At 43.9% G+C, this 57,671-nt stretch carries 52 protein-coding genes, 1 tRNA gene and 3 pseudogenes (1 of these 56 running past the window's edge); 33 read left to right on the top strand and 23 right to left on the bottom strand.

The window, feature by feature from the left end; genetic code table 11:
• The 4 genes in view from ACKLNH_RS11550 to ACKLNH_RS11535 are tightly spaced (at most 1 nt apart) and all read right to left on the bottom strand, a layout consistent with a single transcriptional unit that may run on beyond the window.
• On the bottom strand, window positions 1-777 hold the 5' portion of the coding sequence (locus ACKLNH_RS11550) for a VWA domain-containing protein (protein WP_413112416.1). Its footprint begins 189 nt before the window's first position; 777 of the gene's 966 nt are visible here — the first part of the coding sequence; its start codon is at window positions 775-777; its stop codon lies beyond the left edge, outside the window.
• Window positions 770-1,267, bottom strand: a complete 498-nt coding sequence (locus ACKLNH_RS11545; protein ID WP_413112415.1) for a DUF4381 domain-containing protein — start codon at window positions 1,265-1,267, stop codon at window positions 770-772. Before ACKLNH_RS11545 ends, ACKLNH_RS11550 begins: the two co-directional genes overlap by 8 nt.
• Window position 1,268: 1 nt before the next feature.
• Window positions 1,269-2,177, bottom strand: a complete 909-nt coding sequence (locus ACKLNH_RS11540; protein ID WP_413112414.1) for a DUF58 domain-containing protein — start codon at window positions 2,175-2,177, stop codon at window positions 1,269-1,271.
• A complete protein-coding gene (locus ACKLNH_RS11535) occupies window positions 2,174-3,142 on the bottom strand; it encodes an AAA family ATPase (RefSeq protein WP_413112413.1) in 969 nt (322 codons plus the stop codon). Before ACKLNH_RS11535 ends, ACKLNH_RS11540 begins: the two co-directional genes overlap by 4 nt.
• 307 nt (window positions 3,143-3,449) lie before the next feature.
• Here ACKLNH_RS11535 and ACKLNH_RS11530 point away from each other — a divergent pair.
• Window positions 3,450-3,540: transfer RNA gene (locus ACKLNH_RS11530), tRNA-Ser, on the top strand.
• Window positions 3,541-3,733: 193 nt separating this feature from the next.
• On the opposite strand, the gene ACKLNH_RS11525 is transcribed toward ACKLNH_RS11530, so the two are convergent.
• Complete coding sequence (locus tag ACKLNH_RS11525) at window positions 3,734-4,465, bottom strand: RluA family pseudouridine synthase (protein ID WP_413112412.1); 732 nt, start codon at window positions 4,463-4,465, stop codon at window positions 3,734-3,736.
• A gap of 494 nt (window positions 4,466-4,959) precedes the next feature.
• Here ACKLNH_RS11525 and ACKLNH_RS11520 point away from each other — a divergent pair, with 494 nt between their 5' ends.
• Window positions 4,960-6,333 (top strand): carbohydrate porin, encoded by a 1,374-nt coding sequence (locus tag ACKLNH_RS11520; protein WP_413112411.1) that lies wholly within the window; start codon window positions 4,960-4,962, stop codon window positions 6,331-6,333.
• A 99-nt stretch (window positions 6,334-6,432) separates the two neighbouring features.
• Here the strand turns inward: ACKLNH_RS11520 and ACKLNH_RS11515 are convergent, their stop codons facing one another.
• Entirely contained in the window at window positions 6,433-7,419 is a 987-nt protein-coding gene (locus tag ACKLNH_RS11515; RefSeq protein ID WP_413112410.1) for a LacI family DNA-binding transcriptional regulator, read from the bottom strand.
• A gap of 234 nt (window positions 7,420-7,653) precedes the next feature.
• On the opposite strand from ACKLNH_RS11515, the gene ACKLNH_RS11510 reads away from it, so the two are divergent.
• The 3 genes from ACKLNH_RS11510 to ACKLNH_RS11500 all read left to right on the top strand — a co-directional run bounded on the left by ACKLNH_RS11510 (window position 7,654) and on the right by ACKLNH_RS11500 (window position 11,706).
• Complete coding sequence (locus ACKLNH_RS11510; protein WP_413112409.1) at window positions 7,654-9,093, top strand: sucrose-specific PTS transporter subunit IIBC; 1,440 nt, start codon at window positions 7,654-7,656, stop codon at window positions 9,091-9,093.
• Window positions 9,094-9,256: 163 nt separating this feature from the next.
• Window positions 9,257-10,252 carry an aminoimidazole riboside kinase gene (locus ACKLNH_RS11505; protein WP_413112408.1) on the top strand — a complete coding sequence of 332 codons (996 nt, stop codon included), beginning with the start codon at window positions 9,257-9,259 and terminating at the stop codon, window positions 10,250-10,252.
• Complete coding sequence (locus tag ACKLNH_RS11500; protein ID WP_413112407.1) at window positions 10,249-11,706, top strand: sucrose-6-phosphate hydrolase; 1,458 nt, start codon at window positions 10,249-10,251, stop codon at window positions 11,704-11,706. Before ACKLNH_RS11505 ends, ACKLNH_RS11500 begins: the two co-directional genes overlap by 4 nt.
• A gap of 73 nt (window positions 11,707-11,779) precedes the next feature.
• On the opposite strand, the gene ACKLNH_RS11495 is transcribed toward ACKLNH_RS11500, so the two are convergent.
• Together ACKLNH_RS11495 and ACKLNH_RS11490 are read right to left on the bottom strand one after the other, a co-directional pair.
• The gene (locus ACKLNH_RS11495; RefSeq protein WP_413112406.1) at window positions 11,780-12,688 is read right to left on the bottom strand and encodes an alpha/beta fold hydrolase; all 909 of its coding nucleotides are present in this window, start codon (window positions 12,686-12,688) and stop codon (window positions 11,780-11,782) included.
• 273 nt (window positions 12,689-12,961) lie between these two features.
• Complete coding sequence (locus tag ACKLNH_RS11490) at window positions 12,962-13,858, bottom strand: LysR family transcriptional regulator (RefSeq protein WP_413112405.1); 897 nt, start codon at window positions 13,856-13,858, stop codon at window positions 12,962-12,964.
• Window positions 13,859-14,054: 196 nt separating this feature from the next.
• Between ACKLNH_RS11490 and ACKLNH_RS11485 the strand changes: the two are divergent.
• The 8 genes and pseudogenes from ACKLNH_RS11485 to ACKLNH_RS11450 all read left to right on the top strand — a co-directional run.
• Window positions 14,055-14,936 (top strand): annotated as a pseudogene (locus ACKLNH_RS11485) (MBL fold metallo-hydrolase); the annotation flags it as partial.
• 478 nt (window positions 14,937-15,414) lie between these two features.
• Window positions 15,415-16,986 (top strand): ABC-F family ATP-binding cassette domain-containing protein, encoded by a 1,572-nt coding sequence (locus tag ACKLNH_RS11480; protein WP_413112404.1) that lies wholly within the window; start codon window positions 15,415-15,417, stop codon window positions 16,984-16,986.
• 158 nt (window positions 16,987-17,144) lie between these two features.
• Window positions 17,145-18,035, top strand: a complete 891-nt coding sequence (locus ACKLNH_RS11475; protein WP_413112403.1) for a PA4780 family RIO1-like protein kinase — start codon at window positions 17,145-17,147, stop codon at window positions 18,033-18,035.
• Window positions 18,036-18,625: 590 nt separating this feature from the next.
• The gene (locus ACKLNH_RS11470; RefSeq protein WP_413112402.1) at window positions 18,626-20,605 is read left to right on the top strand and encodes a BCCT family transporter; all 1,980 of its coding nucleotides are present in this window, start codon (window positions 18,626-18,628) and stop codon (window positions 20,603-20,605) included.
• A 165-nt stretch (window positions 20,606-20,770) separates the two neighbouring features.
• Window positions 20,771-21,367, top strand: a pseudogene (locus ACKLNH_RS11465) (glucuronate isomerase); the annotation flags it as partial.
• Between the two features lie 3 nt (window positions 21,368-21,370).
• Window positions 21,371-22,342: a sugar kinase gene (locus ACKLNH_RS11460; protein WP_413112401.1), complete on the top strand. Its 972-nt coding sequence runs from the start codon at window positions 21,371-21,373 to the stop codon at window positions 22,340-22,342.
• Window positions 22,343-22,969 carry a bifunctional 4-hydroxy-2-oxoglutarate aldolase/2-dehydro-3-deoxy-phosphogluconate aldolase gene (locus ACKLNH_RS11455; protein ID WP_413112400.1) on the top strand — a complete coding sequence of 209 codons (627 nt, stop codon included), beginning with the start codon at window positions 22,343-22,345 and terminating at the stop codon, window positions 22,967-22,969.
• Between the two features lie 36 nt (window positions 22,970-23,005).
• Window positions 23,006-23,200, top strand: a pseudogene (locus ACKLNH_RS11450) (YgjV family protein); the annotation flags it as partial.
• 74 nt (window positions 23,201-23,274) lie between these two features.
• Here the strand turns inward: ACKLNH_RS11450 and ACKLNH_RS11445 are convergent.
• On the bottom strand, window positions 23,275-24,471 hold the full coding sequence (locus ACKLNH_RS11445) for a XylR family transcriptional regulator (RefSeq protein WP_413112399.1): 1,197 nt from the start codon (window positions 24,469-24,471) through the stop codon (window positions 23,275-23,277).
• Window positions 24,472-24,663: 192 nt separating this feature from the next.
• Here ACKLNH_RS11445 and xylB point away from each other — a divergent pair, with 192 nt between their 5' ends.
• The gene (xylB, locus tag ACKLNH_RS11440) at window positions 24,664-26,115 is read left to right on the top strand and encodes a xylulokinase (protein WP_413112398.1); all 1,452 of its coding nucleotides are present in this window, start codon (window positions 24,664-24,666) and stop codon (window positions 26,113-26,115) included.
• A 70-nt stretch (window positions 26,116-26,185) separates the two neighbouring features.
• Here xylB and ACKLNH_RS11435 read toward each other — a convergent pair whose 3' ends face one another.
• The 6 genes from ACKLNH_RS11435 to ACKLNH_RS11410 all read right to left on the bottom strand — a co-directional run bounded on the left by ACKLNH_RS11435 (window position 26,186) and on the right by ACKLNH_RS11410 (window position 33,619).
• The gene (locus ACKLNH_RS11435; RefSeq protein ID WP_413112397.1) at window positions 26,186-27,367 is read right to left on the bottom strand and encodes a sugar ABC transporter permease; all 1,182 of its coding nucleotides are present in this window, start codon (window positions 27,365-27,367) and stop codon (window positions 26,186-26,188) included.
• A complete protein-coding gene (locus ACKLNH_RS11430) occupies window positions 27,364-28,887 on the bottom strand; it encodes a xylose ABC transporter ATP-binding protein (protein WP_413112396.1) in 1,524 nt (507 codons plus the stop codon). Before ACKLNH_RS11430 ends, ACKLNH_RS11435 begins: the two co-directional genes overlap by 4 nt.
• Window positions 28,888-28,941: 54 nt before the next feature.
• On the bottom strand, window positions 28,942-29,937 hold the full coding sequence (gene xylF, locus ACKLNH_RS11425; protein ID WP_413112395.1) for a D-xylose ABC transporter substrate-binding protein: 996 nt from the start codon (window positions 29,935-29,937) through the stop codon (window positions 28,942-28,944).
• A 119-nt stretch (window positions 29,938-30,056) separates the two neighbouring features.
• Window positions 30,057-31,376 carry a xylose isomerase gene (gene xylA / locus ACKLNH_RS11420; RefSeq protein WP_413112394.1) on the bottom strand — a complete coding sequence of 440 codons (1,320 nt, stop codon included), beginning with the start codon at window positions 31,374-31,376 and terminating at the stop codon, window positions 30,057-30,059.
• A gap of 340 nt (window positions 31,377-31,716) precedes the next feature.
• Window positions 31,717-32,679 carry a magnesium/cobalt transporter CorA gene (gene corA, locus ACKLNH_RS11415; RefSeq protein WP_413112393.1) on the bottom strand — a complete coding sequence of 321 codons (963 nt, stop codon included), beginning with the start codon at window positions 32,677-32,679 and terminating at the stop codon, window positions 31,717-31,719.
• A gap of 97 nt (window positions 32,680-32,776) precedes the next feature.
• The gene (locus ACKLNH_RS11410; protein WP_413112392.1) at window positions 32,777-33,619 is read right to left on the bottom strand and encodes a LysR family transcriptional regulator; all 843 of its coding nucleotides are present in this window, start codon (window positions 33,617-33,619) and stop codon (window positions 32,777-32,779) included.
• A gap of 101 nt (window positions 33,620-33,720) precedes the next feature.
• Here ACKLNH_RS11410 and rimK point away from each other — a divergent pair, with 101 nt between their 5' ends.
• From rimK to ACKLNH_RS11385, 5 genes are all read left to right on the top strand, one after another.
• Window positions 33,721-34,626, top strand: a complete 906-nt coding sequence (rimK, locus tag ACKLNH_RS11405) for a 30S ribosomal protein S6--L-glutamate ligase (protein WP_413112391.1) — start codon at window positions 33,721-33,723, stop codon at window positions 34,624-34,626.
• A gap of 4 nt (window positions 34,627-34,630) precedes the next feature.
• Window positions 34,631-35,662 carry a succinylglutamate desuccinylase/aspartoacylase family protein gene (locus ACKLNH_RS11400; RefSeq protein WP_413112390.1) on the top strand — a complete coding sequence of 344 codons (1,032 nt, stop codon included), beginning with the start codon at window positions 34,631-34,633 and terminating at the stop codon, window positions 35,660-35,662.
• Window positions 35,662-36,111: an ATP-dependent zinc protease family protein gene (locus ACKLNH_RS11395; RefSeq protein ID WP_413112389.1), complete on the top strand. Its 450-nt coding sequence runs from the start codon at window positions 35,662-35,664 to the stop codon at window positions 36,109-36,111. Before ACKLNH_RS11400 ends, ACKLNH_RS11395 begins: the two co-directional genes overlap by 1 nt.
• Window positions 36,112-36,125: 14 nt before the next feature.
• Window positions 36,126-36,986: a mechanosensitive ion channel family protein gene (locus ACKLNH_RS11390; protein WP_413112388.1), complete on the top strand. Its 861-nt coding sequence runs from the start codon at window positions 36,126-36,128 to the stop codon at window positions 36,984-36,986.
• Window positions 36,987-37,066: 80 nt separating this feature from the next.
• Entirely contained in the window at window positions 37,067-37,303 is a 237-nt protein-coding gene (locus ACKLNH_RS11385; protein WP_413112387.1) for a phage protein GemA/Gp16 family protein, read from the top strand.
• A 126-nt stretch (window positions 37,304-37,429) separates the two neighbouring features.
• On the opposite strand, the gene ACKLNH_RS11380 is transcribed toward ACKLNH_RS11385, so the two are convergent.
• Together ACKLNH_RS11380 and ACKLNH_RS11375 are read right to left on the bottom strand one after the other, a co-directional pair.
• A complete protein-coding gene (locus ACKLNH_RS11380; RefSeq protein WP_413112386.1) occupies window positions 37,430-38,800 on the bottom strand; it encodes a trypsin-like serine protease in 1,371 nt (456 codons plus the stop codon).
• 241 nt (window positions 38,801-39,041) lie between these two features.
• Window positions 39,042-40,454 (bottom strand): trypsin-like serine protease, encoded by a 1,413-nt coding sequence (locus ACKLNH_RS11375; RefSeq protein WP_413112385.1) that lies wholly within the window; start codon window positions 40,452-40,454, stop codon window positions 39,042-39,044.
• Window positions 40,455-40,596: 142 nt separating this feature from the next.
• On the opposite strand from ACKLNH_RS11375, the gene ACKLNH_RS11370 reads away from it, so the two are divergent.
• A complete protein-coding gene (locus tag ACKLNH_RS11370; protein ID WP_413112384.1) occupies window positions 40,597-40,758 on the top strand; it encodes a phage virion morphogenesis family protein in 162 nt (53 codons plus the stop codon).
• Between the two features lie 273 nt (window positions 40,759-41,031).
• On the opposite strand, the gene ACKLNH_RS11365 is transcribed toward ACKLNH_RS11370, so the two are convergent.
• Window positions 41,032-41,787: a hypothetical protein gene (locus tag ACKLNH_RS11365; RefSeq protein ID WP_413112383.1), complete on the bottom strand. Its 756-nt coding sequence runs from the start codon at window positions 41,785-41,787 to the stop codon at window positions 41,032-41,034.
• 333 nt (window positions 41,788-42,120) lie between these two features.
• Here ACKLNH_RS11365 and ACKLNH_RS11360 point away from each other — a divergent pair, with 333 nt between their 5' ends.
• Window positions 42,121-42,510, top strand: a complete 390-nt coding sequence (locus ACKLNH_RS11360) for a phage virion morphogenesis protein (RefSeq protein ID WP_413112580.1) — start codon at window positions 42,121-42,123, stop codon at window positions 42,508-42,510.
• A gap of 502 nt (window positions 42,511-43,012) precedes the next feature.
• Here ACKLNH_RS11360 and ACKLNH_RS11355 read toward each other — a convergent pair.
• The gene (locus ACKLNH_RS11355; protein ID WP_413112382.1) at window positions 43,013-43,348 is read right to left on the bottom strand and encodes a hypothetical protein; all 336 of its coding nucleotides are present in this window, start codon (window positions 43,346-43,348) and stop codon (window positions 43,013-43,015) included.
• Window positions 43,349-43,492: 144 nt separating this feature from the next.
• Between ACKLNH_RS11355 and ACKLNH_RS11350 the strand changes: the two genes are divergently transcribed.
• From ACKLNH_RS11350 to ACKLNH_RS11325, 6 genes are all read left to right on the top strand, one after another.
• A complete protein-coding gene (locus ACKLNH_RS11350) occupies window positions 43,493-43,864 on the top strand; it encodes a hypothetical protein (RefSeq protein WP_413112381.1) in 372 nt (123 codons plus the stop codon).
• 99 nt (window positions 43,865-43,963) lie between these two features.
• On the top strand, window positions 43,964-44,401 hold the full coding sequence (locus tag ACKLNH_RS11345; protein WP_413112380.1) for a hypothetical protein: 438 nt from the start codon (window positions 43,964-43,966) through the stop codon (window positions 44,399-44,401).
• Window positions 44,402-44,653: 252 nt separating this feature from the next.
• Window positions 44,654-44,959 carry a hypothetical protein gene (locus ACKLNH_RS11340; RefSeq protein ID WP_413112379.1) on the top strand — a complete coding sequence of 102 codons (306 nt, stop codon included), beginning with the start codon at window positions 44,654-44,656 and terminating at the stop codon, window positions 44,957-44,959.
• Between the two features lie 477 nt (window positions 44,960-45,436).
• On the top strand, window positions 45,437-45,613 hold the full coding sequence (locus ACKLNH_RS11335) for a hypothetical protein (RefSeq protein ID WP_413112378.1): 177 nt from the start codon (window positions 45,437-45,439) through the stop codon (window positions 45,611-45,613).
• Window positions 45,613-46,008 carry an acyl-CoA thioesterase gene (locus tag ACKLNH_RS11330; RefSeq protein WP_413112377.1) on the top strand — a complete coding sequence of 132 codons (396 nt, stop codon included), beginning with the start codon at window positions 45,613-45,615 and terminating at the stop codon, window positions 46,006-46,008. Before ACKLNH_RS11335 ends, ACKLNH_RS11330 begins: the two co-directional genes overlap by 1 nt.
• Window positions 46,009-46,161: 153 nt before the next feature.
• A complete protein-coding gene (locus ACKLNH_RS11325; protein WP_413112376.1) occupies window positions 46,162-46,368 on the top strand; it encodes a hypothetical protein in 207 nt (68 codons plus the stop codon).
• 55 nt (window positions 46,369-46,423) lie between these two features.
• On the opposite strand, the gene ACKLNH_RS11320 is transcribed toward ACKLNH_RS11325, so the two are convergent.
• Window positions 46,424-47,248: a DUF5718 family protein gene (locus tag ACKLNH_RS11320; protein ID WP_413112375.1), complete on the bottom strand. Its 825-nt coding sequence runs from the start codon at window positions 47,246-47,248 to the stop codon at window positions 46,424-46,426.
• A 104-nt stretch (window positions 47,249-47,352) separates the two neighbouring features.
• On the opposite strand from ACKLNH_RS11320, the gene ACKLNH_RS11315 reads away from it, so the two are divergent.
• Entirely contained in the window at window positions 47,353-47,553 is a 201-nt protein-coding gene (locus tag ACKLNH_RS11315; RefSeq protein ID WP_413112374.1) for a DUF3283 family protein, read from the top strand.
• 161 nt (window positions 47,554-47,714) lie between these two features.
• On the top strand, window positions 47,715-48,710 hold the full coding sequence (gene proX, locus ACKLNH_RS11310; protein ID WP_413112373.1) for a glycine betaine/L-proline ABC transporter substrate-binding protein ProX: 996 nt from the start codon (window positions 47,715-47,717) through the stop codon (window positions 48,708-48,710).
• A 26-nt stretch (window positions 48,711-48,736) separates the two neighbouring features.
• Here the strand turns inward: proX and yegD are convergent, their stop codons facing one another.
• Window positions 48,737-50,089: a molecular chaperone gene (gene yegD, locus ACKLNH_RS11305; protein ID WP_413112372.1), complete on the bottom strand. Its 1,353-nt coding sequence runs from the start codon at window positions 50,087-50,089 to the stop codon at window positions 48,737-48,739.
• Window positions 50,090-50,233: 144 nt separating this feature from the next.
• Window positions 50,234-52,141 (bottom strand): methyl-accepting chemotaxis protein, encoded by a 1,908-nt coding sequence (locus ACKLNH_RS11300; RefSeq protein ID WP_413112371.1) that lies wholly within the window; start codon window positions 52,139-52,141, stop codon window positions 50,234-50,236.
• Between the two features lie 415 nt (window positions 52,142-52,556).
• Here ACKLNH_RS11300 and ACKLNH_RS11295 point away from each other — a divergent pair, with 415 nt between their 5' ends.
• The 3 genes from ACKLNH_RS11295 to trmY all read left to right on the top strand — a co-directional run bounded on the left by ACKLNH_RS11295 (window position 52,557) and on the right by trmY (window position 55,929).
• The gene (locus ACKLNH_RS11295; RefSeq protein WP_413112370.1) at window positions 52,557-54,668 is read left to right on the top strand and encodes an LruC domain-containing protein; all 2,112 of its coding nucleotides are present in this window, start codon (window positions 52,557-52,559) and stop codon (window positions 54,666-54,668) included.
• Window positions 54,669-54,676: 8 nt separating this feature from the next.
• Window positions 54,677-55,171, top strand: coding sequence for a hypothetical protein (locus ACKLNH_RS11290; RefSeq protein WP_413112369.1), 495 nt, complete (start codon window positions 54,677-54,679; stop codon window positions 55,169-55,171).
• Window positions 55,172-55,332: 161 nt separating this feature from the next.
• Window positions 55,333-55,929 carry a tRNA (pseudouridine(54)-N(1))-methyltransferase TrmY gene (gene trmY, locus ACKLNH_RS11285; protein ID WP_413112368.1) on the top strand — a complete coding sequence of 199 codons (597 nt, stop codon included), beginning with the start codon at window positions 55,333-55,335 and terminating at the stop codon, window positions 55,927-55,929.
• A gap of 78 nt (window positions 55,930-56,007) precedes the next feature.
• On the opposite strand, the gene ACKLNH_RS11280 is transcribed toward trmY, so the two are convergent.
• Window positions 56,008-56,298, bottom strand: coding sequence for a hypothetical protein (locus ACKLNH_RS11280; protein ID WP_413112367.1), 291 nt, complete (start codon window positions 56,296-56,298; stop codon window positions 56,008-56,010).
• 519 nt (window positions 56,299-56,817) lie between these two features.
• On the opposite strand from ACKLNH_RS11280, the gene ACKLNH_RS11275 reads away from it, so the two are divergent.
• Entirely contained in the window at window positions 56,818-57,129 is a 312-nt protein-coding gene (locus tag ACKLNH_RS11275; RefSeq protein WP_413112366.1) for a hypothetical protein, read from the top strand.
• Window positions 57,130-57,671 lie beyond the last annotated feature (542 nt).

Below are 57,671 nucleotides of genomic sequence, written 5' to 3'. Positions count from 1 at the left end.
AGTCATTTCGGCTACCTCGGTTAAGGTCGCTTCATCTAAATCCCAAGCAGGATTGACCGTTTCAACACTAAAGAGGCGACGAACCTGCATCTCTTCAGCGCCAACTCCAACACTGTAAATCGTCACATCGCTTTGCGCCGCCAGATCAGCGGCTTCGATAGGTTCAATGACACCGGCGGTATTGCCGCCATCACTGAGTAAGATCATTACTCGTTGTGGCGCATCGCTTTCAATAAAGGTTTTCGTCGCAATGGCGATACCTTCTCCAATTGCGGTCATTTGCCCGACAAGCCCAAGGGTTAATTGATTGATTTGCGTCTGCAGGCTGCTGATATCTAGCGTAAGTGGTGTATGCAGATAGCCGTGATCGGCAAATACGACGAGTCCAAGGCGATCACCATGGCGAGTCGCAACAAAGTCGCTTAATACTTCTTTAACTGCACTTAGACGATCAATTGCACGTCCATGCTGTCCTTGCATATCTTGTATGTCCATTGAACCTGACAGGTCGACCACTAGCATGATGTCTCGGTGCTCAGATGGAATCGCAATAGGCTCACCTTCCCAAATGGGGCGGGCTAATGCGGCAACCACACACCCCCAACAGATAATAAGCAGTGCGGCGGGTAGACGTGGTTGTCGATCCACTTTTGTGAGTTCAGCAGGGAGTTGAGCGAGTCGTACTGACTGCTCGGGCTTTACTGCTGTTAAGGTAAAGCGGATAACGAGAGGGAGAGGCAACAGCAACCAAAACCAGACATAACTAAAGCTAAACATCCGTCCTCCTCCTTGGTGTTTTGGGAATTGAGAATGATGTCGTCCAGTCTATTGCTGTAGCAAGGCAAGTTTGCCATGTATTACTATCTAGCGGTTGGGTGGTATAGAGGCCTTGCAACCATACGGCTTGTAGGTCTGAAAAGGTGGAGGACGCCAGTTGTTTATTTGGCACTTGTTGATCAAGCCACGCTAACCAAGCTTCACCGTGCAGAGGCGCCACTTCTTCACGCGCAAAGTAGCTTAGTGCCGTGCGGCGTAATAGGCTATTGAGTGCGGATAGGTTAGGTTGCTTGCTGAGTGATAATTGGTGCAACTGGGCTAAGGCTTCTCGGCGAGCTTTGTTTGCACGCTGGCGCTTTAAAGCCCATCGAATTACAGCGACGATAGCAATAACACACAGTAACGTGATACACCAGAAAGCGACGGGTAACGGCCATAGGCTAGGCGCCTTTCCGACAATAATTGGATCGAGAGGTAATGCATTGTCCATTTTATCCTCCGAGCTGCTCAAGCAATGGTTGACCTGCCGAAACCGAGTAAAGCGGCGCTTTTAACTGACGGGCGAGTTGGGTCAACTGATCGCAATGAGCATTAAAGTGGTTAGCTAGCGCACTGCGGGTGTTAGCGTTAGCGAAACTGACGTTAAGGGTTTTCGACAGATCACTGAGCCAACTGTTACCACGATAACTTGTCTCTCCTCGCTCTAGTGGGTCATAGATATTCATCAGTGTTAGCCGATTATGTTGGCTCAGTTGTTTGTAGTGTTGGATATGCGCCGTATTTAGCTGACTAAAGTCACTGATCACAATGATATCACTGCCTTTAGGGCAGAGCTGATGTAATTGGCGCAATGCTTTTTGTTGTAAATTACGCTCAACAACAGCGCTATTTTCATCCGGTAAATGCACTGCTCTTAGCATATTTAAGAGTTGTAATGCGCCTTGCTGGCGGGCGGTTGGCTTACACTCTTGTAACTGTGTTGCTCCAATTACCATGCCGCCAATGCGATCTTTTTGTGCGACGGTCAGCCAGCAAAGAAGGCTCGCAAGATGGGCTGCTTGCACCGATTTATACAGTAAGGTTGAACCAAATTGCATCGTACTGGAGAGGTCAACGACCAGCATGACTGGGCATTCGCGTTCTTCAGCAAACAGCTTGGTATGTGGTTTACCGGTTCGCGCTGTGACTCGCCAATCAATTGAGCGAATATCATCCCCTTGTTGATAGGGGCGAACTTCGGCAAAGTCCATACCTCGGCCTTTCTTGCGGCTTTGGTGCTGGCCACTAAGGTGAGACCAAATACTCAGTGCTGGCGGAAGCCAGCGTATTGATTGCCGTTGGTAGTGCATAAGCTCGGCCAGCGACAGATTTATGCCATCACTATGGGCGGGGAGTTTCATGCGCTAGTTACCAGTGTTAGAAGTTTATCGATGATGTGATCGGCGCTGATCCCTTCCGCTTGTGCTTCATAACTGCGCAGTAAGCGGTGACGCAAAACAGGGTAGGCCATTTGCATCACGTCATCGGGGGTGACGAAATCGCGACCATCGAGCCATGCATGTGCACGCGCGCAGCGATCAAGGGCAAGGGTTGCGCGTGGGCTGACCCCAAGTTGTAACCAACTGGCTAATTCATCGCTATATTTTTTGGGTTGACGCGTCGCCATGACAAGGCGAATGATGTATTGCTCGACTTCTTCAGCCATGTGCAATTGCAGTGCTGCTTGGCGGGCGGCAAAGATGGATTGTTGCGATAAATGCACTGGCTCATGTTTCTCTAAGCCCAACGCTTCGCCACGGTTCAAGCGTAAGATATCTAACTCACTGGTGCCATTGGGGTAATCGACTTGCAATTGTAATAAAAAGCGATCTAATTGCGCTTCGGGAAGTGGGTATGTCCCCTCTTGTTCGATCGGGTTTTGTGTCGCCATGACTAAGAACAAGTCAGGGAGTTGGTAGGTTTTTTTACCGACGGTGATCTGCTTTTCAGCCATCGCTTCCAGCATCGCCGCTTGGACTTTGGCTGGGGCACGGTTAATTTCATCAGCGAGAACTAACGAATGGAAGATTGGCCCCGATTGAAATTCAAAACTGCCTGTTTCAGGGCGATAAATATCGGTACCGGTTAAATCAGCAGGCAAGAGGTCGGGGGTAAATTGTAAGCGGTGAAAGCTTCCTTCGATGCAATCGGCGAGAACTTTTACAGCCCGTGTTTTAGCTAGCCCTGGAGGACCTTCCACTAAGATATGCCCATCGGCGAGCAAAGCAATGAGTAGTTGCTTAACCAGTTCTGGCTGGCCAATTACTTGTGTTTCTAGGTAGCGGTTTAACGACTGAAACGTTGTATTTAGTGATGCTGTAGTCATCGGTGTTTGTCCCTTTTTACAATTTGCTCGTCCACTGTGACCGTTTTGAGGTCAGTTGGTTTCGTAAAAAATATGTCTAATCGTAAATAGGTTTAAACGGAAATCAATAGTTGTATCATAGTGATAGGAGATAACGAAAAAAAACGATATTTGCTTATGCTGCCATGTTGAGGTTGTCATATTGATGGTGAAATACACAATGATGACGCTGCAAACGCAGTCTTGGTGGTTTAGTGTCCACTTAGTCTGTTTTAGGTGAATTTTACTTTGACACTGTTGTGCCTCATCGGTATTATGCGCACCACACGGAGAGATGGCTGAGTGGTTGAAAGCACCGGTCTTGAAAACCGGCATACGTTAATAGCGTATCTAGGGTTCAAATCCCTATCTCTCCGCCACTTTCAAAACGAATAAGCCGCTGATTTATCAGCGGCTTTTTTGTATCTTGGCATTTCCTTCCAGCAATGGCTTCACACGAGCCGCTACAAACAAACGTATACGAGCAAAAGATACGTTATCTCATCTGAGCATCAATCTGAAAGCGTGAAGATTTGAGCGTACAAACTCAAAAACGTATAGACGTGATACTGATTACTTAAATGGGTTTGGACTATGACCATGGATAGGCTCGCCTGAGGCAGGGTGAGTGAAGTAAATATCGCTGGCATGGAGCATTAAGCGTGGTGAGATGTCACTCGCTTCAAGGCTGTTATAAAGATCACAACCTAAAATAGGGTGACCAAATTCAAGGCTATGGATCCGTAATTGATGGGTGCGACCTGTTATGGGGGTGTATTGCACTAACGTTCGAGGCGGGTTATCCAGGCGGCGAATGACCTGATAGTCACTAGTGGCACTTTTCCCCGTACAGTGGCAAATCTTTACGCGGGGAAACAGAGCTTTATCTTTAGCGATAGGGGCGGAGATTTGGCCACTGTCAGCGTCAACCCACCCAGCTAGCATAGCCAGATAGCGCTTTTGCACTGTTCGTGCTTGAAACTGATGATTCAGGCTCTTAGATGCAGCGTTGTTAAGCCCCACCACCATAACGCCAGACGTTCCCAAATCTAGCCGATGGGGTAATTTAGCATCCACAAAAGCCAGCGTCGCTTTTTGATCTTGGGTAGCGCATTGACCGTTAACTAAACGGTAATGCACTGAATCCCAATTGAGCCGGTTTTTACCGGATAAACTTAATAAACCACTCGGCTTATTGATCAATAAAATATCATCATCTTGATAAAGGATCTCTACCCGCGCCAGACACTCAGGTGCAACAAAATTATCAACGATTTCATTTGTAGATGAGTCTGGTTTCGACATTTAAGGGACCTGATGTGATAAGTGGGAGAAGGTTTATATAATGGATCAGTTAAGTTGGCTACTACTTTATAGACTTAACCGCCTTCATCAGGGTTTTGTTGAACTCATCCGGTTTTTCTAACATTGGGAAGCGTCCATATCATTAACAAAGCCCATTAAAACCCGCAGTACCTTCTTACCAAGTGTAGGTTAGCTTTTCTTATCGCTGTTCGATACATGCTTCATTGAGACAGATGTGCGCGATACAGTGTTTTTCACCCATGAATCAACTTCACTTGTGACAAACTTATCAGAATCACGCATTTAAGGTAACGTTCCCGAAAGTATCGATATATCATCCGTTCAGATACAAAAAGTGAAGTAATCAATACAACTGATTTCTATTTTTCTTCAAAATAGGGCTTATACATCAACAATTATAAGCTCAGATACGCTTACGAATTGTTTTGGGAACGTTTGCAGCAAGCCAAAACAATCAATGTGAGAATATAAGAATGAAACTACACACTTTAGCGGTTGCTGTAACAATGGGGCTAATGACTACATCGGTATTAGCAAGTGAAGACGTTGCAGCATTAGAGCAACGTATTAATGCATTAGAACAAAGAGTTGTACAAACAGAGCAGGTTTCTACCGAAGCAAATGAAAAGGCTTCTTCGTTTGAATTTCACGGCTATGCACGCTCTGGGTTATTGATTAACGATGACCTAAACGGCGCGACAGGCACAGGACCTTATATGACGGCTGCAGGTGCCATTGGCGCGCCAGTTGGACGACTTGGTGTAGAAGATGATCATTACGTTGAAGCGAACTTGATTCATAAGCGCTTTGCAGATGATGGTTCTAGTGCCTTGTTTCGTATCATGTTAGCCGACAGTACTGAGACAAATAACGAGTGGACAGCCAGCGAAAGCCAGTTGAACGTACGACAAGTGTATTCAGAATTGAACCGTCTGAGCATGTTCTCTGAATCTGAGGCGTTTTCTGAAGCAACATTCTGGGCAGGTAAACGATTCGATCGCGACAATTTTGATATTCACTTTGTCGATTCGGATATTGTCTTCTTATCAGGTACTGGTGCGGGCGTTTACGACGTTCAGATGAGCGACAACTGGAAAGCGAATTTCTCTATCTATGGCCGAGACTTTGGTGAGATTGATAGCTCATCAACAGATGTAGAAAACTATATTGCAACCATGAATAACCGTATTGGCCAATGGCAAGTGATGTTGAGTGGCATGACCTCAGCAGACAATGACAGCCGCCTAAATGGCGCTGCTGAAAGCGGTGTACACGCAATGTTTGCGTACCATGGAGACAACTTCTTTGGTTTGAGGGAAGGCTTCTCTAAAACGGGTATGTTAGTTGGTAGCGGTCTAGGTGCTGAGCTAAAAGGCATCGGTTCCAATGGTGGTCTACTGGATGACGCAAAAGCCGTTCGTCTGTTTAGCTACGGTGTGACTCGCATTGGTAACAACTGGCGTTTAGCGCCTGCGTTAATGGCGGAGCATAGCCAAGACCGTCTTAAAAAGAATGACGAGTTTACTTGGGCTTCTTTGAACGTTCGATTAGCTCAAGAGTTTACAGAGAACTTTGAGATGGTTTACGAGGGTTCATTGCAATACATGGATTTGGATAACGCAACGGAACAAGCCAGTGGTGGTTTCTATAAAGCCACGGTAGCGCCTACGTTAAAGCTATCAACCAGCACAGGCTTTTTTGACAGACCAGAGCTGCGTTTTGCTGTGAGTTATGTTGACTGGAGTGAAAACTTAAATGGGTACTCCATTAGCACAGATCCTGATGCAGCGACCATGGGAGAGGGCGGAGAAGTCCTATTTGCATTGCAGATGGAAACTTGGTTCTAACTCTCGTTTAGAGGGCGAGTTCTGTTCGTGATGTGATATCAACATCAATAAAATGCCAACCCTTGAGGTTGGCATTTTTGTATCTCGAATTTGGCTTAGTTAGCAAGACTCTCTTTCGATGGTGGTAAATGTCAGCACCATCTTACTCATTTCAAAACCTTTTTTCTCAATACGGTCTAGAAGCAGTTTAGCTCCATTTTCTCCTGCTTTATCAAAAGCATAGTTGAATGTGGAAAGCGTTGGAGTACATACTGAGGCGAGCTCATCGTCACCGACACCAAGGACCAACACATCCTTTCCAGGGACAAGCCCGGCTTCTTGAATAGCTTTTATTGCACCAAGCGCGATACGGTCCGTGGCACAAAACAAACCATCTAATTTGGAGTGCTTACTTAGATGCTGCTTAGCCAGTTTATACCCTGAGTCAATGGTGAAATCGCCACGAGCGTGAAATTGCAGCGTGAGATCGTTGAATTGAAGCGATTGGACAAACCCTTCCGATCTCATTTTATCAACTGCAATATCGTCACCTTGTACACCAATAAACCCCATATTCTTACACCCTTTCGATATGAGGCGATTGCCAGCTTCAAATCCGACGCGCGTATCATCGTGCACAATACTCGGGATGTTAAACATCGAGCCGTCTTGACCAACCAACACCACCGGTACTGCAGAGCTTTGAATCGCTTTGACTAATTTGTTGTCGAGGTGGGTCGCGTACAGGATGATGCCTTCAACACGTTTCTGATTAAATATCTGAATATATTCGAGTTCTTTGTGGTGTGCTTGGTGCGTGCTCGCTAATAGAACATGCTTGCCCGCTTGCTCTAATACTGCGGTTAAACCGTCAACCCCTTGAGAGGTGGCGTGGGAAGAAACCCTAGGAACAATCACCCCAACGAGGTTGGTTTTCTGAGACTTTAAGTCTTTAGCGACTTGGTTTGGGAGATAGCCACACTCTTCTACCGCTTTACGAACCTTAACCTTGGTCGCTTCTTTCACGCCATACTCATCGTTGATTACTCTTGAGACCGTCGACTTGGAAACTCCAGCGAGACGAGCGACATCATGAAGACTAGCCATTATAAATATCCATTTGTAATTTTAGTTTTGGGACGGTTTGCAAACAGAGTATCAAATTTCCCTGTTATCAAGAGATTTTAACCCTGTCTTCTCATCTTAGGGAGATAATTTGAAGATCATTCTCACACTATTGAGCAGTTATCTTTGATCATTTGTTGTTTCTAGGCAAAAATTTGTTTTGCAAACGTTCCCGAGAAATTCAAAGGCTCAAATGACAATCCAATGGGGTATGTAATGAATTATCCAAAAATAGCAAAAGAGCTGCTCACTCTATTAGGTGGTAAAAGTAATATCACTGCACTCGCACACTGTGCGACTCGTCTGCGCCTTGCGGTTGCAGATCAAGACAAAATTGATGAACAGGCGATTGATAACCTAGAAGGGGTCAAGGGCCAGTTTAAAGTAGCGGGTCAATATCAGATCATCTTTGGTTCAGGCATCGTTAACCAAGTTTATGCTGAGCTGGCTAAGCTGACGGAAATGACGGAAATGTCGACCAACGACGTGGCGTCAGCGGGTGCTGATAACCAAAATATTGTGCAACGCGCTGTGAAAGGCCTGTCTGATATTTTTGTACCTATTATTCCTGCGATTGTTGCTGGTGGTCTGTTGATGGGTATCTACAACCTATTGACGGCTCAAGGCTTGTTTATTGATGGCAAATCTTTAATTGACGCCAATCCGGGCTTGACCGACTTAGCAAACATGATCAATACATTTGCTAATGCCCCTTTTGTGTACTTACCTATTTTATTAGCATTTTCAGCTAGTAAGAAGTTTGGTGGTAACCCATACCTCGGCGCGGCTTTAGGTATGTTGATGGTTCACCCAGACCTTCTTAATGGTTGGGGCTTCGGTGGCGCATCGGTGTCGGGCAGCATTCCAGTTTGGAACATTTTAGGCTTTGAAATTGAGAAAGTGGGCTATCAAGGTTCAGTACTGCCAGTTCTTGTTTCTGCGTTTATTCTAGCGAAAGTCGAGCTTAGCCTACGTAAAGTGGTGCCTTCGGTTCTGGATAACTTGCTTACGCCGCTATTGGCAATCTTCGTGACTGGTCTTCTGACATTCACCGTTGTTGGTCCATTTACACGTGATATCGGCTTCTTATTGGGGGATGGCCTGAACTGGTTATACAACAGCGCTGGTTTCATTGGTGGTGCGGTGTTTGGTTTGATTTATGCGCCATTTGTAATCACAGGTATGCACCATAGCTTTATCGCAATCGAAACTCAGTTGCTTGCGGATATCGTAACGACAGGCGGCACGTTCATCTTCCCTATCGCAGCGATGTCTAACGTGTCACAAGGTGCGGCGGCACTGGCTGTTGGTTTCATGACTCGCGATACAAAAATGAAGAGTATTGCGATTCCTTCTGGTGTGACAGGTCTGCTTGGTATTACTGAGCCTGCAATGTTCGGTGTGAACTTGAAGCTTCGCTACCCATTCATTGCTGCGGTTTGTGCTGCTGCGGTTTCAAGCGCATTTATCACTATGTTCAATGTGAAAGCACAAGCCCTGGGTGCGGCGGGTATTCCTGGCATCATCTCAATATCGCCAGAAAAAATTGGCTACTACGTGGTAGGTATGATTATCGCGTTCGTGACAGCCTTTGCACTGACCGTTGTTTTAGGTCTGCGTGAGCGCAGCAAACAAAACATTAAAGCAACAGCTTAACGTTTCTCCCTAGAAGTGAAGCCCCCCTTTTCACTTCATTTCCTAAGCTTTGGGGTGCTAGCTAGGTGATTTGGCTTGGCTAGCCTTTTTATATTTTTACATGACAGCGTGAAATATCACATTGTATTCGGTTGTCATGATTTTCATTTCTAAGGTAAGAAAGATGAATCAAGTTTGGGTAACTGGAGACGCAGTCGTCGACCTCATTCCGGAGACTGACGCGACATTATTGAAATGTCCGGGCGGTGCTCCTGCCAATGTCGCGGTAGCGATTTCTCGCCTTTTAGGCAAAAGCGCATTTTTCGGCCGAGTGGGTAACGACCCGTTTGGCACTTTTATGGAAGTGACTCTGCAAAAGGAAGGTGTGAATACCGAGAGTTTGGTGAAGGACCCTGAACAACGCACGTCAACCGTGGTGGTTGATCTTGATGGCCAAGGCGAGCGCAGCTTTACGTTTATGGTTAAGCCAAGTGCTGACCAGTTTATGTCTGTTGAAGACATTCCCGAATTTAAGAAAAACGAGTGGCTACATGTCTGCTCAATCTCTTTGGCCAATGAACCAAGTCGAAGCAGCACGTTTGAAGCCATCCGGCGCATGAAAGCTGCGGGCGGTTACATCAGCTTCGATCCAAACCTTCGCGATGAAGTGTGGCAAAACCCGTCTGAAATCAAGTCTGTTGTTATGAAAGCGGTTGAGTTGGCTGATGTGATTAAATTCTCAGAAGAAGAGTTGGATTTCTTGACCGATTCGACGTCGATGGAACAAGGTTTGGCTCATATAGCAGAGCTTAACAGCACGCTAGTTCTGGTTACGCAGGGCGCGAAAGGCGTTTGGCGAGTCTTTGAAAACCAAGGCGAGTTAATTTCTGGTCGTTCAATGACTCCAGTCGATACCACTGGGGCAGGTGATGCCTTTGTTGGTGGCTTACTTGCAAAGCTTTCCCAACATGAAGAGTGGAACAATCAACAAGTGGTTGATTCTGCAATCCAGTGGGCGAATGGTTGTGGTGCATTAGCAACGACGCAAAAGGGGGCGATGACAGCCCTTCCAACACAAGACGCGCTTGCTCAGTTTATTAACTCTGATCAGTTTGTTATCTCGGCTCAGTCGACTAAGGAAGATTCCTCAAGTATGGCGAACACTGAGGGGAATGTATGAGTTTGAATTCGAACTGGACAGTAGAGCAAAGATATCGTCGTGTAGAGCAGATATCTCAAGACAGTATTGATGCGATGGTAAAGCTTCGCAAACAAGACGCTGGATACCCTGACTACCATATTGCGCCTAAGTTCGGCCTGCTCAATGACCCGAATGGCTTGTGTTTCTTTAATGGTGAGCACCATCTATTTTACCAGTGGACGCCGGTTGGTCCTGTCCATGGTATGAAGTATTGGTATCACCTTTCTACCAAAGATTTCGTTCATTTCGAAGACCACGGTATTGGCCTGCACCCAGACCAAGATTACGATTCTCACGGTGTTTATTCTGGTGGAGCATTGGTTGAAAACGACAATGTACTGTTGTTCTTTACTGGCAACAAACGTGATGAAAATTGGCTGCGAGTGCCAACCCAGTGTTTTGCGAAGATGTCTGTCGACGGCAAAATAGAAAAGCACGGCGTGGTTATCGAAAACGAGCACTACACAGAACATTTCCGCGACCCAAAAGTGTGGAGGCAGGGTGATGACTATCTGATGGTTGTGGGGGCTCAAACTCCCGAAGAGACTGGTTCAATGGCGTTGTATCGCAGCCGTGACCTGATGAACTGGCAGCACAAAGGCCCAATTCAAACTCGTTACAACAACCTTGGCTATATGTGGGAATGCCCAGATTTTTTTGAAATAGATAACCAGTCGGTGATGCTGTTTTCTCCGCAGGGCGTGTCCAGCGATAACCCATACGATTTCAAAAATATCTATTCTGTGGCTTATATAGTCGGCGATCGCCTAAATCTAGATTCAGCGGAATTAGAGAACCACCAAGACATCGCGCAGCCAGATTACGGATTTGATTTTTACGCACCTCAGACTTACTTGGATGACTCAGGTCGTCGGATAATGATTGCTTGGGTAGGTCTGCCTGAGATTGATACACCATCCATCAAGCATCAATGGGCGGGTATGCTCTCGTTACCTCGTGAACTTCAAATCCAAGGTGGCTATCTTGTTCAGTCTGTTTTACCTGAACTTAAAGCGTTGAAAGGCGAAGCTGTCGCGGTTGAGAAGGCTCTTGAGCTGGATACGACGAGCTTCATGGTTCGGCTCGAAACGGATACGGAAGCGGAAATTGACGAGTTTGAGTTGAAGCTTGCAAACGCCGCAGGCGATAACATCGTGTTCAGTGCCACGGCGACGGAATTTACTCTTGATCGGAGCAAGATGTCTCAGCTCTACGCGGAAGAGTTTGGCTGTGTGAGGAAAGCGCCGAGGTTGAACATCAAGCAAACCATCGAAGTTTATGTAGACAAGTCGGTGATCGAAATCTTTATTAATGGCGGTAAACATACGATGACGAGCCGCTTCTTTATCGATAACTTAAGCTCGCTTTCCGTCAAAGGTGACGTAAAAACCGTTTTCCACCCTATGAATGCAATTAAAGGACTTGATGGTTAAGTTACCTTAATAACTAAACCGAGCTCGGTTTAAGCCGTCACCATGAGCCTCATTTTTCCAGTGATTGTGAGATTCAGTGATGGCTTTTTAGTGTGAGGCAATAAACAAAGCCCTTTATGGACTTAACCGCCTTCATCAGGGTTTTGTTGAACTCATCCGGTTTTTCTAACATTGGGAAGTGCCCAGTGTCTTCAATGTAGTAAATACTGTAGTCTTTAATGTGTTTCTTATTCTCTGCCGAGTTTGTTGGCCATAATCGAGCATTCACCAGAACGACTGGCACATTAACGCTCTTATACACGCGACTGGCTTCACCGCTGACATATTGACCTAAGTAGTGACGAAATTGGTTGATAGCAATGGCGGGTGGTGCAGACGCCATATCTGCCGTTACCCAATAAAGCAACTCTTCTTCTACCTCTTGTGGCAACGACTCTTTTACGAACGCTGTCATCCCACGTTGAAAGTCATCTTCAAAGGGTTTGGTCATTAGATCAAGGTCGTCTTGCGATAATTCTATCGCCACGTTTTGTGACGTATCGACACCAATAATGCCAATCACTTTGTTCGGCATTAACTTCGCCGCTTCGGCGATAATCCCACCCCCCATCGAGTGCCCTATCAAGATGACAGAGTTTAGATTTTCTTTCTCAATAACGGCTTTAATGTCATGAGCGAAAGAGAGCATGGTGAATTCTTGTCGGTTGAACGATGAGTGTCCATGTCCTGCCAAGTCCATAGAGATCACTTTGTAATCTTCTGAAAAATAGCTAATTTGATTTCGCCATAGCCTGCTATCTAAACTCCAACCGTGAATGAAGATAAGTGCAGTCTCCCCGTCTGCGGTCACGCTATAAGCGATTTTCTCAGCGTCACTGGAGATGGCGACACCATACTCAACGGCTGTATTGCTAGCTAACACCACCACGCTGCTCAATGACATGAATACGAAGAATGTCATCGTCAAAATTAAACGTTTCATCGTTTCTCTCTGCTTATCTTCCAAGCGCACACACGTAGCGCTCTCTATCAATATAGTCACTATAAACTGTGAAGTTATAAACAGGTCAAGATTGATTTTGCGAGAGGTGAAATAGCGCCAGCGCGACGAAATTAATGGTACTCAAGGTTAAGCTAAATTGGCTCAGCCTAGCTATGAGCTGACAAGCATTGCTAGCTCATCTTTGCCCCATTGTGATTTACGAAGCAGTCTTATACTCCTCAAACTAAGTGATAGTTAGTCTAATTATAGCTATTAGGAGTCCACAAACTCATCGACCAGAAAGTCGATGAGTTTGTGGACTCGTTTTGCAAGATGTTTGCGGGATTGGTAAAGGATGTTTATCGCTATATCATCCATCACGTAGCCCTCAAGTAAGAGGGTTAAATCGTGTTTATCAATGTAAGGCTGAACGATTACAGATGGCAAACACGTCACTCCCTCGCCAGCAATAGCTGCCTCTAACAACACCATGACATCATTGGATTTGAATTGACCAGATACAGGCACCTGTATGGGGAGATCTGTACTTGCATCCGAGTTCTTGCGCAGACACAAGTTACTGCCTAGATTGATGTGCAGTAGACAATTATGAGTGACTAAGTCGCGAGGTTTAGAGGGTCTTTCATGGCTTTTCAAATAACTTGGTGCAGCACAAACTACAGAGTGGCAAGTAGTTAGTTGGCGAGACACCATCCGATGATCTTGCTCTTTGCCTATCTGGATAACGATATCAAAAGGCTCTTTTGCTAAGTCAATATATCGCTCAGTAAGTATGACTTCTACCGAAATTTTGGGGTAAATTGAGATAAATTGGCGTATTAATTTTGCTATATGGGATTGCCCAAAAGACACACTACAAGCGACTCGAATCAAGCCTTGAGGTTCAGCGTCATCTCTGCTTGTGATATGCGTGACACTATCGTTTAGTGATAAAATTTGTCGATAATATGGTAGGACATCTTCCCCCGCACTGGTTATTTGCAATCTTCTTGCATGTCGACTCAGTAACGTCACACCCAAGCATTTCTCAAGTGATGCGAGGTGCCTCGTTGCCATGGATCTTGACATCTCCAGTTTACCTGCCGCTGCGGTTAAGCTGCCTAAATTGACCACTTCTACAAACACGCGCATTCCTGTGATTTTATCCATAGCACACCTCTTAACTGTTCGATTAGTGCAACTCAATGTAGCATAAAAAGCGGTTTATCTGTGCATTTAAAGAAATTATGATAGTTTCAACTCACAATTAGGGTACTTAATCATGTCTAAGTTTTTAACTAATTTAATCGCCACTTGTTGTCTTTTTAGTTCAAGTGCATTCGCGCAACCTTTGACACCAGACGACCTTGTGGGATGTCCATCTGAGACTATCAACGCCGCATTTTCTGAATTTGGCCGCACTGGAAAAATGGATAGAGAGCTTAACCGTTGGCTAAATAATGCAGAAGGACAGTATATTAAACCCTATGAGGCATTTGATAATGTTTATTATGTCGGCGTATGTTGGGTGTCATCTTGGCTTATAAAAACAGATGACGGTGCTGTATTAATTGATACGCTTACGGGGCCGTTTTCTGAACAGCTGATACGTAATATAGAGAGTGTGGGCGTAAAACCAGAGGATATTAAATTGGTTCTTATGACGCATGGACACTTTGATCATACGGGTGGCGCAAGTCATCTAAAAGAGCTATCGAATGCCCAGTTTGTTATGACGAAGGAGGGGTGGCTAGAGGCCTTTGAAGATGCAAATAAGAAACCAAAAGCTTATTGGGACAGTCGTTTTCTAGCTGAAGCGGATATCGTCGCTAAAGATGGAGACTCGTTCACTGTTGGAGGCAAAGAGTTTATATTGTTGAGTACTCCAGGTCACACTTGGGGGACGGCCTCTTATGTTTTTGACGTTCAAGATGGCGAAAATACATATCGAGCTATCTCGATTGGTGGTTTAGGGTTAAATGCTATAGACGGGCCAGAACAGGTTGAAGCTTACATCCAAAGCATCGAGCGAATTGAAGAACTCGTAAATGCTAGCGAGCACCCAATCTCAGTTCATCTAACTGCGCATCCTTTCAGCAATGGTATGACAGAAGCAAGTAAACTTATTGATTCTAGGGGAGACGACTATAAACATCCCTTTGTTGACAAGCAAGGCTTAATTGAGCAACTACGCACGCTTAAAAAAGGTGCTGAAGAACGCTTGGCACTTGAGAAACAGAAACAATAACTTTTACTATTTCTTTAGGAGAAAAATAACTCCTTAGTCGAAGGTTTGCACTTATTTGTGATATGGGAAATATGAAACTATCGGCAATATTTTGGAGGTTGCAAATATCCTTTGATCTATCTAATGGTTTAGTACATTTGTACTAAACCATTTTTGTCCATCTTTGAGCGAGCGGTTGTGGCTAGCTCATGTTGTGGCTAGCTCAGATCTTTCTTGACTTGGGAGCAGTAAATAACCTAGTATTTTCCCATCATTTCTATAGGAGTTTGCGCCAACATGAACAACTAAACCTGTCATCCATTAATCATTTTATTTTTTGGTTTACAGGGTTAGTAGGCGTAGCTCACTGTCCGATATTTCGTTGCAAGCATAATTTCTTTCGTTGAATCGCCGGTATAGGCGTGCATGTTCGCATCGATTTCATCTCTAGATTTATCTCAAGCTGCGGCTGTTGTCCCTGTTATGCAGGAGGCAAATTATGCCAATCTTACAAGTTAACAATATCAGTCATCAATTTGGTAATGGCGAGACGCTGTTTCAACAACTATCGTGTTCAATGACTAAGCGTCGCGTCGGCCTAGTTGGGCGCAATGGTGTTGGTAAATCATTGTTTGCATCGATACTTAGCGGTGAACAACGTCCATCAAGCGGCAGCGTAACATTACCGAAATCATTTGCTGTGTATCGTCAGCAACCTTCACATCTGTTATCGAGCGATCTCTCTATTGCTCAGTTTTTGAGCAAAGATGAAGTGCTTGATGCGCTTAAACAGATTGAATCTGGCGATTGCGGCGAACATTGGTTCGAAATAGTGGGTGAGCAGTGGGACTTACCAGCGCGACTTTCAGAGCAGCTTAAAGCCATGGGTTTGCCTGCAGAGTTGGACTTTCCCTGTGCTCAACTTAGTGGTGGGCAATTAGCGCGATTACAGTTGTGGCAGTTGTTTGAGAGTGAGGCGCAGTTACTGATCCTCGATGAGCCATCTAACCACCTCGATACACAAGCAAAGCAGTGGTTAATTGAGTCGATGTACAGCTTTTCAGGAGCGATTCTACTGATCAGTCATGATCGTGAATTGTTACGTGAAATGGAAGAAATCTGGGAGCTATCTGGGCTAGGCTTGCAAGTGTTTGGTGGTAACTACGATGTTTATGCCGAGCAGAAGCACGCTGAATTACACGCGCTTGAACGCCAGTTAACCAGCGTCGATAAACAGAAGAGGCAACTAGAGGAACAAGCGCAGCGTAATCGAGAGAAAGCCGAACAAAGAGCAGCGTTGGGCAATAAGCTGCGCAAAGAGGGCAGTCAGCCAAAAATCTTGCTCGATGCTAAGAAGGACAAAGCAAGTGCCCGTGCGTCTAACCGGAGCAAGAACCAGCAACTTCGGCAAGCGCATTTGCAAGAGAAAGAGCAAAGTTTGCAAGCGCGAAAAGAGCAAATGAAAGGGCAAAGGCTGTACTTGGCGGATAAGCAACATGGCCGTTCGCGCAAAGTCGTGTCGATGCTTGAAGCGGTTTTGGCATTTGGTCGTGCTGAGCCAATTACCCTACAAGTTTATGCTGATGACAAGCTTCATTTGTTGGGTAAAAACGGAAGCGGCAAATCGACGCTGTTGAAAACGCTACTGGGTGAATTTTCGCATAAAAGTGGTGAGCTAAAAGTCAACACACCGCTGTATTACCTCGACCAGCATTTTGGTGCGATTCACCCACAATTGTCGATGTTCGATAACCTGATGCAGCATTGTGAGGGGATGAAAGAAAGCGATGCTAGAACCTTATTGGCGGGTATTGGCTTTCGTCGTGACAGTGTGTTTCGCCGTGGCAAGGTACTCAGCGGTGGCGAAAAGATGAAACTGGCGATGCTGATTGTGAGTCATCAACCAGCTCAGCCATTGTTGCTGCTTGATGAGCCAGATAACCATCTCGACCTCGACTCCAAAATTATGCTTGCACAGGCACTGAATCAGTATGGCGGTGGTTATATTCTTATCAGCCATGATAATGACTTTGCGAATGAATCAGGGGTTAAGAGACATTTCGAGTTGTAGATGCTTGCAATGGAATATACAAGACGTTGCAGCCTAACAAGTCATACGCAAGCACATTGTCTGTGTGAGGAAGGCATCTTGCGAGAAAACGTCTCAACAATCGCCTTATTCCTTTGGTTAATATTTCATCTGTAAGCTAACTCATGTATAAAGGCGCTATGAAGATACCTAAAAGAATACAGCCTTTAGTTGACGATGGTTTAGTCGACGAGGTGAAAAGCCAATTAATGAGTGGCAAAGAGGCTTCAGTGTATATCGTACGCTGTGGCGAGACGATCCGCTGTGCCAAGGTGTACAAAGAAATAAGCCAGCGCAGCTTTAAGAAAGCGGCTGCTTATCGAGAAGGCCGAAAGGTGCGAAATAGCCGTCGGGCTAGAGCGATGGAAAAAGGCTCTGGTTTTGGACGAGAACAACAGGAAAGAGTTTGGCAAAGTGCAGAGGTGGATGCTTTGTACAAACTGGCCGCCGCTGGCGTTAGGGTACCGGAACCTTTTGGCTGCTTCGATGGCGTTTTGTTGATGGAGCTGATTACTGATGACGAAGGTTATGTTGCTCCAAGGCTGAACGATGTCGTGATGTCACCCGAACAGGCAATTGAAGATCATCAGGTTATGATGACATATGTGGTGAAAATGCTCTGTGTTGGTTTGATACATGGAGATTTGTCTGAGTTTAACGTGCTTGTTGATGAATATGGCCCGGTTATTATTGATTTACCGCAAGCGGTGGACGCCTCTGCCAATAATAATGCAGAGTGGATGCTGACTCGCGATATCAATAACATACGTGACTATTACGCACAGTTTGCGCCAGAACTTCTTACCACTGAATATGCGAAGGAAATTTGGTCTTTGTATGAGAAAGGGGATTTAAAACCAGACAGCGAGTTAACTGGTAAATTTAAGCAAAGCGAAACGCTGGCTGATATTGACGCAATAATGCATGAAATTGATGCGGCCCGAATCGAAGAACTAAAACGCCGTGAGCGCATCAAAGAAGTCAAAGAAGGAATAGACGAGAGCAAATTTAATTGGGCTGAATCCCAATAAATTGTTGCTTCAAATAGCGACTAACACTCTAATTGAACGAACTTAGCTTTACCTTTTTAAGTTGAGTCGTTCAGACGCGCAGCGTTTGGCAACGCAATGAACGATTGTGAGATGTTAAATCAAGCGGTAGCGAAAGATCTCCTGCAATATTTATTGTCATAGGCAGCAATCATTCTTTTTAGATAGAAGCTCTACAGATGGCAGTGTTTTTCGCCGTTCAATGACCAGCATTACGAAAAATCGGTAACGCACTACTATGAGTGTTAACTATGGAAGCCCATTAACGTACCAAGTAGTGGTGATGGCTGTAGTGGTGATGGTTGCGTGGAAGAAGGTTCATGTGGAGGACGTGGGTGAGCGCATGGTGATTATTTGTCATATCTTTAGATAACGATATATTTGCTGTGCTTTTTTAATTCGTGTAAGAAATGGATTTTCGTTAAAAAGTGAATGTTATAACCACCGAAATGCTTCGTGTTCTAATGAATTGTGATATGATCCGTGTTCATTTTCCGCTCTGAGGCGAGTTGATATTGGTGATGGATAGCCACTCTCTTCTCAATTGCTAGGAGCACAACAAGGAGTTGCTTTTGTCCACGGACTTGAACAAGCCAGTCTTTTTTTCTTCAGTTACTTTCATCTCTCTTTTGGTCATCTTCGGTGTTACCATGCCGGCCGAGCTAGAATCCATTTTTTCTGTACTCCAGCACTGGTTAGTACAAAAGGTGAGCTGGTTCTATTTAGCCACTGTCGCAATTATTCTTGTCTTCCTCATTTTTGTGATGTGCAGTCGCTTAGGTGATATTAAGTTAGGCCCCGATCATGCTGAGCCAGAATATAGCTTAGGTCCATGGTTTGCCATGCTATTCTCTGCAGGGATAGGCATTGGTTTGGTTTTCTATGGTGTATCAGAACCGGTGATGCACACAATGTGGCCGCCTACAGGCGAGGCATTTAGTGTTGAGGCGGCTGAACAGGCGCTCAAGATTACGTTTTTCCACTGGGGTATTAGTGCTTGGGCTGTCTACGGATTAGTTGCACTATCCATGGCCTATTTTAGCTATCGTCACAAGTTACCACTATTACCACGTTCAAGCTTATACCCGCTGATTGGCGAGCGTATTTATGGCCCAATTGGTCATGCTGTTGATGCCTTTGCGGTAATCGGCACACTCTTTGGTGTGGCAACATCGTTGGGTTACGGCGTTATGCAGGTTAATGCCGGTCTTAATTATCTATTCGATGTCGAAGTGTCTTCGCAAGTTCAGATGTGGCTAATTGTTATTATTACCTTGTTTGCGACGATCTCGGTCGTACTTGGGTTAGATAATGGGATTAAGCAGCTTTCTAAAGTTAATATTGTATTGGCTTTAATTCTGTTATCAATAGTGATTATTTTGGGACCAACTGCGCTTATCATGCAGATGTTTGTCCAAAATACCGGTGCTTACTTAAGCGACCTAGTCACGATGACCTTTAACCTCTATGCCTATGATCCTAAAGAAGAGTGGATAGGGGGTTGGACTATCTTCTATTGGGGCTGGTGGATTTCTTGGTCGCCATTTGTCGGTATGTTTATTGCGCGGATTTCACGTGGTCGAACAATTCGCGAGTTTCTCATTGGTGTATTGCTGATCCCAAGTTTCTTTTGTTTTATTTGGTTTACGGCGTTTGGGAATACGGCAATCAATGCCATCATTAATGGAGGAATGACGTCTCTGGCTGACACTGTTGCTAAAGATGTGCCCGTCGCACTATTTCAGTTCTTTGATATGATGCCTATGTCGAATGTACTATCATTTTTCGGTATTGTATTAATTATCACTTTCTTTGTTAGCTCGTCTGATTCAGGCTCGCTTGTTATCGATACGCTGACATCTGGTGGTGCGATGGAGCCCCCCGTTTGGCAACGTGTTTTTTGGGCATCAACGGAAGGCGTTGTTGCTGCAGCGTTGTTGGGCGCAGGCGGATTGGCTGCATTGCAGACCATGACCATTGTGAGTGCTTTCCCTATCGCAGTGCTGTTGTTAGTGTTTTGCTATGCATTGTTTAAAGCATTGCGTAATGACTATTTGTTGATGAACAGTGTTCAAACACATAATACGTCTGTGCAGTACGCTAAAGTGAACGTTAGCTGGCAAAGCCGTATTTCTGATTTGGTATCCCGTCCTGATCTTGATAAAGCAACATCTTTTATTACCGCGACGGTTCAGCCTGCTTTAATTGAACTTGCTGATGAGATGCAAGCGAATGGCTTGAATGCGCGGATTGAGAAAATCAGTGATTTACGTGTACGAATGGTCGTCAGTAAAGATGAAGTGGAAGACTTCGCTTATGGTATTCGTCTGCAAGAATTTGCAATGCCAAGTTACGCCAGTGAAGAAGAGTCGGATGCGCAGAATGCGTATTATCGAGCGGAAGTCTATCTGTTACAAGGTGGTCAGCAATACGATGTGCTTGGTTATACCAAAGAGCAAATCATTGCCGATGCACTGAGTCAGTATGAGCGTCACTTGCATTTCTTGCATTTAGCATCTTCAGAAGATGCGCCCGATTTAGCGCTATCATAATTTAAACCGAAGCCTTATTGGCAGAAGTATTAAAGCCATTCTAGCACTACCGGCATATCGGTAGTGCTAGAGTGGTTTTTTTTAGTTTCTATCGTATGGGTGAACCGCCATTTTTAGATCATGTGCTTCCATACAGGCATGATTTAAGAAAGGAAATAGGCCCTATGCTCACAGTTCTCAACAGCGGTTCAAGTTTGGTTGGGCAAGCGTTATGCACAAATGGGTTGGGTAATGCAGTTACACATCGGTGCACAGCGTAACAATAATAAACGAAAGTTTAATCTACTGGGTGACGATGCAGGCTTTGACTCCATCGCTGACCGCCCATTAGCGTTTGAATTGGCACATTTACTGGATGAAATGGATCAAACCAATGAGTTACCACGTACTATACTTTATTGCTTAAACCCGCGTGACAACGAAATGATGGCAACGATGATAGGGAACTATCAGAGTGGTGGAATTGCAGGTAAAGTGCAGTTCAGCTCTGGTTGGTGGTTTAATAAGCAAAAAGATGGTACGCAACGTCAAATGGAGCAACTGTCTCAGTTGGGTTTGCTGAGCCAATTTGTTGGTATGCTGACTGACTCTCGTAGCTTCCTATCATATACGCGACACGAGTATTTCCGGCGCATTTTATGTGACATGGTTAGCCGTTGGGCTGAGAATGGCGAAGTACCTAACGATTTATCTCTACTTGGGTCAATGGTTGAAAATATTTGCTTTGGTAATGCTAAGCGCTACTTTGAAGAGAGAACATAATCAATGAAACATATCGCCATTCTTGGTGAATGTATGATAGAGCTGAACGGTAAACCGTTTGGCTTAATGCATCAGACATTTGGGGGTGACACGCTAAATGCTGCGGTTTATCTGAGTCGTGGCCTTGAAGCGAATAATCACCCCGAAACGGTAAAGGTATCGTATGTTACAGCGCTCGGTGAAGATCCCATCAGTCAAGGGATGTTGAAACGCTGGCAAGATGAAGGTATATCGACCGAGCATGTATTGCTCGATTCTAAACGCACGCCGGGCTTATATTTAATTCAGCTAGATGAACAAGGTGAGCGTACTTTTTTATATTGGCGTAATCAATCTGCTGCGCGTTACTTATTACAACACAAAGATTTTGACCATTTGAAATCTGCGTTGCAGCAAGTAGATATGATCTTTTTGAGTGGTATAAGCCTTGCCATTTTGCCAGAAGAAGACTGTGCTCAACTGTTGTCCATGTTAGCAGAATTAAAGCAACAGGGTGTTGAAATTGCGTTTGATAGCAACTTTAGACCAGCATTATGGCCAGAGGATGGTCATTGCCGAGTTAAGTCCGTTTATCAAGCGATGTATCAGCTAACGGATTTAGCATTGGTGACTTATGATGATGAGCAGTTGCTGTGGCAGGACCCAACGCCACAGGATACGTTATCACGTTTAGCAGATCTTGGTGTAGCTAAAGCCGTTGTAAAGCTGGGAGCCGATGGGTGTCTGATTAACGATAGCGAGGCATCTTCGCTACCTTATGCCGTGCCGACTCAGCCAGTTGATATCGTCGTGGATACAACTTCTGCTGGTGACTCGTTTAATGGCGGCTTTTTGTCCGCTTACCTAGCGGGTGAGAATATGGAGAATGCATGCCGTCGTGGCAACGCCTTGGCTGGTATGGTGATTCAACACCGTGGCGCTATTATCCCTAAAGAATTGACACAATCGGTAATTGATGCCGTGAAAGGAATATAAATGTCATCCATTAAAGAACAACTGAAAGCACTAAAAGTTATCCCTGTCATCGCGATTGATAAGGCAGAAGATATTATCCCATTAGGTAAAGTCCTGGTTGAAAATGGCTTACCTGCAGCCGAAATTACCTTCCGCTCAGAGGCTGCAGTAGACGCTATTCGTCTTCTGCGCGAAAGCCAGCCTGAGATGTTGATTGGTGCCGGAACGATACTAAATAAAGAACAAGTTATAGCAGCAAAAGAAGCTGGAGCGACATTTATTGTCTCGCCAGGTTTTAACCCTAAAACTGTACAAGCGTGCCAAGATGTTGGTATTGACATTGTGCCGGGTGTAAATAACCCAAGTACTGTTGAGGCGGCGCTTGAAATGGGTCTAACCACGTTAAAGTTTTTCCCAGCAGAGGCGTCGGGCGGAATTAACATGGTGAAATCTCTTTTGGCACCGTATACCGATATCGAGTTGATGCCCACGGGGGGGATTAACCCTTCTAACATCAATGACTACTTAGCAATACCTCGAGTTTTAGCCTGTGGTGGTACATGGATGGTGGACAAGAAGCTCATAGAAGCTGGCGATTGGGATGAGTTGGCACGCTTGACCCGTGAAGCTGTTAAATCGGTAAATTAGACCAATATTGGTTAAAGGCAGCCCCTTGTTAAGGGGCTGTTTACTCGCAAGAGTATTACTCTCCGAGGCCTGATTCTATTTAACTCATTCTGCTGGGTTAGCCACAATATTTGGGTTGGTTCGATTGGCGGTTCACTGATTGAGTTAACTTTTATTGCAACGAATATTGTTACTATTTACCGACTGTGTCATACGAAAAGTGAATTAGTAATAGAAGATAATAAACCTTAAGTTCATGATTTAATCAGCCGCTATCTTTATGGTTAAATAGCGGCTGCTGATAGGTGCCATTTACATTTTCTTACTTAATAGGCACGTTCTCTATTGCTCTCTCTATAATCTTTAGGGGTTAGATCGAGATCCTTCTTAAATACAGCATACATATATTGCAAGCTAGGATAACCGCAGATCGTTGCTATCTCTGCGATAGGTAAGTCGGTCGATGAGAGTATTTTACATGCGCGCGATAGCTTTGAGTTATGTATTTCTTGGTGAATTGAGTGACCACGCTCATCTTTAAATCGCGTTTCTAAATTAGAGCGAGATACGCCAACATAACTTAGCACTTGATCCACTTTTATTCCATTGCATGCTTGTTGACGAATAAAGTGCATTGCCTGAATGACATAAGGGTCTTTTAACGCTTGGAAATCGGTGCTTTGTCGTTCAAATACTTGTGTTGGTGGAATAACAATACGTGCATTGGGTTTGTCACGATAGTTTTCATCAATAAGCAATTTGTGAAGTATTTTTGCCGCCTCATAACCCATAGATTTACAGCCTTGGCCCACTGAGCTTAGTGATACGCGGGTTAAATGACGGGCAAGCTCTTCGTTATCAACGCCAATGATAGAAAATTTGTCAGGAACCAGTAAATTGAGGTGATCACACATTTGGAGTAGATGTCGAGCGCGGGAGTCAGTAACGGCGATGATCCCCGTTGGTGCAGGTAAGCGCTGCAACCAATCGGCAAGGCGGTTCATGTCATACTGCCATGTTTTTGGTGAGGTTTCATTGCCTCTATACACCGTGCCGCAATAGCCGTTTTGTTTGGTGATGTTCAAGAAGGCTTGCTCGCGCTCAGATGCCCATCGCTTATGATTGCTAGCAGGAAGGCCATAAAAAGCAAAATTTTCCAACCCCTTATCTTTTAGATGCTGGAAAGCCATGTTAACTACGCCGTAATTATCTGTTGCGACATATGGAACATTCGGGTAATCATTTTCTGCGTGATATGAACCTCCAACACCGACGGTTGGAATGTCAAGGCTAGATATAAGTTGAGTTATTTCAGGGTCATCTAAATCGGCGATTATTCCATCACCAACCCAATTTTTAATTTGATCTAATTGAGTAATGAAATCTTCTTCTAAAAAAATATCCCAGTCACATTGCGTTGCCTGAAGGTATTCACCTACACCTTGAATAACCTGTCGGTCGTAAACTTTATTAGCATTGAAAAGTAAAGTTATTCTGAATTTTTTATTAGTGTTGAGTTTCATATTCTTCTATGAGCGCTTGGTTTGTATCACATTTTATCAGGATAGCTTTCTTTAGCATGTGACTTAACACACATTGATGAAATCGGTAAAAAACTTAACAAAAAACATAATTGAGACTTGTTTAATGAGGTAGCAATATAAGTGTGTATTCGTCATTTAACTTACGACAGTTATCACTGATAAGGAAATGCTGTGTTTATTGGAATTGATTTAGGAACATCTGGTGTAAAAGTGGTTCTCATGGATGAGGCTGGTCAAATTGTTGGTTCTGAAACGGCGTCTTTGTCCGTCTCGCGGCCAGCTCCGCTATGGTCAGAGCAGGAACCACAAGATTGGTGGGACGCAACGGTGCAAGCGATGGATGCGTTAAGCTCAGCGGTAAGCTTGTCGGATGTACAAGCGATTGGTCTCTCTGGGCAAATGCATGGCGCAACAGTGCTTGATATCGACGGTAACGTTCTGCGTCCTGCGATTTTATGGAATGACGGGCGCAGCTTTGCTGAATGTGCAGAGCTTGAAGCTGATGTGCCTAATAGTCGGGAAATCACTGGTAACATTATGATGCCGGGTTTTACTGCACCGAAGTTAAAGTGGTTACAAAAAAATGAACCGGCGTGTTTTACTAAAATTGCCAAGGTACTTTTGCCGAAAGACTATTTGCGTTATTGCTTAACCGGAGACTATGCGTCTGATCTGTCTGATTCGGCTGGTACCATGTGGCTTGATGTGGCTAAGCGTGAGTGGAGTCATGAACTGTTGGCTGCTACGGGATTAACCGAAGACCATATGCCAGCTCTATTTGAGGGGAGTGAGATAACCGGAACGCTGAACGCAGAATTTGCTGAACAATGGGGAATGCCTTGCGTTCCTGTTGTGGCGGGTGGTGGCGATAATGCAGCAGGTGCGATTGGTGTGGGAATCATCAACCCTGGTCAGGCCATGCTATCTTTGGGTACATCCGGTGTCTATTTTGCCGTTAGTGATGGCTTCTTAGCCAACCCCGACTCAGCGTTACACAGTTTTTGTCATGCATTGCCTGGCACATGGCACTCGATGTCAGTGATCCTAAGTGCTGCATCATGTCTAGATTGGGTTGTTGAACTGACAGGGGCAGAAGACGTTCCATCTCTGATTGCAGAAGTGGAAGCGATGCCTAAGTCTCAATCAGACGTGGTGTTCTTACCTTATTTGTCTGGTGAACGAACACCACACAATAACCCGACCGCAAAGGGGGTATTTTTTGGTATGACACACAGTACCAAACGTGCTGACTTAGGACGCGCGGTGCTCGAAGGTGTTGGTTTTGCTTTTGCTGACGGTTTTGATGCCTTGCATGCTGCAGGGATGGAGCCTGAAGAGGTCGTGTTAATTGGTGGTGGTGCACGTAGTGCTTACTGGCGTCAGATGTTGGCCGATATTACTGGCAAAAATATGACTTACAGAGAAGGGGGGGATGTTGGTCCTGCATTAGGTGCGGCACGCTTGGCTTACTTGTCTGTGGCAACAGATAAGGCAATAGCGGATATTTGTCCTGTTCCTCGTCTTGTCGAAACGCACCATGTTAATGCTGAAAAGCACGCCCAGTACGCGATTGAACGCACTAAATTCAAAGCACTATACCAGCAGTTAAAAGGCTTATTCTAATTGTACGCAACAACATGAAATAAAAAAGCCACTTCAATTGAAGTGGCCTTTTTTTATGATAGGGAATGTTTTAACGTCGGTTTTTCGTCGCAGTATCCATCCATACAGCAAGTAACAAAATGGCACCTTTAACAATGTATTGCCAGAATGTTGGGACATCCATCATGCTCATGCCGTTATCTAGAGAAGCCATAATAAAGGCACCAACAACCGCGCCAATAACGGTTCCGACCCCTCCAGCCATACTGGTTCCGCCAATGACACAGGCTGCAATCGCATCAAGCTCGGCAATGTTACCAGCAGACGGTGAACCAGCGCCTAAGCGAGAGCTGAGAACCAGTGCGGCAATCGCGACTAAGAAGCCATTCATGGTGTAAACCGCTAACTTTGTTTTCTCAACATTGATCCCAGATAGACGGCTCGCTTCAATATTGCCACCAATGGCATAAATACGGCGGCCAAAGGTGGTTTTTGTCGCAATAAATGAACCAAGTATCATGAATGTGGTGAGTAGTAGAACAGGGGTTGGTACACCACGATAATCATTTAGAAGGTAAACGATGGCTAGGACTGCAATCGCAATTAGGCAGTTCTTTCCAAGGGTCTGAGTTGCTGTTGGGTTAGGTAGCTTGTATTTTTCACGTGTGCTGAATTGTCTTTTTTGCCACGCAAAGTAACAAACCAATGCACCAGTACCAATCATCAAACCAAGCATATTTGGTAGGTAGCTTTGTCCAATGATCCCCATTGCTTCAGATGTTGGTGCTACCGTGGTGCCGTTAGTTACACCGATTAAGATGCCACGAAAGGCAAGCATGCCTGCGAGTGTAACGATAAAAGAAGGTACTTTTCGGTATGCGACCCACCAACCGTTCCACGTACCAAGCAGAAGCCCAGCAGTGATGGTCAGAATAATTGTGATAGGTAAAGGAAGGCCGAACCAAACGTCTAATATCGCTGCAAGCCCACCTAATAGCCCCATCATTGACCCAACAGACAGATCAATCTCTCCACTGATGATGACAAACACCATTCCGATAGCCAGAATACCAGTGATGGCGGTTTGTCTAAATAAGTTGGAGATGTTACGTGGTGTCAGGTAACTGCCATCAGTCATAAAACTGAAAAACAGCATAATCATGACAATTGCTCCAAGCATAACAAGGACTTGCAAGTTCATGCTTTTTAGTTTGTCGATAATCGAAGAGGAAGTTTTTGTCTCTTTAATCTCGAGTGATTGTTGTTGCGTCATGCTGCTTCTCCTTCTTTTAGCGCACAATCCATGATCATTTCCTGAGTTAGGTTTTCGTTGACCAAGTTGCCTTTAATTTTTCCTTCGTGCATTACTAGCACGCGATCACTGATGCCGAGTACTTCTGGAAGCTCAGATGACACCATGATGATGCTAATGCCCTGTTTTACAAGTTGGAACATCAACTTATAAATTTCGTATTTTGCGCCAACGTCAATGCCTCGAGTTGGTTCATCGAGAATCAATACTTGAGGTGAAACCAATAGGTAGCGAGCAAGAATTGCTTTTTGTTGATTCCCACCAGAGAGATTCTTTATCGCAAGCTCACTGCTTGGGGTTTTAACGGTTAGCGACTCAATGGAATCGATAATTTGTTTTTCTTCTTTATTGATATTTAGCATACCAAGCGAGCTGAATTCGTTGAGTCCAGCAAGAGAAATATTATTTCCCACACTCATTATTGGGATGATGCCATTACGTTTGCGATCTTCAGGCACCATAGCAATACCATTATTCAAGGCTTGTTGGCTATTATTAATGGTGACGGACTGGCCATTTAAGGTGATTGTTTCGTGGTGTTTTCCTTGGTAGCAACCGTAAATGCACTCCATTAGCTCGGTGCGTCCCGAACCGACAAGGCCAGAGATCCCGAGTATTTCACCCCTCTTTAGTGTGAATGAAGCATTATCTACTTTTTTGATGTGGCGATTGGCTTTATCCCATGCTGTGACATTGTTGACCTTGAGTATGACATCACCAATTTCATGTGCTTCTCGAGGGAAGAGTTGTTTCATCTCTCGTCCAACCATCATGGTAATAATGTCATCTGTTGTCATATTTTCAGTTGGCCGAGTACCAATATGGACACCGTCTCGAATAACACAGATGTTATTTGAAATCGCTTTCACTTCGCCCAGCTTATGCGATATATATATACAGCTAACACCTTGACTACGAAGATCTTTTACCAAATCGAGTAGTATCTCAGTTTCCGACTCGGTTAAGGGGGCAGTGGGTTCATCAAGAACGAGTAGCTTTGCATTTTTGGATAGCGCTTTAGCAATCTCAATCAGTTGTTGCTGCCCTACGCCTAAATCCCCAATACGGGTCTCCGGAGAAATGTCGAGCTTCACCGCTGAGAGCATACTCTGCGCTTTGCTTATCATCGCGGCATGATCAAGAATGCCGTGCTGACTTATTTCACAACCTAGGAAGAGGTTTTCCATCACGGACATCTCTTTAACTAAGGCGAGTTCTTGGTGAATAATAGCAATGCCTAAGTCTTCGGTATCTTTAATGCCCTTTGCTTTTATCAGTTGCCCTTGAAAATAGATCTCGCCTTCATATTCACCAGATGGGTAAATCCCACATAGCACTTTCATTAATGTCGATTTACCGGAGCCATTTTCTCCGCATAGTGAAAGTACTTCTCCTTTCTCGAGTGTTAGGCTTACCCCATCAAGTGCTTTGACAGGACCAAAGCATTTTACAATATTTCGCATTTCTAATAATGCAGGCATGGTTCCTCCTCAAAGAGCGGGCACATAACTGTGCCCGCAATGCGTTGTTATAGTTTATTGGTACACATCTGATTCTTTATGGAAGTTGTCAGCAATAACTGTTTTATTGATATTGTCTTTAGTAACAATAACAGGCTCTAGTAAGTAAGAAGGAACATTTTTGACACCATTCTCTAGAGATGCGTTGCTTTCAGGCGTATTGCCTTTCGCTAGTTCAACGGCGATATCCGCAGCTTTGTCAGCCAGTTGCGAGATTGGTTTGTATATCGTCATCGTTTGTGTTCCAGCGACAATACGGCGAACAGCCGCTAAATCAGCATCTTGGCCTGAGATGGCTACTTTACCGGCTAAACCTTGTGCTTCAAGGGCTTGAATCGCACCACCAGCCGTTGAGTCATTAGACGCAACCACAACATCAATCTTGTTGTCATTCGCGGTTAGGGCATTTTCCATAATCGCCAGAGCATTTTCTGCTAACCATGAGTCAACCCACTGGTCACCGACAATTTCGATATTGCCATTGTCGATTTCAGGCTGTAGGACATTCATTTGACCTTGACGGAATAGCTTGGCATTGTTATCGGTTGGTGCGCCGCCCATCAGGAAGTACTTGCCGTTTGGTGTATTATCAATCAGGGCTTTAGCTTGTAGCTCACCGACTTTTTCATTGTCGAATGATAGATAAAAGTCAATATCAGCATTGGTAATCATACGGTCATAAGCAAGCACTGGGATCCCATCGCGTTTTGCTTCTCGTACAACGTTGGTTAATACTTCACCGTTATATGGAATAATAACAAGTACATCCACACCACGAGAGATCATGTTTTCTACTTGAGCAATTTGAGTTTGCTCATTACCATTTGAGGATTGTACGTATACTTTGGCACCAAGCTCTTCGGCTTTACTTACAAAAATATCACGGTCTTTTTGCCAACGCTCTAAACGTAGATCATCAATTGCCATTCCTATGGTAATGTCTTTTGCGACAGCGGAAGCACTTAATATTCCGACAGTGACAGCACAGAGGTATGTTGCTAATTTTTTCATGATCAGTCCTTTTAAACTAAATGTTGCTTTTGTTGTAGGGTTTGGTATAGCTTTTGTGTTTTTATATTTTTTAAAAGGGAGAGCGTTTAGCTTGATAAAAGCTCTCCCAACATGTCAAATTATTTATAAATAAAACGATTAACAATATTTTCTAAGTATTCTTGCTTGCCTGATGTCGGTTGAGGATTAATATTTTTTTCTGTAGCAAACTCAGCAATCGAAGCCAGTGAAAGTTCACCATTTAGTATTTTCTTGCCAAGGTCTCCATTCCAACCCGCATAGCGCTCAGCAACATGTGCAGATAGTAAATCATTTTCGATCATATCAGCAGCTCGCTCTAGAGCTAATGCCATGGTATCCATACCGCCAATATGTCCGATGAATAGGTCGCTGGTATCAATTGATGGGCGGCGGACGCGAGCATCAAAGTTAAAACCACCCGTGGTAAAACCGCCAGCTTTTAAAATTTCGTACATTACCAAGGTATTTTCTTCTACGCTATTCGGGAATTGGTCGGTATCCCAGCCTAGTTGTGCATCGCCGCGGTTGGCATCGATAGAACCAAATAACCCTAGAGACGTTGCTGTGGCGACTTCATGTTGGAAGCTATGTCCAGCCAGTGTTGCGTGGTTTGCTTCTATATTTACTTTGATCTCATTCTCTAAGCCAAACTGCTTCAAGAAACCATACACCGTCGCTGTGTCGTAATCATATTGATGTTTTGTTGGCTCTTGTGGCTTAGGTTCAATCAGGATTGCGCCTTTAAAGCCAATTTTGTGCTTATGCTCAACAACCATTTGCATGAAGCGACCAAGTTGTTCGCGCTCCTGACGTAAATCAGTGTTTAGCAGTGTCTCGTAGCCCTCACGGCCGCCCCATAGTACATAGTTTTCGCCACCGAGACGGTGCGTTGCTGTCATCGCATTAAATACTTGAGTGGCTGCGTATGCAAAAATTTCGGGATTTGGGTTTGTTGCAGCACCGGCTAAATAACGTTTATGCGAAAAGGCATTTGCTGTACCCCATAGCAGTTTCATGCCAGTTTCTTCTTGTTTACGCTCAAAGACATCGACCATAGCAGCGAAGTTATTTACATACTCTTTTAGGCTATTTCCTTCAGGTGCAATATCGGTATCGTGAAAACAATAGAAAGGAACATTTAGCTTTGTATAAAACTCGAACGCAGCATCGGCTTTCATTTTATACTGTTCTAGATCGTTATTTCCTTTTAACCAAGTATGGTCAAAAGTACCATCACCAAAAATATCAGCGCCAGCCCAACGGAAGTTATGCCAATAGCACGCAGCAAAACGTAAATGATCTTTCATGCTCTTGCCCAGAATAATGCGCTCAGGGTCATATGCACGAAAAGCTAAAGGATTTGTTGAGTCTTTCCCTTCAAATTGAATTTTGCTAATGCCATTAAAATATTCAGTCATGATTTTTATTCCATTTACACAGTATGTTGTTGTTATTCATCTTTTGCTTTTTTTTGTATGCCATCAATTATGAAATTTCACAGCGTAGTTTCTTGTTTTTATTATTGTGCTTCAGGTCTCACTATTTATATTTTTCTAGCGCATGATACGTGGCAAGGGGGTGTTAAGAATTCACCATTTTCCAACGGTAATATTTGGTATAACAGAGGGTTAAGTCTTTTGATTGATGTAAATCACAAATTTAAATTCTACTCTATGTTTTTTTATTCCATTTTGTGCGTAAGGACGATAGGTGCCTGCATGTCATACATTAGAAGGCGGTGCTACAAACGTAGGTAGCTTATAACCAGCGCTTACGCCGGAAGAGATAGAGCAGTGATGACGCGATCCCGATCATAACTCCCCAGAGTATAAAGTAACCATTTTTATAGGAGAGTTCAGGAATGACCTCAAAGTTCATCCCGTATATGCCAGCGATAAAAGTGAGAGGGACGAAAATCGCAGAAACGACGGTTAGCAGTTGCATCGTTTTGTTTAGCTGGTGTGAACTGAGTGAGATGTAGCCGTCGATAAGGTCACCGCACAGGTCATAGTACATCGACGTTAAGCTCTCCAAACGTTCAAACTTATCAAAAACATCACGGAAGCTGTGCTTGACTTCGGAGTCACTCATATCTAAATACGCTAGTTCTTCTGTCATTACTTGAGCGAGTAATTTGACGTGATACGACTGCACGCGATGTATTTTACGTAGGTGGGACTTGAGTAAAATAAGGCTGTGCATAAGGTCGTCACTAGAATGCGTTAGCATAACATCTTCTAATTCACTGATCTCATCTTCAGCCTCGAGCACGGCATCTGTAAACCGTTGTGCAGAAGCATTCATGATTTTACTCAACATCAAACTGGGTGAGCGAAGAAATTTAGCCAATGATTTGTGTTGAAGAAGTGAATCGATGCCATATGAGTGTTCAACTCTGCGCGTAATCAATATGTTCTCACCAAGAAAACACGCTAAGGCCATTGTTTTTAGATCGAGGTGTGGCTCAATATGACTAAACCCGCGGTAGAGAACGAAAGTGTAATTATCAAACTCTTCCACTTTTGGTGGCCGACGATCACGCTGCGCATCTTGAATTGCAAGCGGGTGGCAGCCAAGTTTCGTGAGTAGCTTTTCTTCGTCAGCGAGAGGCTCTTTGTAAAAGTCGATCCAGATTTGACCACCGTCTTGACGCCATTGCTCAACGAGTTCCTCTCCGCCTTCGATTAGCTTTTGATCTTTGAGATATACGGTTTTTAGCATGCTTGTAACCCCTCGGTATTAACTTTTCAGTGTAACAACATACGGTCAACGTCTGACTTGATAAAAAAAATCGAACAAGTGTAGAGCAAAACAAACATTATCTAATTCTGTATGGGAACAGCAGCAGAGAGTCTTCAATTAATTCTCGTTTGTGGCTATTCGCTAAGTATATAGCATGTAGGTCACGCTGAAATGTTGGAGTATTGGTGACCAAAAATAATTGCTGGCGGCGAAGCTCAGTAAAACACATTTGGCGGGGAAGGTATGCCGCTCCGCCAGCATCTAATATAAACGCCATCGCGGTGTTGGGTTGGTTCATATGATGTATAGGGGGCAGAGCGTTGCCAAAATTATCCAAAAACATAGCGTTAACGGTATCGCCATAATCAACCATGACAAAGTTAGACAGTTCAGAGATCTGTTTGACGGGAGCAGTACTAACCAAGACTAATGGTATGGAACATAATTTTTTAGTGACAATCTCATCGGTGTAAGGAGGTTCGAACAAAAAAGCGATATCCAATATTCGGCTCAATACATTTTGCCGTAACTCTACTGATGAATAGGTATGGGTATAGAGGTGCACATCGTCGATATTGCGATGAAGCTTGTGTAGCCATTCGTGCAACACCATATCCCAGATTGAGGCCATTGCGCCGATAAAAAGTTGTGAGCCGTCGCTATCGGTAACCCCCACTTCTTGTTTAATTTTATGCCACATTGCCAACATGTCGTTGGCATGTTTTACCAGCTTATCCCCTTCAGCCGTCAGTTTGAGTCGTTTATTCGTTCGATCAAAAAGCATCACGCCGAGCTCTTCTTCAAGCAGCTTGATGCGAGAACTTACCGCCGCTTGGGTCAAGTGGAGGTTCTGAGCAGACATGCGAATGTGCAGTGTATGGCTCACTTCAATAAACGTTTTGAGCAACTCAATTTTCATCAGTTTGATAGATTTTTTCTTACAACCTGAAAGAAATATATAGTTTTATTTGTTGGTTAACAAGGTCTACATTCTCATAGCATTAGTAGAGGAGTAGAAAAGTGAAAATTGCCATCCTATCAAGAAATACCAATCTCTATTCCACCAAACGCTTGGTGGAGGCTGGGTTAGAGCGTGGTCATGATGTTGATGTGATCGATACATTGCATTGTTACATGGATATCACAAGTAGCCGGCCAACGGTGCGTTATAAGGGTGAAGAGTTACCCATTTACGACGCTATCATTCCTCGCATTGGCTCATCGGTGACTTTTTACGGTACGGCTGTTGCTAGGCAATTTGAAATGATGGGCACCTTCAACGTCAATGAATCTGTTGCAATCAGCCGCTCGCGTGACAAGTTGCGTTCTTTGCAGCTGTTGTCACGTAAAGGTATTGGGCTGCCAAGGACCGGATTCGCGAGCAAACCCGATAATATTAAGGATTTGATCAAAAATGTAGGTGGTGCGCCTCTGGTGATTAAATTGCTTGAAGGGACGCAAGGGATTGGCGTTGTATTGGCGGAAACATCGAAGGCTGCTGAGAGTATCATTGAAGCATTCATGGGGTTGAAAGCGAACATCTTGGTTCAAGAGTATATTAAGGAATCTGGTGGCGCCGATATTCGCTGTTTGGTGATTGGAGGTCGCGTTGTTGCAGCGATGAAACGGCAAGCGGCAGAAGGGGAGTTTCGATCTAACCTGCACAGAGGCGGGTCGGCAGAACTCATTCGTCTCACTAAAGAAGAGCGAGAAACTGCGGTTAGCGCCGCTAAAATTATGGGCTTAAATTTCTGTGGAGTTGATTTACTTCGATCTAACAGTGGGCCGATGGTAATGGAAGTTAATTCATCCCCGGGTCTTGAAGGGATTGAAACGGCGACAAACCTAAATGTGGCTGGCAAGCTCTACGAATTTATAGAGAAAAATGCCAAGTTTCATGGCAATAGAACACGCGGAAAGGGCTAGTTTTATGTCACCACTCATCATTGGAACACACAGTATATTAGCTGGAGAGCGTACAAAAATCGCTCTCCCTGTTGCTAAGCTTTATACCGACGCAGAGGTTTCCCTTCCTGTGTATATTGTGCGGGGAAAGCAAGAAGGGCCGACTATTTTTGTTAGTGCGGCCGTGCATGGTGATGAATTGAATGGCATCGAAATTGTTCATCGCATTATTAATATGAAGCGTTTTAAAGTTGTTCGGGGGACCGTTATTTTTGTTCCTATGGTTAATGTTTACGGTGTGATACATCAAAGCCGGTATTTACCCGATCGACGAGATCTTAATCGCAGCTTCCCTGGGTCACCCAAAGGTTCTCTCGCCGCTCGGGTCGCCAATATTTTTAGAACCGAGATTATCGAAAAATGTCAGTATGGTATTGATCTGCACACAGGCGCGATTCACCGAACTAATCTACCTCAGATAAGAGCGAATGTAGAGGATGAGGTGACCGCCGAGCTTGCTAATGCATTCGGTGTTCCCGTGGTGCTGCATTCGGAAGAAATTGATGGGTCATTGCGCGATTGTGCGGCTAGTTCTAATACTAAGGTACTGGTGTACGAGGGGGGTGAGGCGTTACGTTTTGATGAAACCTCGATTCGCATGGGAACACGGGGAGTTATCCGTGTTTTGCATCATTTAAATATGATCAGTAAAGGACTGCGCTTTCGTCGAGACGCGCCTAAACCTGTTGTTGCGCGTGGCAGCCAATGGGTAAGGGGTAGTGCAAGCGGTATTGTTAAGCATAAATACCAGTTGGGTGACTATGTAGAAAAAGGCGACCAACTGGCGACAATTAGTAGTGCCTATGGTGAAGAGTTAGCCGTGATTTTAGCGCCACGCACTGGGGTTATCATTGGTAAGCAAAATATCCCTTTGGTACAAGAGGGCGAGGCGATGTATCACATTGCTTACTTTGATGAAGATGAGCAGGCGATAGTCCAACAGATAGATCAGTTATCTGAAGATTTAACATTGAGAGAAATGAAAGAAGGTCTGTGATGAAAAGTTGTGATAATAAAAAAATCATTATTGGTCGATTAGAGACTATCTCTTTACCGGAACTCGGCATGGAGAATCTTACTGTGCGCGTCGATTCTGGCGCGCAAACATCATCTCTGCATGTGGATAATATTACGCTAGTAACAGTGAAAGGAAAGCCAGGCATTCAGTTCGATATTCATCCTGAAGTACATGATGTGGATAAAGTGGTGAGGTGTAAATCTGAGTTGTATGACTTGCGTAAAATTAAGTCATCGAATGGTGCTTCGGAGTTGCGTTATGTTATCGAAACAAAGGCGAAACTTGGGGGCTTGGAATGGCCTATCCAAATTACATTAACAGACCGGTCAGATATGACCTACTTAATGCTACTTGGTCGTCAAGCCATGGGTAACAAATTTCTAATTGATCCATCACAAGTCTTTTGTGGCTCGAGTTCTCAGGAGTAATCAGTGTGGTTGAAATGGCTATTTCATGGTTAGAAATGACGGTTTTTACCTTTAATAACAAGCCTGTTACCCTGTGGGAGATTCTTGCTGTTCCGGCGTGGGTGGTTATTAGTTTGTGGATGTTAAAACTGCTAATAAAAGCGGTGTCTTCTAAACTTACCGCGTCGGGCAAAGATCCTAATATAGTGCACTTAATCGAGCGTGTTTTGTTTGTTGTTGTACTCGGCATTATATTTCTTACCACGTTATCAATGCTAAATATTCCCATCACTGCGTTTGCCTTTCTTTCAGGCGCTATCGCGATCGGGTTTGGCTTCGGTGCACAAAATATTATCAATAACTTTATTAGTGGCTGGATTCTTATTGGCGAAAAGCCGATTAGAATTGGAGACTTTCTTGAGGTTGAGGGGGCGAAAGGAACGGTAGAGCAAATCAACACACGTTCCACTCGAATCCGACGTGTCGACGGTGTTCATATGCTAATCCCAAACAGTAAACTACTCGAAAATACGGTGATTAATTGGACTTTGCGAGATAAGTTAGTTCGAGGCTCCGTTGTTGTGGGAGTGGCATATGGAAGTGATGTTAGGTTGGTTGAAAAGCTGATGAGAGAGATCACGGCCAATAGCCCTCAAGTATTATCCACACCAGAGTTAGGGGTGTTCTTTCAAGACTTTGGTGATAATGCCTTAATATTTGAAGTTTTTTTCTGGATTAACTCTCAGATAGAGGGTGGTGTTCGTGCTGTTACTAGTGAGATTCGTTTTGAGATAGACGGTGCATTTAAAGAGCACGGCATAACTATCGCTTACCCACAGCGTGACATTCATCTTGACGGTACGATAACAGTAATACGTGAGTCACGTGCAGATTAACAAAGGGTGACTGAGAGAGATCGTGTAGTGTGCCGGTAATAATGAAAAATATGGGAATAGCAGGGATCACGCGGTAGCTTGTGGGTGAGGCTAGGCGCTATGGGGGTTACAGCTGTGGTGGTGTAGATATTGCTGAAATCGACAAAATCCGCGCCCTTTGGATAAGCATGCACAAAAACGGCATCGTGTGTGATAGCAGTGAAACGGCACTCAATAAATTTGTAAAGCGAATGACGGGTGTTGAGAACGTTGGCTGGTTGGATAAGGGGCAAGCAAGCGTGGTGATAGAGGGATTGAAAAGCTGGACATACAGATGAATGACGAGAGATTGAGTCAATGAGTTACCACATTTATGCCCTACAACGTACTGGCAACCAGTAAGAAATCCTCACTCGTTGCCGTACATTCGTTTGCCTAAATAGCAACGCAAAGGCTAACCCTGTTTATCGGCGACGAAGTGCCAAGTTAAGCAGTGCCAACAAAGCCAATCCACCCAGAGAACTCCCGCTCGACTCATCACTTGATGGCGGCTCAGTCGGTTCTGCTGGGGCAACATACTCCATGATGTTGACAGTGGTCGTTGTGTCGCCATGCAAACTGTCGTTATAAACAATTGTGGTACTTACGTGATCTGCAATCCACGTCTTATCACTATTGAAACTCAACGTAGCGTCACACCATTCCCCAGGTAGTAAACTGGTATTACACTCATCAGATAACGTAAATAAACTGCTATCGTCTTGAGGCTGGTTATCTACCAATTGTGGCACCATTGACACGGTAAGTTCGCTCAAGTTCTGAACCCGCACAGGCCACTGATACTGGTGAACACCTGCATCAGCAAAGAGCTCGATAATCGCTGTTGGTGCGTTTAAAGCGTTAACAGTGCGTAGCAACCAATCAAAGTAACCAGTAAATGTGTGGTATTTACTTTCAGTTGATACCCCTGTACTGCTATTAAACAGGGCGAATACACGCCCGTCTTCATCATAAATACCAGTACCGCTATCGCCTTCATTTATCGCTTGATTTGTGACGGCATCGGCAGTTAAGTAAGGTGTGGTATTGAAGTGGATATCCCAGTAGCCAATTCCAACTTCTTCCCAGTCGACCCTTAAAGGATTAATATCCGCGAACATTAGTTCAACCGAACCTTTTTGCATTATCGATGGTTGAGCACCATTTTCATCCAGTCCCCAACCACGAATGGTTAAATGGCTACCGATCGAGTGCAAAAAGTGCTCGTATACTTCAGACGGGTGATTCAATGTAACGCCTTCAAAATCACTAAATGGAATTAGGGCGCCTACATGTTGCTGCTGAATCACTCCATTAAGCGCAATAACAGCGACGTCTAGGTCGTTTGAGGTATCATCAGCTAAGTCAGTAAAATGATAAGCGTTTGCGAGAACCATTTCGCCGCTCTCATCTTGATACCGATCTAGCTCAGGCTTAATGTAGTATTCGTATTGATTGCGTACATTATCCTTTAGCTCTTGTAGCTCGATACGAGTGAAACTGGCTTGACCGCTATAGGCCAAGTTGTCATCTGTATGAAACTCAATACCTTGCCACACGTCAATATGACCGGTGGTATCCGTGGCAAATTTGTCATCCCACAGCGGCGTACAGTGCCGCGCTGTTAGAATGTACTTACCCCCCAGTAATGTGCCACCACAGTAGCCAGCACTGGTGCTAATTTGGACCTGAAAGTCCATGTATTCGTCGGCGGTGACATCCTCACCGTGTCGGATTGCGTTTGCGTTAAAGGCGGCAAACAGTAGACCTGCAGTAAATATTTTTCTAATCATCATTACGTCCATTTATTGATGTCAAAATAAGCCACATTCAATTGATATTAAACGTTTTTATTTAATATAACTACGCAAGGAAACAGCATTAGAAGTGATTAAAACATAAGCAGTGTGGATGTATAAATCAGAAAGCGGGTATTTTTAGCGACTCACCGTTGATAGCTAATCGCGGACGCCGATAAGGCCCATAAAAGATTAAAGCCTTATCAACGAAATTACGCTCAACTCAAGGGCGGCGGTTTTAGCGGCGGCGAATCGCCAGCTGTAATAGTGCCAGTAGAGCAATCCAGCTAAGCGCTCCACCACTAGAACCATCTTCACTTGGTGGTTGTGTAGGTGCATCTGGTTCTTCAGGCTCAGTTGGCTCTTCAGGCGCAACGTATTGCATTATGTTTACAATGGTAGTTGTGTCGCCATGTAAACTGTCGTTGTAAGCAATCGTGGTACCTATGTGCTTGTCAATCCACACGTTATCACTATTGAAACTCAACGTAGCGTCACACCATTCACCAGGAGCTAAACTGGTATTACATTCATCGGATAACGTAAACACGCGGCTATCGTCTTGAGGCTGGTTATCTACCAGTTCGGGCACCAAGGACACGGTAAGTTCGCTCAAGTTTTGAACTCGTACTGGCCATTGATACTGGTGGACACCTGCATCAGCAAATACCTCGATAATGGCTGTTGGTGCATTAAGCTCATTTATTGAGCGCAATAACCAATCGTAGTAGCCAGTAAATGTGTGGTAGTTGCTTACCGTTGAGATTCCAGAGGTGCTGTTAACCATAGCAAGGACTTTTCCCTCTTCATCAACAATACCAGTGCCACTATCTCCCCTGCTGGATTTTTGGCTATTAACAGCATCTACGGTTAAATGGACATAGGTATCGAATCGAATTGACCAATATTGCAACTCTTCAGACCAACTAATCCAAAGCGGGTGTATGTCTGTTTCAATTATCTTGACATTGCCTTTTTTCATACGGCTTGGTTGATGGCCATTTTCATCTAAACCCCAGCCGCGAACAGTTAGTTGTCCGCCGATAGGATGAGAGAGGTGGTCATAAATGTCAGTTGGGCAATTTATCACCATACCTTCAAAATCACTGAATGGAATAACAGCCCCAACATCCTGCTGTTGTATTGATCCATTCAGTTGAATGAGTGCTACGTCTAGGTAGTTTGACGTCTCATTCGTAGGGTCAAGCGAATGGAAACCATGGGTTAGCACGTTTTCACCACTTTCTTCCTTGTATCTTTCGAGCTCAGGCTTAATGTAGTATTCGTATTGATTTCGTACATTATCTTTTAGCTCTTGTAGTTCGATACGACTGAAACTGGCTTGACCGCTATAGGCTAAATTGTCATCAATCTGATATTCAATACCTTGCCACACGTCAATATGACCGGTGGTATCAGTGGCGAATTTGTCATCCCACAGCGGAGTGCAATGGCGCGCAGTTAGAATGTATTTTCCACCAATCAGCGTTCCTCCACAGCTGCCAATATGGGTTCGAATTTGAACCTGAAAATCCATGTACTCTTCTTGAGTGACATCATCACCGTTCATCACAAAGCCTTCGATGGGCATTGCGTTAATGTTGCAGGTTGCTATTAGCACGGTTGCTGTTAGTAATTTCTTAAACATCATTACTTCTTCCTTGATATTAAATTACAATGCATCGCACTGATTTTAAATAATTTTTTCGATAATAACTACGCAAGAAAATGGTATTGAATTTAACCAATGCATTAGCAATGTGGATGTATAAATAGGAGGCAGGTATTTTTACTTGCCCAGCTATGCTGCAGTGGTAAATTACCGCCAACTCGGTGGCACACCCGACATGCACCCGCAAAACGCCGCCATTCCCGCACGACCATGGTTAGGCACCAGCAGTGACGATATTGATGCCATTAGCGAGATGATCGTCGAGTTTCTACAAGGGCATTAGGCGCGGTTTTTAGTGCCAGTGGTGGCATTGTATGGGTGAGACCCGTTTAAACAGTTTGCGGAGGGTTTAAACGGGATTTTGCTGGATAATCGGCTTACAGTGTTGATTGCGTTAGCTGCGACGAGTATTGCGAATGCCTAAGTCAAAACGAGACATTTCCAATTAAGCAAATAAAGGCAGGTTTCCTGCCTTCACATAACTTCTAGTATCTAAAATATAAAATGCCACCGTTTCGACCAATGGCATTTTTAATTACACTTTGTGAGTATATATTTAGATGCGGCCGGTTTTTTTTAGCCACCACTCAGGCGCCCAACTTGTAGCTCTATTGGTCAATTCAGGAGAAGCGGCAGAAAAATTAAGCAGTAGTGATTTAATGGTTGAGTTACTTTCATCATTAGCATGCATAGAGTGCAACCAATAACCGAAGTAGGACTTGAAATCGACATGCTCCCCGATTTGGTATGAGCAACTATCCATTAAAGAACGATAGTAATGCCCTAGTGAAACGAGCAAATAGCCCAATTCATAATCCTGATTCTTATCGGATTGTAGCAAGGCATAACCGATTTCTTTTATCTCGTCTTTATAAACTGCCCAACGTGTAAGCCAATCGATCTTGTGGAAATCAGAATTAGTCTTAACTTGAACAGATAACAAAGAAAAAAGCTCTTCAGTGATTTCTTCTTTACTGAACCGATGAACTCCCGGGAGGTTATTTCTCTCTGTTTGAGTTATATCTAAGCTTTCAGGAAACTCTGGTTCTTGGTAAGACAGATCGTAATAGTATTGACTTTCGTCGACACACCTCAATAATACGGCTTTAATATCCTCAGCAAAGGATTCAAGGGGATGCGTTTGTTTTACCGAAGGTTTACTGCTCTGTAAAACATTGTGGTAATCCTGATAGCCCAACTGTTTAGCAATGATGTTCAAGCAGTCGTTATAACGTTTATCAGGTTCTGATTTACTGAGGTGTTTGGCTTGTTTTTTTACGTGGGATACTAAATTTTGTTTGTGATTTGACATGATGCTTTCCTATAGCCATTGAACAAACAGTGCACCCCTCACCGTACTCAATAGGCACGAAAAACGATTAAACCAAATACAAACAAGTGATTCTCTATAGAGATTTGCCTTGGGGTGGGCAGGCGTTCATGAAAAACCATGTTCATTTTGCGCTATCTCATAGGGTAATGTCAATAATATTTCAACACGTTATTAAGGGGTGCTTCTCTCGATTTATTGCTTCATCACGTAGAAGGCTCGTCTCAACGCATATACAATTTCTCGTCATTTCCTGGGGTACCTGTCATTTCACCCCCGAACCTCTTCCAACCAAATCTCTAATCCCATAGCGCCATACTAGCGCAGCGCGGTAACAACTTAAGCTCTGTTCTTGCCAACATTGGTGAGATGTTGCTGCTTTCCCATGACCAACGCTTTCGTGATCAACTCAGCCCAGATGGCGAACTCTGGGCACCACTTTCAACCAATTATAAAAAGCCTAAGAATTCTAACCTTATCTTGCAGCTCAACATGCACCTGAGTGGTGAGCTGGCCTATGATGCCGATAACCAAAGCCTTGAGTTTGGCACCAACTTTGAATACGGCGCGATTCACCAATACGGTGGAACCCCCGAGATGCGCCCGCAAAATGCAGCCATTCCCGCACGACCATGGTTAGGCACCAACAGTGACGATATTGATGCGATTGGCGAGATGGTGGCAACGTTCCTACAAGAGCATTAGGCGCGGTTTTCAGTGCCAATGGTGGCATTGTATGGGTGAAACCCGTTTAAACAGTTTGCGGAGGGTTTAAACGGGGTTTGAGGGGTAAGCAATGGGGTTAACAGTGTTGAACGTGTTAACTGTGGCGAGTGTTGCGTGAGCTAAGTCGAAGCTGGACATTTTCGTGTTAAGTTTTTTGTTCTAATTTCTCTACAGCCTATGTAAGAGTAACTTGAAACCCGGCAATACCATTTTCTTGATTGGGGCAATTTGGGCAATGCAGTACTGCAAACCCAATATTCTCAGCAGTCACTCCCGTGTGGAAAGGTTGCCCGCTTTGACACTAATGATTGGGAACATCAAGTCTTTCACCATTTCCGACCTATCTGGAATCTACAGGTATTCACTGTACATAAAACACCCAAAACAAGATTGCATGCTGCACAGATGCAGACTTATACGGAAAGTTCTGGATGGGAAAAGTGTTCACAAACTGCTTATAGCAAGCGCTTTGGGGCTTATTTTATTTGTTGAATAGGTCATGAGCATAGTCTTCATGAACAAAAGCCATATCACCACCCTCAACATTGATATTTAAAACCTCGCCACTATCAATGTATGATTTCATCTCAACAAGAAAGCCGTTCTCCACCGCCTTCTCATTATATGAGTAATGCTCATGAATAAGGTTTGTTATATCAGATAACTTTACAATTTCTCCTTTTCTCAATCCGTTAGATAAGCAATCGTGAGCTAACTCTGCACCTATCACTTGCCATTTTTGGGAGCGCTCTATCAGTTTCTGTAGCCCTTCGGCATCATCTTCTTTGCCGAATAACTTACGAAAAAAACCAGCCATGACATTATTCCCTCCGTGAAGTGTGGTGTCATTACCATTATATGCAATATTTGCGCTTTTGCGTATTCCGGTGATTGCGCTCTAAAGGTATCACGCCCGATTAAGTTTGCTAAACTTTATGCATATAACATCGTGGAGGTGCGTATGTTCGAGAATCTACTTGAGTTTGGTAACGTCTTAGTACCTGTACTTCTTAGCTATACGGCAGCGGTTGCTACGTACAAGACAAGAATAGAGGCAGCACCATCTGGAGCCATCTTATTACCTACGGCACTCCAATCAACTCCTTGTTCGTTGATTACTTTGCTTATGGCTCCATGCATTTTTTTGCCCGCACTATACGTCTGGCAATATGATGGATTTAAAGCTGCGCTGATCACCTTCTTTGCGTTGCCATTAATCATGACAATTACGATTAGAATGCTATCTCCAGTGTCGCTGATTTTTTACCACTTTGTGGCAGCAACCGGCACCATGTTTATTGGCTACTATCTCGCTTATACAACCTGGCCATGATCCAATAATAATCGCTATGGAAAATAGCTATGGAAAATAGCTATGGCTGGCTAAATCAGCCTTTGTTTACACTGTATTATGCAGATTTGGAGAGCTACAATGAAACTATTTACCTTCTTCATTACAGCTATTTTTTCCTTTAATTCCTTCTCCCACCAAGATAGCACTGCAGCTATCCTCTCGGCCATTCCTGCTGCGGAGCACAGTCTAGATCAAAAAGAGATTCTCGCTGTTTGGCAAATAACAAGCACAGAAGTAGCGCCATCAGGTCAATGGTGTCAAATGTATATATCTGTAAAATTCAATAAAGATAAAGCAAGGCTCCTTCACAAGAAAATAATAATGGAAAAAATAAATGCTGGTAAAATCCTACTGGTTGATTTATCCCATCGAAATAAGCTTCGGAAAAAAATAGAAATTCAACAAATTAATCTTGAGAAAAGACTTAATAACTTAGATGGGTACTTCTATCAGTTTGAATGTCATGAGAACAAGTCTTTACAAGATCTTGCTCATATGTTTGATCTAGATGAATAATGATCCCCAAAACTTTAGGACGCAACTCATCACTGGTGTTTTCAGTACATCTACATAAAATGGGGTTGAGATGAACCTTTTCGATCACCATTAGAAAAAATATGACAATATGTTGTTAGGATTCAGACTTCAGGTGCGCTTTCTCAAGCAACGCCCCAGCTATAATTGCTAAAGTAACCATTGCTGCCTCACCCCCGAACCTCTTCCAACCCAATCCCTGAGTTCATAGCGCCATACTGGCGCTATGAACAAATGCACAGCACCACATCACCCCTTTGCCAGCATCGCCAACGCGGTTTTATCCACCCAATCGGCACCCCCGAAGATCTAACCTGCTGGTATAAAGAAGGCGGCATGGAGGCAGGGGTTGAGAGTGTTATCCACATAGAAGATCAAGATGGTGATCTGCTGGTTGATGAAAAAATCACAGCCAGCAGTTTTCAATTGGAAGAGGTTCCTATGGGAACAGAGTCTATAACGATCACTTTAGTTACCTGTCGCGAAGGCCACGAGTCGTTTAAGTACCGTTTAACCGCTGCGCTAATTGCGATTGTTTAAACAGTCACCTAGCACCAGCGCAAATCCAGTGAAATCAGGCACCGGGAAAAATGAAAAAAAAGGGGATTGAGAATTTTTCATTTTACCCGGTTTAATTTTTCATTATTGGCGGTGCGCTACACTACAACAGATCGCGACGTGATCTGAATGATGATCTACCTTGGTGTAAGTGATTGTTTTTAGATAATATTGAGAATGTTGTTATTGAATGTCAGAGAATAGCAGCAGCATATTTTCCTGCTAAAAAGTTGTTTGTCAGCAACATGACATATTTTTGTATTAATTGGTTGACGCCAATAAGTAGTTAATTAATTGGAAAAAAAAAGCATTATCCACAGTTTTGGTGCATAACTTTTTAACAGTAAAAAATGCGAGATCAGAAGATCATTCTTCTACTCCGCCTCGCGATCTAACCCGCCATTTCAATAGTCAATACAGTTAGTTAACGAATAGCACTCCTTAGGCTGTGTATCGCATATGTTCGCTATCAATGCAGGCGCGATGGTGCCTGTTTGGTTGAGGTATACGCGTCATTTGGGCGCGGTTGATGGTTCACTTCCCCGTGAGTATTTCATTGGTGAAACTGATCCTGCCACCTACATTTATGAACAGTGTTATGCTGAGACATTGAGTGCTATGGCTAGGAAAAAATAATGGAATATACGTTTGTGCTTGATTTTAAAGTGCGTGACTATGAGTGTGATTTGCAAGGCATTGTTAATAACAGTGTGTACCAGAACTATTTAGAGCATGCGCGTCATGAGTTTTTATTAGAGAAAGGTGTCGATTTTGCAAAATTGACCCATGACAAAATGCATTTGGTGGTAACCCGCGCAGAGCTTGATTATAAGACCCCGTTGACGAGTGGCGACAGGTTTTGGGTGGGAGTGAATATTGAACGCCAGTCCAAGGTTCGATTTGTATTTAAGCAAGACATTTATCGTAGTGATGATGACAAATTAGTGGTTAGTGCCCAGATAACAGGTACATCGCTGAACGAGCGCGGGCGGCCAACGAGCTTAGATTGCGTAAATGAACTCTTTGAGTGATACGTCACTGATACTGGCGTTGCTGTTTAAAATTAATAGGTTACAAAGAATACAGGTTTACGGCTTCTTATAAATGGGGAAAATTTCTGATATTTAGCTGTTTTTTCAGCTAATCTTGTTAATAGATAGGTACCATTTTATGTAGGAATTGGTATGACAGCACAAAAACGACGCATAGATGTAGAGTTGATCAATGCTCTAAACGACGACTTGGCGTTGTTCGCAGAAGAGCACGATATTGACGTAATAGATTTAATTGTCAGTCTTAAACTTACTTTAGATGAGTTGGCGGATCGGGCGGGCGTTGACTTGCTGGGTATCAAGGTATCAGAAACACCTAAAACACCGACGTTGCACTAGTCGGCGTGTAAGCAAGGTGAGTGAGGAGAAAAAGGGGCGAGTAGCCCCTTTTCTATTAAGCGACATTTTGCACAAGTGCAGAGATGGCAGGGTGATCTAAGTCACCGCGCGCTACGCGCGCTCGAATTTCTTCAGTGGAAAATTGCGTTTCATCGTAAACGACGACTACGCTGGTATCGCCACTTTGTAGGAAATGTGACTCACCGTATTCGGTGTATCGGGTTGCACCAATACTTAGTAGGGTTTGTGTAGGGTAGTTGGCGCTGGCAAGCCAAGCGGCAATGTTTTCTGTTGGACCCACATCTTGCTGGTGATTCATTCTATCCATCACCCAGTCTAATAGCGTCTGATGGAAGTAGCTATAACCGATCACTGGACTATCTTCACCATACGCATGCCATTGTCCGGCTCTTTGGTGGAAGCTGGCGATGCGGAAACTGTCTAGTTTTCCACCTGGGTTAAGGTTATCTAGCTCAATAAGGTGAGCACTGATCCCTTTTGTTTGCGTTCCCCAGTTCTTCTTTTCACTAATTTTCTTTGCATTCGGCTTGCGGATCGAGCAATCGTTATAGGCTGCGAATGCACGTGGAGTGATCGCTGTGACCTGATTGTTGTCATAGGTGATATCACATAATAGTGCGACTTCAGGCTCTATTTGCAAATTGTCAGCATCGTTTGGTGGCACGATGGTATGCGAACATAGTGGGTATGTGTTGAGGAAATGCGTTCCGTTAGCTGGGACATAAAACGGGAAAATGGCTTTGGGCTGCGTTGCACTTTTTACGGCAACGGTTTGAAAGTCTTTGTCTTCACCGGCTTGCTCTAAATGGCCTGCGAAATTACCCGCAACGCCAAAGCCGATCAGGTGTTGAAATGGCATAGTGTTTCCTTATATGAGTGCATGAGGATTGTACACCAGTAATGGGCTTGGAGATAAGCTTAGGAACAAGTAAAATCAGTGCAAAAGATTGTGGAGTATGAGTGATGAATCTTTGTGATTTAAGCGCAGAGCAAAAAAATAATATTGAGTTAGATAAGCAAGCCGCGTACATCGTGTGGCAGATGAAGCAAGGTAAGGCGGGCAACGAAGCGGTTAGAGCTCAGTTGGATAAACTATCTAAACCTGACGATCAAGCGCTGTTTAAAGCAGCAATTGAAAAGTATCAACTTAAAATGACGCGTTAAACGTTGCCATCGCCCTCATTGTGCTATTAATTCTCGCATGATCACTCGGCGCATTATCTATTCATGCTCACCTACAGTGACTAAATTGTTCGGTTTTCTATCTCTTTGTCATTGTAGGTATATACTTCAAGGAAGTAATCATTGACACCAAGGAGAGTGCGATGAATTTCCTGCGGAGTTGGCTGTTTCTTAGCTTTCTTTCGATGCATTTCCTGTCAGTACATGCTAATCCTCTTCCTGGTGAAGGGGTGACGATTCAGCCAGTGCAAACATCGATAGAAGAGCGATTTCAGACGCTGATTGTAACGAGAGCACTGGAAGAACTTGGTTACGACGTCAAACCAATTGTTGAAATGAGCTACGATGAAGCTTATTCAGCACTGGCCAGTGGCGGAGCAACCTTTATGGCTGCGAGCTGGGCACCATTACATAAAGATAAATATGAAAAAGCAGGAGGAGATGATGCTATCTACCGTGCTGGTTTGTTTATCCCTGGAGCAGCACAAGGTTACGTGATTGATAAAAAAACGGCGGTTCAGCATGGTATTTACCGCTTAGATCAACTGGAAGACCCATTGATAGCGGAGTTATTTGATCATGATGGTGATGGAATGGCTGATCTTATCGGCTGTGACTTAGGGTGGGGATGTGCGGGGGTGATTGAGCATCAATTGCAAGCGTATTCCTTGCAACGCACGGTTACCCATGTGCAAGGTGACTATTCAGTGTTGATTTCGAAAGTGGTAGACAGTTATCGCAAACAGAAACCAGTACTTTATTACGCTTGGACGCCTCATTGGGTGAGTGGTGAGTTGGTTCCTGGTAAAGATGTTATTTGGTTGGAAGTGCCTTTCTCAGCATTACCAGGCTTAAGGGAGGCGCAAGACACCACATTGCCTAACGGAAAGAATTACGGTTTTGAAATGAATAGTCAGCGTATTGCGGCTAATTTAGCCTTTGCTAGAGAGCATGCTGCAGCGGCGAAACTGTTTGAAGTGATGCAGTTAGACATTCAAGATATCAGTGCTCAAAACATGATTATGCATCGTGGTTATTCTCAGAATGAAGATATTGATCGCCACGTTAAAGGCTGGATACGCGCCAATCAAGCCTTGTTTGAACATTGGTTAGACAGGGCAAGAGAGGCGTCGCATTGAGTTTACTGTTCAGTGTGAGGAGATGATTAGCCGTAACGTTGTTGCGCACATCGTGCCAAACCTGCCGTCACTGAGCCAAAGTAGTCTCCGCCAATGAGCTCAATGCCAGGAAGGCGAGATTCGATCAGTTGTCTAAGTATGGGAGAGCGAGCACTGCCGCCAGTAATGAAAATGCTATCGGGCTTAGTACCAGCCTGATTTACTGCGTCATCAATCAATTGACTTATTTTTTCTGCATTAGCCGCTATTGCTCGTGAGAAAGTTTCTTTGTCACAAGCAATCTCTAGTTGTTCTTCTAGTAGCATGATTTGCGTGCTTGCCTGTTCTTGATTAGATAAGGCTATTTTAAGTAATTCAGCATGCCTAACTAGCTGGTGGCCAAGTCGTGCCTGATAGACGTTGAGCAAGCGTTGTAACTGTTGTGGCACTCGCGCATTTCGGTGTAGCTCTGTCAGTGCTTTATGGTTTTTATAGGCGTAGAAATCAGCTTGTGCGACAACATTATTAATGGCGATTGGATCCCAAAATTGGCAAACAGGCATACTTAGCCCCGTTGTTGTTAGCGAGTTTTTGCCAAACTCTGGCATGATTTGCTGGAACGCGATGCCAATATCTAGATCATTTCCTCCTACTCTACAGCCGCTATGCGCAAGAAGATCTTGTTCTCGGCTACTGGCGTTGCGGTGTTGAGGTCCCATGCGAAGCATTGAACAATCTGTCGTACCGCCGCCAATATCGACGACTAGTACATTTTGGTTGATCTGCAGCGTACTTTCATACTCGATGCCAGCCGCGACCGGTTCATATTGGAAACTGATATTGTTAAAACCAGCCCGTTGTGCAGCCCGTTGTAGAATTTGAATCGCTTGTTGGTTGGCTTTTTCCCCATCCACGCCTTGAAAATTGATTGGGCGACCAATAACGGTATCAGAAATGGTAGTTTGCAGTTGTCGCTCTGCTTGTTGCTTGATGTTTAACATCATGGCACACACTAAATCTTCAAAGAAACAGACCTGACGTTCATGTAGACCGCTAGTACCGAGAAATGATTTTGGACTTTTAACGAAGTAGCTCTCTTCGGGATCACGAAGGTAGTGATCCAACGCGGCTTGACCAAAAAGGATATCGTCTGTGTTGACTTCTATTCCTTCATCTTTGTTGAACTGGATGGATGAGCGAAGCAGTTGCTTGGCGACTTCGTTGTCTGGCGTTAACCCGTGGTGTCGAAAGAGCGCTTCTGAAATGGCTTCTCGGGTAGGGGCACAAATGGTCGATGAAATATAGGGTTGCTGGCCTTCTAGATTCAATAACCTTGGTGTTTGCTTTTCCATGATAGCAACGGCACAGTTTGCTGTGCCATAGTCAAATCCAATATACATACGAGAGCCACTTTATCGAGAAAAAGGCAGGTATTTTACGGTGCTGCTGATAAATTGCAATTTAGAAAATGGGGATCGTGCCATCACTTCGATGGCGGCTAATTGAATGGTCCCTTAACCTTTGCGACTCAGGGACCGGGTTGATCAGTTTATTTTGAAGTCATCCAGTAGTTGATGTTGCTCGCGAGAAAGCGACGCAAGCTCTTCAGCCGATTGCGCAGTACGTTTAACGCCAGCAACATTACTAAGAACAAGATTTAAGGTTTGGTTGACGTTATTAGAGATGTCATTTGTCACCATAGATTGCTCTTCAGCAGCAGCCGCAACTTGGCTGTTAATATGCGAGATCTGATTAACTGACTCAGTAATCGCATTAAATGAGTGACCAACAGCTTGTGTGCTCTCGTTGGTCGCGCTGATCAGTTGAGCATTCTCTTGCATTAAACTATCTGCATGCTCTGACTGTGCTTGCAACCTTTCGATAATTAGCTGGATATCTTGCGTTGAGCGCTGCGTTTTCGCGGCAAGGTTTCTTACTTCGTCGGCAACAACGGCAAATCCACGGCCATGTTCGCCGGCACGAGCGGCTTCAATTGCTGCATTAAGGGCGAGAAGATTCGTTTGTTCAGAGACATTTTTAATGACATCAATAACAGATTCAATCTCAACGGAGAACTCTTTAACTTCACGAACTATTTTTGTACTTTCTGCCATAGAGTGATCAATTTGTTGAGCAACCGCATTCAATTCATTTAAGGTCACTTGTCCATGGTTGATGTTGTTGATGGCAGTGCTAGCGTGACGTTCCGCATCAGCGGCGTTGTTACTGACATCTGATGAAGTGGTAGATAATTGTGTAATCGCAGAGGCAATTTGTTCCATCTCATGCTGCTCTTTTTGCAAGTTTTCTTGCGAGCTATCCATTGCACGATCTAATGTACTTGAAGATCGGGCCAGCGAATCGGATAGATGGTTAATGCCTGAAATGGCTGATTGGACGTATTCAAGGAAAGTATTGATTGCAGCTGAAGTCTGCGCAATATCATCATCGCCGTTAACAGGAATACGTTGGGTTAAATCTTTTTGCTGTTGCGCTAAGCCAGTAACCAGTGCTTTTAGACGTAAAATGGGCTGGTATACATAATTTAGGGTTAAGATAAAAAGCCCAGTAAACAAAGCAATAAGAAAAACAGAGAAGAATAAGGCGCGTTGTTGAAGTCGAGTGGCTTCGGCCATCACCTCTTGTTCACTGATACTGATATTGAGTTGCCAATTCAGGCCATTCTCTAACGGTACAGCAAGGGTTTTAGAAAAGTAGTGCTGGCCATTGATGATGACTTTTGCTACCTCACTTGTCTGCTGAATAAGCTCACCGAGAGGTTCTCTAAAATAGCGTTGGTTGTCAGAAGAGAGTATGACGTTATTGTTTTGGTCGGCAAGTGTGATGATTGAGTTTTGACTTGGTAATTTTGAAATGATGGTGCCAAATTTATCATCGGTAAAATCAGCGAGGTATGCACCAATAAATTGACCATGTTGATAGAAAGGGACACTGATGCCTAACCAGATTCGGTCATCGGCACTAGATTCGAACGGGGCAATAACTTTTGCACTCCCCCATGCTTTCGCTTCAATATACCAAGGACGCATTCTCGGATCGAAATCATCACCTAAAAGCGTGCGCTTCTCAATGGGTTTGCCGTCATCTCGAATAATGTAGGTGTCAGCGCTGTCGTCCAAGCCTATAAAAACAGCCGAAAAATCGCCGGCTTGCTGAACTAACTCTATTGATTCATGGATACTGTCAACACTAAAGTGCTTGTTTTGCATTTGACGAATAGATGCGTCAACAAGTGCTTTCTGTGAATTGAATAAGGTAATGATTTCATCAGATTTACTTTCGCTAATTGCTTCAATTCTCTCGCTAGCGAAGTTGAAATTAAGGAGGTTTATTTGCCTAAAGACATAAGGGACGTAAAGAAGGCAAAAAAAGAAAAACGCGGTTAGAAATGAAGCAATAAGTTTATTTCTGAAGCTAATTGTCTTGAGCATATTAGAGTAACTTAACCTATTAATGAATATCAACATAACTTAACGCCAGCTTACTAAGTTCTTCTGGGGCTAAGTTTTGCAGAGCATAACACTGGGTAATGGCTTGTGATAAGTACTTTTCATCTCGGATATCCCTCGCATGGCTTTATATCACACTATCGATTAAATTATTTTAAATGATCACTTAAAGAGTATGTAACGCGTTATTTAGCTATTAGCTGTGTTGTATTGTTTATGATGTCAATATGGTTTTATTGCATACCATGATTAGCAAAATCGGAAGTTAAGAGACTTAGAGTCATTGTGTTTTCATTTTGCGAATCTGCACTATTGTTCCTATGTTATTGATAAGAATGGTTAACAGCCTTTGGCATCTAACTTGCTTTACCTTTCAGGTCAAATATAGGAGAGCAAGATGAAGCGAGTCAGAATGCCCATTCTTGGGCTGGCAATGGTGAGTGGTGTCAGTATTGCTGCCCCCTTTGATACGTGCCCAAGTAAAGCGTATCTATTTCAAGGGAAACCTGTTGAAGTCTATGGTGTAAATCTAGTGTCTGGTACTAGTGCATTATTGTCTAATAATGTTGGTATGACCGGTAATATAAATGCTGTCGGTTTCAATTTTACGGATCGGTATATTTATGGTTTTAATACTACTGATTTTAAGGTTGTGCGTTTAGGAAAAGACTTTCAAGCTGAAGCACTCAATGTTGTTGGATTGCCGGATGACAAGACGTTCTTTGTTGGCGATGTGTTCAATCATACCTATTATCTATACCGTAAGGGGACGGGGTTGTTTAGCATTGATTTGTCGCCGCTAAGCAACGATCCCTCAGCCGAGTTGACCGCGGAACTGATTACAGCAACTGCAACGATTGCACTAACTGATTTTGCCGTTAATCCCGTTAATAATCGCCTGTACGGTATTGACAATGGATCAGGGGAGTTATTTGAATTTGACTTACTAAGTGGCTCTTCAAGCAGCGTTGGTCTAACTGGTGAGCTAGGCACCTTTGGCGCTGGCTATTTTGATGTTAATGGCAACTACTATGTTTCTAGGAATCAAGATGGACAAATCTACCGTATAGCGTTAGGCGATGAGGGCGATATTGAGACTGGCAATGTGCCGGCCGTCAAGTTTGCCGACGGCCCATTTTCAAACCAAAACGATGGTGCGCGGTGTGCAAATGCGCCCGTCATTGACGAAGACTCCACTATTGATTTCGGGGATGCGCCAGACAGCTATATGACAACGTTGGCGAGTAACGGGCCCAGACATGAACTTGATGGCAATACATGGCTCGGTGTGAATCAGCCTGATGGTGACAATGGGTTAATTGAGGCGCCATTCTCTGACGATACGCTTGGCCTTAATGATGAAGAAGGGGCGGCTGTTGTAACGGCACTCGAAGCTGGTCTTGATGCCATTATTAATTTATATGCGAATTCGTCGGGATATGCATCTATTTGGATTGATTGGAACGCTGACGGGGACTTTGCTGACGTTGGCGAAAAGGTTATTACTGATGAGCGATTAACCGAAGGAATGAACCCTCTTGTTATCGCCGTCCCGATTGATGCCTCTCAGTCTGATAGCTGGATGCGTGTTCGGTTTAGTCAGCAAACAGGGTTAGATTATTTTGGCGGCGCACAGTCAGGTGAAGTCGAAGATCATTCGGTGTCTATTGTTGCGGCAGAGACGAGTATTCGCCATTTTCCGTCTGCGGGAAGTTATGTCACGTTAGCTTATGAAGATACCTGGCCCCTAACTGATGATTATGATCTCAATGATCTAGTTGTTCGTTATCGAGTCAGTGAAACTCTGAAGTCAGACAAAGTGGCAAAAAGTTCGATTAGCGGTAAATTTGTTGCTGTTGGTGCAGACTACCGCAATGGGTTCGCAGTAAGGATTCCGGGGGTATCACCTGACAATATTAATTTGCAGACATCGAGGTTGTTCATTAATGGGCGATTACAAGAAAACGTAAATTTAGAGCAAGGCACCGATGATGCAAGTTTTGTTATTTCACATGATACTTTTTTAACGGTAGCGACAGACTGTGCATTTTTCCATACTCAAATAGCATGTCAGCAAGGTAGTGAAGCGACCTTCTCCTTGCATATCAACTACATTGACCCGCTATTGCAAACGACGATAGGTGCTTTTCCTTACGACCCATTTATTTTTGCCACAGAGAATCGATATCACGGTGCTTTGTTCGACGAACTTCCGGGTCGCAGTTTGGAAATACATTTAGCTGATAGGGCACCCACCAAAAAATTTAATCAGGCCTACTTTGATTTGCAAGCCGATGATGATAGCGATCCACAGCAAGGTAAGTACTTCAAAACCGAAAATAATCTTCCTTGGGCTATTTTGATAGCAGATGAATGGCAATGGCCGCAAGAAGGTATTGATTTGTTGCAGGCGTATCCGGCATTTAAGCCTTACTGTGAAAGTGGGGGCGAGCAGCGAGTTGATTGGTTTGAGGCGGTGAATGCCGTGGCAAATAAAATATACAAATAGGTGAGACGATGAAGAAAATAATGTTAATGATTATTGTGACATTCAATCTTACTGCTTGCGGAGGTGGAGGTGGTGGCGAAAGTGACAGCACTCAGGCTACACCGGGAGGGGGCTCGGGGGGAACGTCTGATGACTTAGAGACAAGTAGCACAGACAACCGTGATAGTACGATACTAGAAAAAACCACTGATCTGGTGGCACCAGAGGGGTTCGATTTCAATCCGCTACAAACACGGGTATTAGACGTTGATGTTTCAGCTGTGTCGTTAAAGAAAGCCCATTTGACAGTTTACAGTCACTTCAGCGAATTAAATGGGGGGGAGTTTGTACCTGTTTACAATAGCAAGGTGCTGTCGGCCCCGCTGGTTGAGGGGGCTGTTTCAGCGGTCGTAACGGTTAGTGAAGCTAACCAGCAATACTTAGCTGACATATGGTTCTATGATGGCTCTCCATCACTTCAACAGATCTATAACGTAACTGATGAAGAGTGGCAATGGCAATAAAACGTTGGCGAAAATAGCGTGAGGGCAATACAGCTGCGAATAATTCGTCATCTGTATTGCCTTTTGCAGTTCTATATTTTAGCCACTTAGGGTAATTAACGTTGCTTTACTGATAATAGCGGCGATAATATGCGCCAGTTTATTGGTGGGGACAAAAAGATATGCGTGCATTTGTACTGAGAGCAAGGGCGGCGTCAACGGAAAGTCAGCAAATGTTGGCAGGAGTCGGAACAGAGTCACATAGCGAGATTATGGCGCATATGCTGATGAATGCGATGTTTACTGCCCAGTCTCATCGTGAAGATGTGGTCGTGCATATTGTGCTAGAAAGCACCAAAGATTTTTCGCGTACGGTCACTTTTGATGTGAATAAAATTAGTGATGTTGGTGGATTCCACGAACAAGCATTGCTCGCCAAGGTTGCTCGTGCGCTAGATGCATCAGTTGGTATGGGAAAAGAACAGCTACGGCAGGTTGAAGCAGGCCTAACGGTAAGAACCATTAGTTTTGAAAAGCTGGTGGTTGAATTGGCTGAAAGTTATCAGCTGTATATGATGGATAAAAAAGGCACGTTTATTCGTGATATTGAAATTGCGCACAACCCATGCTTTTTGTTAACAGATCATATACCGATGCCAAAGAAAAGCTTTAATAGTTTGAAGCGACTAGGAACAGAAAAAATCAGTCTTGGCCCTAAGATGTTATTCGCATCTCAATGTGTCACGCTTATCCACAGTGAATTAGATCTGCGCGATTAGTAGCGAAAAGAGAGTGGAACTGCAGAGTGCTAGCACTTCTTACTTGGCAGTTCCGATATCGTAGATCTGAATGTTTAACTATCGGATGGTTGACCTAAAGTCAAAGTCGACGGTTAAACAATTAATGAACTTGTACCATTTATCAGTAAGTACCAGCTTCTCGTCTAAATCCCCGACAAGGTGTCGTGCGGCAGAGCTTGTCTCAAAGCGTGCATACTTATGATGTAGTAGCCACTTTAGGTGTGCTTGAGGTAAGAACTCACAGTTTTCTCGACCCAACCGACTACTATGTATTCTACTGGTGGTTGTCATTATTCCAAAAGGAGCATCATTCCAATGATTAATCTGGTGCAAATGTTGAAATAACATCACATACATCCATGTGACAAAACAAATCATGAAGATCGTTAGGAAAATCATTTTGTTTCTCTTGTTTATCCTAAAATATGTCTGTTAATTTATCGCATTGTGAGCCAAATCACAAGAGGCGCGTGCGCTAAGTCACACTTTAGCAATTAAATGGGGATCAATTTGGTGAAAGTGTCTTGTTAGCCTCTCTGACAAAATGTCGGTTGTAACAATTCCCATGGTTTGTTTTGCAACAAATACTGAACTTAACATAAGGACAAAAAAGTTATATCAATGGCGCGTTTCGTGTACCACCATTGCCTGTAATGCAAGATTGTGAGGATAAGATCGCAAATAGCATGATAAGGCATAAAGAGTCACGGTCTCCTCTTTTGCCCATGCTAAATTATCTCCCATGTTTATTTATTCTGAATTGTACGCATGTATCCAGTTTTATTTTTGCTGATATTATTTATTTTGGCTGTTTTTGGCATAGAAAGTGCCACGAATTTACAACGAAAGCGAACCTATCGGAGATTGATGACAGTCGATAATGACAGTAAAGATATTGATGCCTTTTTAGAACGGTATAGGGAAATTATTGTTAGTGAACGTATTCCGTATGTCGAGGTGGATACTTTGATTTTTGGAGTCATGATACCTAGAAATGTTTACCTCGGTCGGTATATGTATATTGACCTTTCACTTGAAAAGGTCATTAGCCCTTACTGGAGAAAAGATTGCCTAGTGTTTAGTACGCATTTTGAACAAGGAGTGTTTGAAGTGAGTTTGCCACTTAAGAGTATTGTGAGGTTGTATCCTTTAGATACCGACTTCGCGGAGCCAGCTTGACAACAATGTAAGGTGAATAACGATATTAATGTGCAGGTGCAGTATCGAATGTGCTGGCGTAGTTTCAACTTGGCATTGTTAATGTGTTATGAAAAAGCCAGGCGAACCTGGCTTGGTGTATACGCTTTCTACCGTCAACCTGCCGAGGCAGGTGGCCAAGGCGGTAGTATAAAACTAAGCGAGTTAGTTTGGAGTTTGCGTTACTCTTTAACTATAGAGCATCATTTAAACTGAAGTGTTAGTTAGATCACGCTACATTTTTTTGCGTTCCATAATAACTCCCTCAATGTCATATTTGCTGAAATAACGGCTAATTATGACCGTTCTTTACTCATTGTTCTGAAACTTAGGTTGAACAGTGCGTATTCAAAGCGAATTTAAGCAGGCGGAGTTGGCGCTTTATTGTTCAAAGTGCTGGTGTTTTGTTCGAACGATCCGTTTGGCATGTTTTTTTTTGAAGTCGGTCTTGCCATAGTGAATTTTCTCCCTATAATGCGCCACCACTGCCAAGGAAAACGAGACGAAAGTCACACTGATTGGTG

This window comes from Thaumasiovibrio clandestinus, from assembly GCF_047250365.1.
Lineage (GTDB): Bacteria > Pseudomonadota > Gammaproteobacteria > Enterobacterales > Vibrionaceae > Thaumasiovibrio.
Note: the sequence above shows the minus strand (reverse complement) of the source record. Positions and strands in the feature narration are given on the sequence as shown.

Bases quoted from the DNA above. Each gene is read 5' to 3' on its own strand.
- ACKLNH_RS11545 (WP_413112415.1), bottom strand. From the start codon at position 1,267: ATGGACAATGCATTACCTCTCGATCCAATTATTGTCGGAAAGGCGCCT.
- ACKLNH_RS11540 (WP_413112414.1), bottom strand. From the start codon at position 2,177: ATGAAACTCCCCGCCCATAGTGATGGCATAAATCTGTCGCTGGCCGAG.
- ACKLNH_RS11535 (WP_413112413.1), bottom strand. From the start codon at position 3,142: ATGACTACAGCATCACTAAATACAACGTTTCAGTCGTTAAACCGCTAC.
- ACKLNH_RS11525 (WP_413112412.1), bottom strand. From the start codon at position 4,465: ATGTCGAAACCAGACTCATCTACAAATGAAATCGTTGATAATTTTGTT.
- ACKLNH_RS11520 (WP_413112411.1), top strand. From the start codon at position 4,960: ATGAAACTACACACTTTAGCGGTTGCTGTAACAATGGGGCTAATGACT.
- ACKLNH_RS11515 (WP_413112410.1), bottom strand. From the start codon at position 7,419: ATGGCTAGTCTTCATGATGTCGCTCGTCTCGCTGGAGTTTCCAAGTCG.
- ACKLNH_RS11510 (WP_413112409.1), top strand. From the start codon at position 7,654: ATGAATTATCCAAAAATAGCAAAAGAGCTGCTCACTCTATTAGGTGGT.
- ACKLNH_RS11505 (WP_413112408.1), top strand. From the start codon at position 9,257: ATGAATCAAGTTTGGGTAACTGGAGACGCAGTCGTCGACCTCATTCCG.
- ACKLNH_RS11500 (WP_413112407.1), top strand. From the start codon at position 10,249: ATGAGTTTGAATTCGAACTGGACAGTAGAGCAAAGATATCGTCGTGTA.
- ACKLNH_RS11495 (WP_413112406.1), bottom strand. From the start codon at position 12,688: ATGAAACGTTTAATTTTGACGATGACATTCTTCGTATTCATGTCATTG.
- ACKLNH_RS11490 (WP_413112405.1), bottom strand. From the start codon at position 13,858: ATGGATAAAATCACAGGAATGCGCGTGTTTGTAGAAGTGGTCAATTTA.
- ACKLNH_RS11480 (WP_413112404.1), top strand. From the start codon at position 15,415: ATGCCAATCTTACAAGTTAACAATATCAGTCATCAATTTGGTAATGGC.
- ACKLNH_RS11475 (WP_413112403.1), top strand. From the start codon at position 17,145: ATGAAGATACCTAAAAGAATACAGCCTTTAGTTGACGATGGTTTAGTC.
- ACKLNH_RS11460 (WP_413112401.1), top strand. From the start codon at position 21,371: ATGAAACATATCGCCATTCTTGGTGAATGTATGATAGAGCTGAACGGT.
- ACKLNH_RS11455 (WP_413112400.1), top strand. From the start codon at position 22,343: ATGTCATCCATTAAAGAACAACTGAAAGCACTAAAAGTTATCCCTGTC.
- ACKLNH_RS11445 (WP_413112399.1), bottom strand. From the start codon at position 24,471: ATGAAACTCAACACTAATAAAAAATTCAGAATAACTTTACTTTTCAAT.
- ACKLNH_RS11435 (WP_413112397.1), bottom strand. From the start codon at position 27,367: ATGACGCAACAACAATCACTCGAGATTAAAGAGACAAAAACTTCCTCT.
- ACKLNH_RS11430 (WP_413112396.1), bottom strand. From the start codon at position 28,887: ATGCCTGCATTATTAGAAATGCGAAATATTGTAAAATGCTTTGGTCCT.
- xylF (WP_413112395.1), bottom strand. From the start codon at position 29,937: ATGAAAAAATTAGCAACATACCTCTGTGCTGTCACTGTCGGAATATTA.
- xylA (WP_413112394.1), bottom strand. From the start codon at position 31,376: ATGACTGAATATTTTAATGGCATTAGCAAAATTCAATTTGAAGGGAAA.
- corA (WP_413112393.1), bottom strand. From the start codon at position 32,679: ATGCTAAAAACCGTATATCTCAAAGATCAAAAGCTAATCGAAGGCGGA.
- ACKLNH_RS11410 (WP_413112392.1), bottom strand. From the start codon at position 33,619: ATGAAAATTGAGTTGCTCAAAACGTTTATTGAAGTGAGCCATACACTG.
- ACKLNH_RS11400 (WP_413112390.1), top strand. From the start codon at position 34,631: ATGTCACCACTCATCATTGGAACACACAGTATATTAGCTGGAGAGCGT.
- ACKLNH_RS11395 (WP_413112389.1), top strand. From the start codon at position 35,662: ATGAAAAGTTGTGATAATAAAAAAATCATTATTGGTCGATTAGAGACT.
- ACKLNH_RS11390 (WP_413112388.1), top strand. From the start codon at position 36,126: ATGGCTATTTCATGGTTAGAAATGACGGTTTTTACCTTTAATAACAAG.
- ACKLNH_RS11380 (WP_413112386.1), bottom strand. From the start codon at position 38,800: ATGATGATTAGAAAAATATTTACTGCAGGTCTACTGTTTGCCGCCTTT.
- ACKLNH_RS11375 (WP_413112385.1), bottom strand. From the start codon at position 40,454: ATGATGTTTAAGAAATTACTAACAGCAACCGTGCTAATAGCAACCTGC.
- ACKLNH_RS11365 (WP_413112383.1), bottom strand. From the start codon at position 41,787: ATGTCAAATCACAAACAAAATTTAGTATCCCACGTAAAAAAACAAGCC.
- ACKLNH_RS11355 (WP_413112382.1), bottom strand. From the start codon at position 43,348: ATGGCTGGTTTTTTTCGTAAGTTATTCGGCAAAGAAGATGATGCCGAA.
- ACKLNH_RS11350 (WP_413112381.1), top strand. From the start codon at position 43,493: ATGTTCGAGAATCTACTTGAGTTTGGTAACGTCTTAGTACCTGTACTT.
- ACKLNH_RS11345 (WP_413112380.1), top strand. From the start codon at position 43,964: ATGAAACTATTTACCTTCTTCATTACAGCTATTTTTTCCTTTAATTCC.
- ACKLNH_RS11340 (WP_413112379.1), top strand. From the start codon at position 44,654: ATGCACAGCACCACATCACCCCTTTGCCAGCATCGCCAACGCGGTTTT.
- ACKLNH_RS11335 (WP_413112378.1), top strand. From the start codon at position 45,437: ATGTTCGCTATCAATGCAGGCGCGATGGTGCCTGTTTGGTTGAGGTAT.
- ACKLNH_RS11330 (WP_413112377.1), top strand. From the start codon at position 45,613: ATGGAATATACGTTTGTGCTTGATTTTAAAGTGCGTGACTATGAGTGT.
- ACKLNH_RS11325 (WP_413112376.1), top strand. From the start codon at position 46,162: ATGACAGCACAAAAACGACGCATAGATGTAGAGTTGATCAATGCTCTA.
- ACKLNH_RS11320 (WP_413112375.1), bottom strand. From the start codon at position 47,248: ATGCCATTTCAACACCTGATCGGCTTTGGCGTTGCGGGTAATTTCGCA.
- ACKLNH_RS11315 (WP_413112374.1), top strand. From the start codon at position 47,353: ATGAATCTTTGTGATTTAAGCGCAGAGCAAAAAAATAATATTGAGTTA.
- proX (WP_413112373.1), top strand. From the start codon at position 47,715: ATGAATTTCCTGCGGAGTTGGCTGTTTCTTAGCTTTCTTTCGATGCAT.
- yegD (WP_413112372.1), bottom strand. From the start codon at position 50,089: ATGTATATTGGATTTGACTATGGCACAGCAAACTGTGCCGTTGCTATC.
- ACKLNH_RS11300 (WP_413112371.1), bottom strand. From the start codon at position 52,141: ATGCTCAAGACAATTAGCTTCAGAAATAAACTTATTGCTTCATTTCTA.
- ACKLNH_RS11295 (WP_413112370.1), top strand. From the start codon at position 52,557: ATGAAGCGAGTCAGAATGCCCATTCTTGGGCTGGCAATGGTGAGTGGT.
- ACKLNH_RS11290 (WP_413112369.1), top strand. From the start codon at position 54,677: ATGAAGAAAATAATGTTAATGATTATTGTGACATTCAATCTTACTGCT.
- trmY (WP_413112368.1), top strand. From the start codon at position 55,333: ATGCGTGCATTTGTACTGAGAGCAAGGGCGGCGTCAACGGAAAGTCAG.
- ACKLNH_RS11280 (WP_413112367.1), bottom strand. From the start codon at position 56,298: ATGTTATTTCAACATTTGCACCAGATTAATCATTGGAATGATGCTCCT.
- ACKLNH_RS11275 (WP_413112366.1), top strand. From the start codon at position 56,818: ATGACAGTCGATAATGACAGTAAAGATATTGATGCCTTTTTAGAACGG.